Below are 57,671 nucleotides of genomic sequence, written 5' to 3' on the forward strand. Positions count from 1 at the left end.
AAGGTCCGGACACTGTCCGGCAGGGGCGTCAGCAATTCCACCTCGGGAGCCTTACCCCCAAAATATCCAAAGAGAATGCGGTTGCTGGCTGCAAAGGAGGGCCGGGCAGCCTCGTAAGCCGGGATTTCCCGGAACATCCGCAACAAGTAAGTGGTATCGCTGGGAACCATTACCGTATCGGCGACAAATCCGATCTGGTCTGCCCTGGGGTTAAAAATATTGTTTCGCGCTTCGTCTTTGATGGCGATCAGGCGATAGGCCCCCGCTTTGAGGTTCTTCAGTTGGAAAATTACCGCACTATCCAAGGTATTGGTCAGGTAGTAGGGCGGTTTTTTGTAGATCAGCGAATCGGAATAGGTAGAATCCAGGGCGTAGAGCATAACACTGATGAAAGATTTCGCAGAGCGCTCGTAGGCATCGGAAACAACTCCGGTAAGCTCAAGAGAATCGAGATAATCCCCGGTGGAAAACACATAAGTCAGCAAATTATAGGGATTCCCCTCATTATTGTCCACAACGCTTTGGCCAAAATTCAGGGTGTAGGTGGTTTCAGGCTTGAGGGTATCCTTTATCCGGACCTCTACATATTTGGAAGTACCTCCCAGGGGGCTGAGCTCAGGGGCATACTCCATAGGGGGTGAAATAATGAGTTGCTCGTCTGACTTTTCCAGTTTGATGTATTCATCAAAGTACAGCCGAATGCGGGAAGCATCGAAATTCGTAGTGCCCTGGTTGGGTTCGGATCGGAGTAATACCGGAGGGGTTTCATCCTTGGGGCCGCCGGTCGGGTTTCCCCTGCGCCCGCATTGGGACAGGGCAATGAGGATTACCAGGCCGAAAATCAGGGACAGTGTGCGACGAAAAATGGGTAGCATCAGGGCAAAGAAACGATATAATTCCCGAACGAAAAACTAAGGAAAAACTAAAGAACCGCGGCCATTGTAGCGATATAAATACGCGGGGGTTTCCCACTGGTTTCACTAAGGGCAAGACAACAAGCCTCCAGGGTAGCGCCGGTAGTTATGACGTCATCTACAAGCAGGACGCTTTTGTTCCCGAGCTGGTCTAAATTTTCTCCCTGAAAAGCGGCTTGGGCGTTCCTGGCCCTTAAACCCCGGTTTTCCTTGGTTTGCGAGCGCCCTGTACCCTTTCGGAGCAGGTAGTTTTCCCCCCAGTTTGCCTGGAGAATACCGGCCAGGGTCTTCCCAAAAAGAGCACATTGATTGTAGCCGCGTTTTCGTTGTTTCACCGGATGTAGCGGAACAGGGATTACCCAATCGATTTTGGGGAGTTCCGGATCCTGCACGAGGGAAGCTCCCATCCAGGTTCCCAGGAATTTTCCGATAGGCTCAATCCGCCTGTATTTAAGGGCATGGATAAGGGTTTGTGCCAGCCCTGTGCGCTCGAAATAGAGCAGGGAAACAGCTTTTTCGAACCGGCACCGGCCATAGAGTTTCCGGTCTATGTCGTTTTCTTTGCCAAAATTGTACTCGGTAAGGGGCATTTCATGTCGACAAAATGCACACAAATAGCGCTCTCCCCGATATAAATGCGCATTACATCCAAAACACCGCCGGGGGACCCAAAGGTTCACTAGATCATTTAGTATTTTTGACAATTCACGGCTCATGGAAAAGGCCCGGAAAAACCTACTTAGTCGCTATCTCGGATGAATCTTCAGGATAACAGATTTAATTTCAAAGTCCTCCTGGCTGCCCTTGTTGCGGTAATCATAGGCATTCTCATTGCCTTTTACTACAGCTATGCACAGTCCCAGACCGAGATTTCCTACCTGGAACAGGAACGCAACCTGCTCATCAAGGATATAACCTTGCTGCGTGCCGATGTAGACCGGCTTTCTGCCCTGAATGAGGTCAATGAGATCGAACTGGAGGATAGCAAATTGCGGGTAGATCAATTGATGGATTCTGTTGGCCGCCTGACATACGATATCAACCGACTGCGCGAATTTCGAACAGAACTCCGCAAATTGGAAGCACGATACGACAGTATCAAGCTCAAAAACAACTTCCTGGAATACAACAACAACCTGATTACCCAGAAATACGAAGAAACCCAGCGCATGCTGGAAGACCTTCGGGGGCAGAGCAGTTCCCTGGCTCAGGCCGAGGCTGCCTTGCGCGAGCGAAACCGGCAGCTCAATCAGGAATTACGGCGTAAAAGCTATTTGAAACTGGAAAACCCGGATGGTAGCGCATTCAGAACGCGATCGGGACGTGGTGAAGTAAGGACCAACAAGGCGTCTACTGTCGTATACCTGAGAGGATGTGCTACGGTTGTGGGCAATCCCAATGAGACCAATCAGGAAAAAGTGTTGTATCTGCAATTCCTCGGGCCCGACATGCGGGTTATTGAAGACAAGGAAAAACTCGTTTCCGTTAACGGGAATATCTACAGCAAACGGGTCGAACTCCTTTTTATGGGAGAACGCCTGGAGATTTGTGACTTCATCGAGGTACCGGAGGGATCCCTTTCCCCTGGAATTTATACCATGAACGTCTTTGAAGACGAAAAACTACTTGCCAGCCGGGAATTTGAATTGAAGTAGGCAGGTTTTACCGATTGTCCTAAATTTGCCGAATGGCAAATCAAGAAGACGTTTTCAAGAAAGTCGTATCCCACGCCAAGGAGTATGGGTACGTTGTCCAATCCAGTGAGATTTACGATGGCCTTAGCGCAGTTTATGACTACGCGCAGCAAGGGGCCGAACTCAAAAAGAATATCCGGGAATACTGGTGGAGGGCCATGGTGCAGCTCCACGAGAATATCGTGGGCATTGATGCCGCGATTTTCATGCACCCGACCACCTGGAAAGCTTCGGGACACGTCGACGCCTTCAACGATCCGCTAATTGACAACAAGGACTCCAAGAAGCGCTACCGCGCGGATGTTCTGGTAGAAGATTATGTTGCCAAGCTCGAGGCGAAGGCCGAGAAAGAGATTACCAAGGCGCGCAAGCGATTCGGAGATGATTTTGATGAGGAACAATTCGTAACCACCCACCCGCGTGTCATTAAGTACCGCGAGCAGGGCCAGGCGATATTAAAGCGTTTGGGTCAATCCCTGGAACGGGAAGATTTGGCAGATGTCAAGGCTTTGATCGAGGAGTTGGAAATTGCCTGCCCGCTTTCCGGCTCGCGAAACTGGACCGACGTCAAGCAGTTTAACCTGATGTTTGGCACCAAGCTGGGCGCCTCTGCCGATTCGGCCATGGACTTGTACCTCAGGCCAGAGACTGCCCAGGGAATCTTTGTGAATTTCCTGAATGTTCAGAAGACCGGCCGTATGAAAATCCCTTTTGGGATTGCACAGATCGGGAAGGCCTTTCGAAATGAGATCGTCGCCCGGCAGTTTATTTTCCGGATGCGGGAATTCGAGCAGATGGAAATGCAATTCTTTATCCGTCCCGGTTCGCAAAAAGAGTGGTATGAGCACTGGAAAGAAGCCCGGCTCAAATGGCACCTGTCGCTGGGGATGGGTAGTGAGAATTATCGCTTCCACGATCACGAGAAACTGGCACACTATGCCGATGCTGCCGCCGATATTGAGTTCCGCTTCCCATTTGGTTTCAAGGAACTGGAAGGAATCCATTCCCGTACAGATTTTGACCTGGCTAACCATGAAAAATACTCGGGCAAGAAATTACAATACTTTGATCCTGAGCTCAATGAGCATTACACGCCTTACGTAGTTGAGACTTCCATTGGCCTGGATCGCATGTTCCTCGCTGTATTCTCCCATTCCTTACAGGAGGAAACCCTGGAGGATGGTAGTACACGTACCGTCCTGAAACTCCCTGCCGTTCTGGCCCCGACCAAGGCAGCGGTTCTCCCGCTGATCAAGCGCGATGGCTTACCGGAGCTGGCCCACGAAATCGTGGAAGAGCTCAAGTGGGATTTCCTGGTAGACTATGACGAAAAAGACGCGGTAGGCCGCAGGTACCGGCGTCAGGATGCCGTGGGAACACCGTTGTGTATTACAGTAGATCACCAATCCCTGGAAGATAAGACCGTTACCTTGCGCCATCGCGACACCATGGAGCAGGAGCGGGTACCCATTGCTGAACTCAAGGCGCGAATAGGGGAAGTAGTAGACATGCGCCAGTGGTTGCAGAAACTCTAGAAAAAGCTGGCTCCAGCGATTATTTTAGGATTTAACCTCCGTAATCCAGGCGTAAGCTTAGGAAGTAATTCCGGGCATTTCCCGGATAGAAGTAGCGCGGTTCAGACCCGTTAAAGCTTCCCGCATTGATCAGGACGGAGCTGGCGTACCGGCGATTTCCCAAATTGTTGATCCCGAAATCTAACCGGGCACGGACTTTGGGCAGGAGATTAAAATGATGCCCGGCCTGCAGGTTAATTAGCTGGTAGGCCTCGCTGTTCAGGGTATTCGCATCCGTTAGTGGCATGGGATCCACATATTGCCAGGTGAGGGAGAGGAAGCTCCCTGCGTTGGTATCCATTCGAAAACCCCCGTAAACCCGGTTTCTGGGAACCCCGGTAAGCGGGTTCCCGGAAAAGTCATTGTCTCCATCGACAAAATCCTGAAAACGGTGGGCATTCAGGGTATAGGAAATGAAAGGGTTAATTCGCAGATTTTGACTGAGGGCCTTGCGATACTCAGCACTGACTTCCAGGCCCCGGTGGCGGGTGGAACCTGCGTTGCGACCTATAAACTGATCTTCTCCAACACGATCCGCAACCAGCAGGTCTTTGATTTCCATCCAGTACAGGGCTCCCCGGATTTGCAAGGCGCGTTGCCACAACTCCAGCTGCCCACCCAATTCGTAGTTCATGCCTTTTTCCTGACTTATTTCGGGGTTGATTACCCCATCCGGATTCAGGGATTCTTCCAGGCTGGGATTGTTGAATCCCCGACTGGCATTTGCGTAAGCAAAGGAGCCCGATCCCGGGTCATAACGAAGGGTGAACCCGGGTAGGATAATGGGGTCAAAGTCGCGTTCCCCAGACTGGTTCGTCACCCCGGTGTTGAATAAATCCTGATACTCGTATTTGGTCTTGTTCAGGGCCAGGGTAGCTGTGGCCCGCCAGGCAGTGGTAAGGGGCACTTCCAATCGTCCAAACCACTGGGCATAGGTGCGAAACTCCCGATTGCGGCTCAGGCGATCGCCTTGTAGGCTTCCTTGACCTTCGTTTTCGCGGTACAGATTTTCGAAGGTACTCCAGGCGTATTCGTCCCGATACTGTTCAACCCCCAGTTCAAAGCGCCCCGAGTTTTCCCCCGGACCAATGCGACCCCGAAACACCGAACGCAAACCATATCCGAGGGTATATTCGTCCAGTATATTGAACGGTCTGGGTTCGTAATGGTCCAGGTAACTCACAAATATACTGGTGATATTTTCCAGACTATTACCCAGGGATATTCTGTCGGAAAGCCCGGCCAGGGTATAACGGTTGGCTTCGAAGCCCCGGCTTTGGGCCCAGGTAAATGCGGCCTGGGTAGGATCTTCTTCGAAAGCCGTACGGCTGAGGGAGCTTGGGATACCCGCCCGGTAATCGATATGGTTTACTAATACCCCAAGCTGGTGTCGGCGGCCGGCCTTGTAGGAGAGGTCCAATAAGAGGCCATCCCGGTCAAAGTAATTGTTTTCGCGGTATCCGTTGGTAGTCAAGCGGTTGTATCGTAGGGTAAGCTGGAGGAGACTATCCCCATAGTGCAAACCGAGGTTATTTTTGAAGAGTCCGTAGGAGCCGGTTACCGTTCGATTCCACATTCGAAATCCTGTTGCACCCTGATCCTGGGAGCCGAGCAAGAGCGCCCCACCCAGCGCAGCGCCGTAGTTGCCAGCCTTGGGTCCCTTGATTACGCGGATGGCGCTCAGGTTTTCCAGGTCAAAGGCCTCCAGGGTAGAAGTTCCCGTTCCATTAGTCACGGGAATATCATTGTAGTACATGCGCAGCTTGTCCGTCCCAAACAGGGTACGGGCACCTATCCCGCGAATGGTAATCCGGTTGGTATTCAGCGCCCCTGAGAGAAAGTATACGCCGGGGACTATATTGATGGTGCCCGCAAAATCGGTTGGATTATTCAGCGCTATTGCCCGACTGGTCAGGACTTCAGAGGGAATATCCCCCAGGGGATTCAATTTCCGGGATTCCACTTTCAGGATAACCTCATCCAGGGCAATAATAGAATCCTGTCCCTGGATCGGGAAGGCGAGGAATAGCAACAGTAAAACAAGGGGGCAACGTTTGATCATTCCGGATGGGAAGCACTCAATGGGTTCGGGTTTGGCTTCTAAAGATACCTAAATTCGGCATCCTGTTTTTCAAAGCGGGAATTGCGCTTTACTTTTGTGATCAATTCCGAATAGAGTTATTCCAACCGCTTGAAAATTGCCTCCTATAACGTCAATGGAATCCGGGCAGCCCTGGGAAAGGGTTTCCTGAATTGGTTGCAGCAAGCTGACCCGGATGTAATCTGCCTTCAGGAGATAAAAGCAATGAAGGAACAGCTCGAACTGGAAGTGTTCGAAAAGGCGGGTTATCCCTACCATTATTGGTTCTCCGCAGAAAAGAAAGGCTATAGCGGGGTGGCCATTTTATCCAAAAAACGCCCGGACCACGTGGAATACGGAACCGGGATCGATTATATGGATCGGGAGGGCCGCAATTTACGGGCGGATTTCAACGGCCTTTCGGTGATGAGCCTGTACCTGCCGTCGGGCACTAATATTGCCCGGCTGGAGCACAAACTACAGTATATGGCCGACTTCCAGCAATACATAGACCGATTGCGGGAGGAAAAACCCAATCTCGTTATCCTGGGGGATTATAATATTTGCCACCAGGCTATCGACATCCATGATCCGGTTCGCAATAAGAATGTTTCCGGGTTTTTGCCGGTAGAGCGGGAATGGATCGGTAACTTTATAGCCAGCGGGTTTATCGACAGCTTTCGCTATTTCAATACTGCACCGCACCACTATACCTGGTGGAGTTACCGGGCGAACTCCCGGGCAAAAAATAAGGGCTGGCGGCTGGATTATGCCATGGTTAGCGAGGCCCTTGAACAGCAATTAAAGCGGTCCGTGATCCTGCCGCAGGCGGTTCATAGCGATCACTGCCCGATACTTGTTGAACTGGAAAAATAAAATTTGAGCGGGGAAACCCTTACGTAAATACGATAGATACCATGGAATACACCAAGCTTCCACATACAGATATTGAAGTCAGCAAAATTTGCCTGGGAACCATGACCTGGGGAAGGCAGAATACCGAGTCCGAGGCCCATGAGCAAATGGATTATGCCCTGGACCACGGAGTGAACTTTTTTGATACGGCGGAACTCTATCCTATCCCCCCGCACCCGGATTATCCCTTCCTTACTGAAAAGTATATCGGAAATTGGTTTGCGAAAACAGGCAATCGCGACAAAGTCGTCCTCGCCACAAAAATTGCCGGGAAGGCGCCATTTACCAAACATATCCGCACTACCGGATTCAGTCCGGAATCTATTCGTGAGGCGCTGGATGCCAGTCTGGAACGGCTGCAAACGGACTATGTGGATTTGTATCAATTGCACTGGCCCGAACGCAACACCAATTATTTCGGGCAGCGCGGTTATACGCACAGTTCTTCGGATCACTGGAAAGACAATATCCATCAGGTACTGGAAACCCTGGCCGCTCTGGTAGCCGAAGGGAAGATCCGTCAGGTAGGGCTTTCCAATGAAACCCCCTGGGGCACCATGCGCTTTCTGGAAGAAGCCAAGGTCCATCAGAACCTGCCCCGGATGATTACCATACAGAATCCCTACAGTTTATTGAATCGATTATTCGAAGTGGGCTTATCGGAAATTTCCATGAGATCCGGTATCGGACTGCTGGCCTACTCCCCACTTGGATTTGGGGTCCTTAGCGGGAAGTACCTCAATGATAGTGCGGCAGAGAATGCCCGATTGAAGTTATTCCCCAATTATTCACGCTATAGCGGGGACACTGCGGTAGAAGCTACCCGGGCTTACCAGGAGATCGCGACACGGCATGGCCTGAGTCTGACACAGATGGCCCTGGCTTTTGTAACCGGCAGGCCATTTATGACCAGTAACATTATCGGGGCTACCACCATGGAACAACTTCGGGAAAATATCGGGAGTAGTGCTGTGCATCTCAACCATGAGATACTGGAGGAAATCGAAGCCGTTCACAGTCAGATTCCGAATCCGGCGCCATAACTTTAAGGCAGGCTATTCTTGGGATTTATCCGAATAGTGCCCGGACCAGTTCTTCTACCTTGGAGACTTTGCGCACTTCAATTTTTTGCGGGGTTTTCGGCAAGGAGGCTTTTGCACTCACAAAGATGGTTTTGAACCCCAAACGCGAGGCTTCTCCTATGCGCTGTTCAATGCGGGGGACCGGACGAATTTCCCCGGCCAATCCCACTTCCGCGGCAAAGCAATAGCCGCCTTCCAGGGCAATGTCTGCATTACTGGAAAGTATGGCTGCCAGTACCGCCAGGTCTATCGCCGGATCGTCGACCTGTATGCCCCCGGTTACATTCAGGAAAACATCTTTTGCAGCCAGTTTAAACCCGGCCCGCTTTTCCAGCACCGCCAGGAGCATATTCAGACGACGGGCTGGAAATCCCGTAGCCGAACGCTGCGGCGTTCCGTAAACAGCCGAACTAACCAATGCCTGGATCTCGATCAGCAGGGGGCGCATACCTTCCAGGGTAGCGGCAACCGCCGTTCCACTTAGCCTTTCGTTCTGGTTGGAAATGAGAATTTCCGAAGGATTGGCAACCTGCCTCAAGCCACTGCCTTTCATCTCATAGATTCCCAGTTCTGCTGTGGAACCAAAGCGGTTTTTCAGCGCGCGAAGGATGCGAAAGAGGTAGTTGCGATCCCCTTCGAACTGCAATACGGTATCGACCATGTGCTCCAGGATCTTGGGCCCGGCGATATTCCCGTCCTTGGTAATGTGTCCGATGAGGATTACCGGGATCTGGGATTGTTTGGCAAAGGAAATCAGTTCTGCGGTGCATTCCCGGATTTGCGAAATACTTCCGGCTCCGGCCTCCAGGTAGTCGCTGTGCAGGGTCTGTATGGAATCCACCACCACCAGTTCAGGCCCCAGGGATTCGATCTCAGAAAATATGCGTGCGGTATTTGTCTCGGTGAGGATAAAGCAGTTTTCGCTCAGGTTACCCAGGCGTTCGGCCCGCATGGCAATTTGTCGTTGGCTTTCCTCCCCGGATACATATAGGACGCGCAAGGGAAGTTGCAGCGCGGTTTGGAGCATTAGTGTACTCTTGCCTATTCCCGGTTCTCCGCCAATTAACGTAAGCGATCCGGGAACCAGGCCGCCTCCCAGAACGCGATCCAGTTCGGCGTCCCCGGTAGGAATCCGCATTTCTTTGCCCGCTCCGATTTCGGTAACGGCTCGCGGCTTATTGCTTGTGATGGGTTTGTTTTCGCTCTGCCAGGATTTGGCCGGCTTACGCTCCAGGACTTCCTCCACAATAGTGTTCCATTCCTTACAAGACGAACACTGCCCTACCCATTTGGCGTATTGGGTACCGCAATTCTGACAAAAAAATGCTGTTTTGGTCTTAGCCATTCGCGAAATTTCACAATGGCTAAAGATAGGTTAAAACCCGAAATCGGCCTTCAGTGCATCCATTTTATCGAGGGCCATTTCTTTGGTCAGGAAATCGATTTCATCCATACCAAAAGCCTTCTCAAAGGTCTTCAAAGCTTTCTTGGGTTCTCCGATAATTTCGTAGTACTCTCCTTCGAAGTAGAAACCAAGCATGGTGTCCGGGTAGGATGCTTTGCACAGGTCGGAAAGCGGCTTCAGGGATTCCCAATCTTCCTTTTTCCGGATAGCGGCGTAGGTGGCGACGATATCGTTCAGCGCAACCTCCTTTTCGAATCCAAATAGCTCCCGAATGGTAGTGTATTTGTTTTCCAGGTAATCGTAGACCGGACCTTCAGTGGTCAACAACTCCTCCCGGTATTCCTTAGGACTAATGGGCTTAAACACTTCAAAAGTCCGTCCCCAGGCCTTGCCAATCCCGAAAGTAGCCACCGAAACCTCATCGGCTTCCTCGTACTTGTCGTAGTAATAGGTAAGGCTTTCTTTATCGAGTTGCTGCAACCTTTTGTTGAGTTCGGCTATCCGGGCATTATCCCCGGAGGACTGTCCCTCGACAATCAGGTGGTAGAATATTTTCTGGTTTAAATCGCTCAGGCGATTCGGGATACGGCTTTCCATTTCCGGAGCCAGTAAGGGGGAAATGCTGATAAAGGCATCGAACAGGGACTTATCCTTAAACAGGTAGAAGTTCCCAAAATTTGCCGTGATGTCGTACCCCACAATCATTTTGAAAGGGGCAGCATTATAGGCACTGTGCAAATAGGGGAGGATTTCCATCCCCAGAAATTCATAGAAATTCTTTCCGCGATCGGTAGGTAAGCCGGAGACCTCATCAAATCCGCAATCCAACCAGCGCAGGTCGGCCTCATTCTGGTCGATACCTACAATAATGGTTTCCGGCATCCCCTGAAATTCGCTGTAATAGCGCGAGGTGGCCACAACCTGATCAAAAAGGCGTTCGGCATCGAGGACGATAACCAGCGGATAGGCTTTCTCCGGGGTATAATCTTCGGGAATATAGTAGGAAACATCCCGACGTTCCTGGAGTTTAAAGGATTCAAATATTTCCCGTTTTACCTGGGCGGATACGGGAACTAAGACGAACAGCAACAAGGCTGTAGCAAGAAAACGGTTCATATGCCGGCGTTTAGAAGGGCTATGAATCAGCCCTGTTCCATAACGGCAGCAGGAGGAAAGATATTGCACCAAAAACAAAGACCATCAGGGTCTGGGTAATCCACATAATCCAGCCAAAAGCTTCCCCGGAATTGGAGCTGATCCCAAAGAGCATCAGGGCCTGGGCCACGGCAATCGGATACAGCCCGAGCCCCCCGGGGGTGGCGGTCATGGCAAAAGCCCCGGCGACAAAGGCCACCAGCAATTCCCCAAAACTCAACGAGAGGGTTTCGGCAACGGTGTATTTAATGACCCAAAACATGGCGATATAGGCACCCCATATCAGCAAGGTATGGGCGAGGAAAGCCCATCGCTGGCGAATTTTAAAGATGGAGGTAATCCCCTCGAGAAGCCCGCGAATAAAGTCCCGAAGTTTCAGGGCAAGGGGTGATGATGACCTTCTCAGGAAGGCCCGTAGCAGGAACAGCCCCAGAATTCCTCCTACCAGCAACCCAATGCTAATGCCCAGGCCCAGGCCACTTTCGGACAGGTACCCCAGGATAATATCCGTCTGGGATATCAAGGCAACTAAAATGACCAGGAAAAGCATGATCAGGTCTACCACCCGCTCGGTTACGATGGTGCCAAATCCTTTTTGAAACGGGACACCCTCATACGTGGCCAGGGCGGTAGCCCTTAAAAACTCACCGGATCTCGGAATTCCAAGATTGGCCAGGTAGGCCATCAATATGATCAGGATATTGTTCCGGAGCTTGGGTTTGTAACCCATGGGTTCCAGGAGGTAGTTCCAGCGGATCGCCCGACTGACATGGCTGAATATCCCGATAAGCAGGGAGATAATCAACCAGAAAGGATTCGCCTGCCGGATATATTTCAGGATAATCCTTCGGTCTTCCTCCGAGGTCATATTGTAGGAATAGCCAATAAGGAAGAGACCCAACGCCAGGGGCAGGATAATTTTGAGCGCTTTTTTCAGGCGGGCATCCAAAATTATTTCAGCAGGTTGGTGGCTTCGTCCGGGAAGACCAGAGCGGGGTTAAAGTTCCGCGCTTCTTCTATAGGCATGTGAGCATAGGTAATCAGGATAAGAATATCCCCCACAGCTACCTTCCGGGCTGCGGCACCATTAAGGGTTAGTTCCCCGCTTCCCCGGGGTCCGGGGATTGCGTAAGTTTCCAGGCGTTCGCCATTATTGTTGTTCACAATCTGGACTTTTTCACCCTGGATAATATTTGCGGCGTCCATAAGATCTTCATCGATCGTAATCGATCCGATATAATTCAGGTCTGCGCCAGTAACGCGCACGCGGTGAATCTTGGACTTGACAACTTCAATTTGCATGGGGCAAAGATACGTAAGTTAATTAAGGGGCATATTGTCTATCAACCGGATACCTCCCAGAAAAGCGGCGATAAAAATGCGGTATTTCGCTGCGTCATCGCCCGATTTGATCGGCATCAGTGTTGCGGCATCTGCGATCTCGACATACTCTAATTTAAAGTCGGGGTGCTTCGCAAATTGCCCTCGGATATTTTCCGCAATGTCTATTGCATTTTTCATGCCAAATTGGGATTTGGCTTCTATGAGGCATTTGTAGATAAAGTTTGCCTCTTTTCGCAGCCTTTTTGTCAGGCGTTGGTTGCGTGAACTCATGGCCAGGCCGTCTTCCTCCCGCACAATAGGGCAGGGCACGATCTCTACGGGAATGTTCCGATTGCTGACCAGCTGCCGGATAATCTGTAACTGCTGGTAATCCTTTTCCCCGAAATAGGCCCGATCCGGTCCTACAGTGAGTAATAAGCGGCTAACAATGGTTGCCACCCCTTCAAAATGTCCATCCCGATAAGCACCTTCCATTACCTTGTCCAGACCCTCAAAATCCCAGGGTTCCGAAACGATAGCTTCGGTGTACATCTCAGAAACTTCAGGGGCAAAGACTACGATCTTCGGAGAGCGCTCCCGAAGTAATTCCAAATCCCTCTCAAGGGTTCGGGGATATTTTTCGAGGTCCTCCGGGTTATCGAATTGAGTGGGATTCACGAAGATGCTGACTACGACCAGGTCGTTGTCTTCGAGCGCTCGGGAAACCAGCTCAAGGTGTCCGCTATGGAGCGCGCCCATTGTGGGAACCAGGCCCATCGATAGCTTGTCTGCTCTGGTTTTATCACGTAAATCCCGCATTTCCCCGCGGGTTGTCAACACCTTCATATTTTGTTGAAATAGCGTGCAAACTTACTATAATTACGGCTATTCTGCATAATTTTTGTACTTTTGCAGCTACGTTTTCAGCTCCAATAAAATCAGGCCTGTATGAATGGTAAAAAGATATTGTTTGTATCTTCAGAATTAGTCCCTTACCTCCCGGAAAACGAAGTCTCCCTAATGTCCTATGAAGCACCGCGAATGGTGAACAGCAAAGGGGGTCAAATCCGGATCTTTATGCCGAGATACGGCAACATCAACGAACGCAGGCATCAGTTGCATGAAGTCATAAGATTATCTGGTATGAACCTGGTAATCAACGATATGGACATGCCTCTGATTATTAAGGTGGCCTCCATTCCCAAGGAGCGTATTCAGGTATACTTTATCGACAACGAGGAGTACTTCAAGCGGAAGGCGACGTTTACCGATGAAGAGGGGGAACTCTTCAAAGACAACGATGAGCGTGCCATTTTCTTTGCCAAGGGGGTAGTGGAAACCGTTAAGAAACTAAATTGGTCCCCGGATATCATCCACGTTCACGGTTGGATGGCTTCCCTCTTGCCAATTTATTTGCGGGAGTATTATGCCGATGAGCCTTTGTTTGCAGACAGCAAGATTGTAACCTCGATATACGGGAAAAGCTTCGAGGGAAACCTCAACCCTGAGATCAGCAATAAAATGGCTTTTGACAGCATTCCGGAAGATCGCATTGAGGCGGTTAGCCCCCCTACCTACAATAATTTGTTAAAAGTAGCCGTGGATTATTCGGACGCCGTTATATTAGCAGCCGAAGGGATTCCGGAAGACTTAAAAGACTATATCTCCAACCTCGACAAGCCGGTCTTGCCCTACGTACCTTTACAGGAATTCGAAGAGGCCTATGCCGATTTTTACAACACAGAAGTTTTAAACTGATTTTAGCATGAAGCGACTCATGTACTCCCTGATTGCGGGAGTTTTTATGCTTGCTTTAGCAGGGTCGTGCGAAGAGGACCTGTTGACCCTGGGAGATGGTGTTATTGGCGGGGAACCTTTTGGCACTGGGATGGAAGTATACGACGTCTTTGCGTACAACCGAAATATTGCCGCCTTTCCTACTAACCGCTTGCCAATATATCAATTGGGACGCCTGAACGACCCGGTTTTTGGTACTACAGAAGGAAGCATTACGGCACAACTGAACCTGCCTAGTAACGTGGGCAATCCACGTTTTGGGACAATCGCCCAGGCCGATGAAGGAACTTCAGAGGAGAATATCGAAGAAAATGAGCGAGTAACCTCAGTGGTCCTCTACATGCCTTTTTTCCTGAACAACAATTCGGATGCGGACAGTGACGGGGTAATTGATGAACTCGACGATGAGGACGATAACCCCAACAACGATACCGATGGGGACGGCCTTACCAATTTTGAAGAACGCGGAACGGGAACGGACCCCTTGAACCCCGATACCGATGGAGATGGGATCAACGACGCCGATGACGATGCTACACCATCGAACATTTTCCCGATTCGCCGTGAGGTTGACAGTATTTATGGAAACCGGGAGGCGCAGTTTAACTTGAGGGTAGAACGTTCTACATTCTTCCTGAGTGACTTTGATCCCAATACCGGCTTCCAGGAGCCCTCACCGAATTATTCGGACCTCCAGATCAGTCCCACATTTGTCAACGAAGTGCTCGCCGACACGGTCATGACCCTCTCGGAATTCGAAATTGTAACCTTGCAGGAAGACGATCCGGATACCGAAACCGATGAAAGCACCCTGGTCGAGGAGCGTCGTGCCCCGGGAATTCTGGTAAATCTCGACACCCTGTTTTTCCAACAAAACTTCATTGATTTAGAGGGATCTAACGAATTGCTCAGTAATGCCAATTTCCGTGATTTCCTGCGGGGGCTGCACATAACGCTCACGCCTGAAGCGGGGGAAGAATTGTTAGTGCTTTTGGATTTTACCCGAGCCGTAATTGAGATAAATTACGAATACGATGTTGTTGAAAATGAAGAAAATGAGGGAGATACCGTTCGCCAGAATTCCGTTGAAATGAGATTCCTCCAGGGTGGGGGGAATTCCGCTATTACCGGGAATGCGGTCAATACCCTCAACTCGGATCCCTATGCCCCGGAAATAGCCAATGCGCTGGATACCGATGAAAATGCATCCCGGATTTTCCTGAAAGGGGGTGCCGGGACCTATGCCGAAATTGATCTGTTTGATCAAATGGGCGGCGGGGATATCATCAATCAGATAAAACAGGAAGACTGGATTATCAATGCGGCATATCTCATATTTACTGTAGATCGCGATTTCATCGATGCTGCCGGGCCGCTTGATGAAGCAACCCGTTTACTCGTATATAATACAGAGACCCTGGATCCGCTTTACAACCTGTTGACCGAAGTAAATGTTGCGGCCTCTGCGTCCGGAACTTTCTTGAATTACGATGGGTTTTTGCAGGAGGAAAACGGGGTTGGCGTGCGCTATTCTGTAAATATTACGGAACACCTGAATGACATCATAATCCGGGATTCGGCCAACGTTCGCCTGGGCGTTGCCATCACCCCTGATTTGCGCCTCAATGGAACCGATGAAGTCCTTGTTCCCGACGGTGCCGGAACTGCGGAAAAACTCTTGCCCACCCATGCCGGAATTACACCGCTAGGCACTGTGCTTGTGGGAAGTAACACTGCTCCCAATGATCCCAACCGCCTGCGTTTGGAAATCCACTACACGGAAGTAGACCCCTGAAGCATACCATTTAAAGGAAATAATCGTTTTATAACCGAAAATCATTGCAAATTGGGGGGAGCGATGTACTTTCGTCCTACCCCAAAATTTTAAATTGAATTCTTATGTGCGGGATTGTTGGTTATATAGGTCATCGCGAGGCTTATCCCATTATTATTAAAGGTTTACATCGGCTGGAATACCGTGGTTACGACAGTGCAGGAATTGCACTTTACGATGGGGAGCAGATTAATCTTTCCAAAACTCCTGGAAAAGTCTCCGACCTGGAGAACCAGTCCCAGGTAGAAATATCCCGCAGCGGTACTTTGGGAATCGGACACACCCGCTGGGCTACTCACGGGGAACCCAACCAGCGCAACGCACACCCCCATTTCTCCAATTCCGGGGATTTGGTGATTATCCACAATGGGATTATCGAGAATTACGAGTCTATCAAGACAGAGCTCACCAAAAGGGGCTACAGTTTTCATTCCGACACGGATACTGAGGTTCTGGTAAACCTAATTGAGGAAGTAAAGAAAAAAGAAGGGGTTAAGCTCGGTAAAGCGGTGCAGATTGCCCTCAACCAGGTGGTTGGCGCATTCGCAATCGCAGTTTTTGACCGAAGCAAGCCCGATGAAATAGTGGTAGCCAAACTCGGAAGCCCGCTGGCGATTGGAATTGGCGAGGATGAGTTTTTTATCGCCTCGGACGCCACGCCATTTATTGAGTTTACCAACAATGCTGTTTACCTTGAAGATGGGGAAATGGCTGTGGTACGACCAGGTAAAGAAATTAAGTTGCGTAAAATCGCCGACGATGCGGTTGCCTATCCGGCAATCCAGGAACTGCAATTGAGCCTGGAAGCCATTGAGAAGGGTGGTTATGACCACTTCATGCTCAAGGAAATCTATGAGCAGCCTCACGCCATAAAGGATACCTACCGCGGGCGTCTGCGGGTAGAACAGGGTATCGTTAAGATGGCCGGGGTAGACCAAAACCTCGAGCGTTTCCTGAATGCCAATCGCATAATCATTGTAGCCTGTGGAACTTCCTGGCATGCCGGGTTAGTTGCAGAATATATTTTTGAGGATCTGGCGCGAATCCCCGTAGAGGTGGAATACGCTTCCGAATTCCGCTACCGCAACCCGGTAATCACCGATAAGGATGTTGTGATCGCTATTTCCCAGTCTGGTGAAACAGCGGATACGCTAGCGGCCATTAAACTGGCCAAAGAAAAAGGCGCGTTCGTCTTTGGAATCTGCAACGTAGTAGGTTCTTCAATCGCACGGGAAACCCATGCCGGAGCCTATACGCACGCCGGTCCTGAAATCGGGGTGGCTTCTACCAAAGCTTTTACGACTCAAATAACCTTATTGACCCTGTTGGCCTTAAAGCTGGCCCGGGAATCCGGAACACTCAGCAAAACCAAATTCCATGAAATCCTTACCGAAATGGAGGGAATCCCGGCCAAAGTAGAACGGGTATTGGAATCCAATCCACTTATCGAGATCATCGCCGATGTGTACAAGGATGCTGAAAACTGCCTTTACCTCGGACGGGGATACAATTTCCCGGTTGCGCTGGAAGGAGCGCTTAAGCTGAAGGAGATTAGTTACATCCACGCAGAGGGATATCCTGCTGCTGAGATGAAGCACGGACCGATTGCCCTGATCGACGAGCAGATGCCGGTAATCGTAATTGCCACTAAAAAAGGACATTACGAGAAGGTAGTCAGCAATATTCAGGAAATCAAATCCCGTAAAGGAAAGATTATCGCCGTGGTTACCGAAGGAGATAGTCAGGTTCGGGATCTCGCCGATCACGTAGTCGAAGTACCGGAAAGCTCTGAAGCCCTTTCTCCACTACTCACTACCATACCACTTCAATTACTGTCCTACCATATTGCGGTCATGCGCGGTTGTAACGTAGATCAGCCCCGTAATCTGGCCAAGTCTGTTACGGTAGAATAGGCCCCGGACACCCGGAAATAGGTACGATTCGCAAAATTCGCCTCGATATTTTGCGATCTCTTTATTATGCACGCATAATTTTGCGAAATTATGATTACCGCTATCATAATTTTGGTATCTTGCCTGTGTAACCAAGTAACTGAAACGAAACTAATGAGAACTCTACTACTCCTCTCCCTGCTGTTCTGCGGTTTGGGAGGCTATGCGCAGACCGTAACAACCGGTACGGTAACGGATGAAAACGGAGAGCCCGTCCCCGGGGCAAACATTGTAATTGTTGGGACAACCGAGGGGACAACGGCCGATTTTGATGGAAACTTCAGCCTGACTACAGACCGGACTCCTCCCTTTACCTTACAGATTACCAGTATAGGATTTTCTTCCTCCCAGGTAGAAGTTACCGCGAATAACCAGCAGTTAAGTATTATCCTAAGTGAAGCCCAAACTTTCCTGGATGAAGTGGTAATCTCGGCTTCCCGAACTCCGGAACGGATCTTTGAATCCCCGGTATCGGTGGAGCGATTTGGGTTACAGCAAATAGCCAGCACCTCAGCCCCATCCTTTTACGATGGACTGCAAAACCTCAAGGGAGTAGATATCATCAGTAACAGTTTAACCTTCCAATCGGTAAACACCCGTGGATTTGCCTCTTTCGCCAATACGCGTTTTATGCAGTTAGTCGATGGGATGGACAACACCGCCCCGGGTCTGAACTTTGTCCTGGGTAACCTGGTGGGGATGTCCGAGTTGGAAGTACAAAGTGTGGAGATCCTGCCGGGAGCTTCCTCAGCGCTATATGGTGCGGGTGCTTTCAACGGAATTCTATTTATGAACAGTAAAAGCCCGTTCGACTTCCAGGGGATCAGCGCTTATTTTAAAACAGGATTTACCGCTCAGGATGCTGCGGGGAACAATCAATATTATGATGTTGGGATCCGTGCTGCCCATGCCTTCAGCGATAAACTGGCGGTTAAGGCAAATTTCTCTTTCCTGCAGGGGGAAGACTGGCATGCCAACAACTTTGTAGACCTCGCCAATCCAGGTGCCGACCGAAGCAACCCGGCTTATGATGGGTTGAATATTTACGGAGATGAGGTAAGTACTTTACTGAATTTCGATGCCCTCGCGGGCTTGCCTTCCGGAACTATCGGCTCAGCCACGGTTAGTCGGACAGGTTATGCTGAAAGCGAGTTGATGAACTATGGCGCTCAAAGTGTAAAAACGGATTTCTCCGTTTTCTACCGACCTTTCGCTGACGACTTCGAGATCATTTACAATGGCCGTATTGGTCGTGGAAATACCATTTACCAGGGTGCAAACCGCTACGCAATTCGCGACTTTATCCTGCAACAACACCGTCTGGAGATTAGAAACAAAAACTTCTTTATCCGGGGGTATATCACCTCTGAAAATGCCGGTAATTCTTATGATACTCGATTTGCGGCAATCAACGTTAACCGACGCTGGAAAGACGATACCCAGTGGTTCACCGATTACGCCCAAACCTACATTGGAGCGCGTCTTGGAGTAGGAACAGGGGTACAATTAGATGATGCAACCGCTCACGCCGCGGCCCGTCAGGCTGCCGATACAGGAAGGTTGATCCCGGGAACACGGGAATTCGATAATGCCCTTGCAGCCGTAACTTCAGACGGGGATCTGACCACCGGAGCTAAGTTTATCGACAACACCAAGTTCCGTCACGTAAACGCAAACTACAACCTCAGCCATGTTACCGGTGAGTTTGCAGATATTCAGATCGGAGGTTCTTTCAGAGAATACGAATTGAACTCAAGCGGTACCATCTTTACAGATATTGACGGCCCGATTACGTACAATGAGTATGGGGCTTATATTCAGCTGCAACGTAAGTTTCTGGACGATCGCCTGAAGTTTACCGGATCTGTACGTTACGATAAGAACGAGTTTTTCGATGGATTCCTTTCTCCTCGAGCTTCCCTCTTAGCCACACTGGGACCAGAACGCAACCACAACCTGCGTGTTTCCGTACAGCAAGGATTCCGGAATCCAACCACCCAGGACTTGTTTATCGGTCTGAACGCCGGGCGCGCCATTCTGGTAGGATCTGCACCGGATAACCTGGATCGGGATATTCGCCAATTCGACATTAGTGCCCAGGGGCAAGCCCTGACAGGAACAGACCGCGCAACCATTGTGGGAAGAGCTGCCTATGAGAATGCATTCTCTGCAGCATCTGTACAGGCGGGAAATCCACAAGCGGTAGAAACGGATTTGGTACAGCCCGAGGAAATCACCGCATATGAAGCGGGATACCGGGCGCAGATTGGCAAACTGGCCATCGATATCAGCGGATACTATAACCGCTACCAGAATTTCATCGCCAATACTTTTGTTTTGGTTCCTCTTTATGGAAACGTAGGAGACCCGGGAGCGTCTATCGGGGATGCTAACGGACCAGATCAGCTGGCTCTTGCTGCATTGCAGAATCAGGATTTGGAAACCTATCAAACGTATACCAACTCCCCAGCAGATGTAGAATCATGGGGGGTAGTAGCCGGAGTAGACATGAAAGTCTTGGGAGGCTTCGACCTGGGTGTAAACTATTCCTATATCGAGCAGGAATTCGACCAGGCAGCCAACCCGGATTTCCGCACTCAGTTCAACATGCCAAACCACAAGGTTAAAGCTTCCTTTGGACATCGCGAGCTCTTCAAGAACTTTGGCTTCCAGGTTAATTATCGCTGGAGCGATACGTACCTGTGGCAAAACACCTTTGCCGATGGTATTATCGATGCCTACAGCGTTCTGGACGCACAGGTTAGTTACCGGGTTCCTCAATGGCGCGATTCCGTATTTAAGCTCGGAGGCTCTAACATACTTGGAGATGAGTATTTCTCGGCTTTCGGTACGGGAGCGGTTGGTTCTATCTTTTACATAAGCTGGACCGTAAACCCTTAAGAATATCAGGATCAGTTCTAAGATCCTTAGCAACTTTTTTACAATTGAAAAGCGCTGGCCAGCCAGCGCTTTTTTTATTGCCGAAAAAGGGTTCAAATGGATTCATTTTCTGAATAGAATAGCCTATCTTTGCACCCGAAAAAACAGAGCCTTTTAACTATTTAGCTCAATAAATTCATCGCAATGGCTAAGCTTACAGGAAGCGTTTCCCAAATTATCGGCCCGGTTATCGACGTGGAATTTCCCGCAGGATCGGAGCTCCCAAGAATTTATGATTCCCTTGAGATTGCAAGGGAAGACGGATCAACCCTGGTATTGGAAGTACAATCCCATATTGGAGAGAACTCTGTTCGATCCATCTCCATGGACTCTACAGACGGCCTTGGTCGTGGTGTAGAAGTAGTAGCTACCGGATCTGCAATCCAGATGCCTGTAGGTGATGCCGTATACGGACGCCTGTTTAACGTAATCGGAGATGCCATTGACGGACTGGGGAATTTACCCAAGAGCGGAAAAGATGGGTTGCCGATTCACCGTGAAGCTCCAAAATTCGAAGACCTTTCTACTTCTACTGAGGTCCTCTTTACCGGTATCAAGGTTATCGACCTGATTGAGCCTTACGCCAAGGGAGGAAAAATTGGACTCTTCGGGGGTGCAGGTGTTGGGAAAACTGTACTGATCCAGGAGTTGATTAACAACATTGCAAAAGGACACGGAGGTCTTTCCGTATTTGCAGGAGTTGGAGAGCGTACGCGGGAAGGAAACGACCTGCTTCGTGAGATGCTGGAATCCGGCATTATCAAGTACGGTGACGATTTCCTCCACTCTATGGAAGAAGGAGGATGGGATTTGAGCAAGGTAGACAAGAAGGCGATGAAGGAATCGAAAGCTACCTTCGTTTTCGGACAGATGAATGAGCCTCCCGGAGCACGTGCCCGGGTAGCCCTTTCCGGACTGACTATTGCCGAGTATTTCCGCGATGGAGCTGGAGAAGGTCAGGGTAAAGACGTACTCTTCTTCGTAGACAACATCTTCCGTTTTACTCAGGCCGGTTCTGAGGTATCCGCCCTTCTGGGACGTATGCCATCGGCTGTGGGATATCAGCCTACGCTGGCTACCGAGATGGGGGCCATGCAGGAGCGTATTACGTCTACCAAGCGCGGATCGATTACTTCTGTACAGGCCGTTTACGTACCTGCGGATGACTTGACTGACCCGGCGCCTGCAACGACTTTCGCCCACCTCGATGCCACAACCGTATTGTCCCGTAAGATTGCGGAGCTGGGGATTTACCCCGCTGTGGATCCCCTGGATTCCACCTCCCGTATCCTTACAGAGGACATCCTTGGGAAAGAGCACTACGATTGTGCGCAACGCGTAAAAGAGCTGCTGCAACGCTATAAAGAGCTTCAGGACATTATTGCCATCCTGGGGATGGAAGAATTATCTGAAGACGATAAGTTGGCAGTAGGCCGGGCGCGTCGTGTTCAGCGTTTCCTTTCTCAGCCTTTCCACGTGGCCGAGCAGTTTACCGGGATCCCTGGAGTATTTGTAGATATCAAGGATACGATCAAAGGCTTCAACATGATCATGAACGGTGAGTTGGATCACCTGCCGGAATCTGCCTTTAACCTGAAAGGTACGATTGAGGAGGCTATCGAAGCCGGAGAGAAAATGTTGGCCGAAGCGTAATCGCTTAAAATTTAAAAGATGTACCTAGAAATTGTTTCACCAGAAGCCACCCTTTTTGCGGGGGAAGTAAGTTCGGTAACTGTCCCGGGTATTAACGGAGAGTTCCAGATGCTGGAAGACCACGCCCCCATTGTTTCGCTCTTGCAGGCAGGGGAGGTCCGGATGGCAGGCAATGCTCCTATCCATGAGGATTTTGCTGACCGTTTCACCCAGGGGGCTAATGGGAAAACCATTCTGGAGATCAAAAGTGGAACCGTAGAATTGAAGAACAATAAGGTTATTGTCCTCGCCGATTAGGTAAAGCTTAAGATCCTATACGATACAGAAAAACCCCTGGGCTTCCAGGGGTTTTTTATTTGGTGGCTGCCTGGAGCATGATCACGTGCCAAAGCGTACTGCCTTCCTGGTGTTGGGTAAGCTCAGTGAAACCAACAGCAAAGTGGGCCCCCAGGGATCTGGGATTGTCTGCGGCTACTTCCGTGATCAGCGGCAAAGGGCTGCACGCGGAACTCAGCGCACGGTATAATTTGCGAAAATGGCCTTGATTTCGGAATTCTCTGGCAATACAGACCTGACCCATGACGCGATAGTCAGTTTCCGGTTCCAGGTGGGATTCGATACTGCCGAACATGGGTGCCAGGTCCGGGACCGCCTCTTGAATTTCAGGATGCAGGCAAAGTGCATAACCCTGAACTTGTTTTCCATCCCAGGCAATGAACTGAGGGGCCATTACCTGCATTCTTTTTAATAATTCAAGGGAGTGTTGCAGGGTTACAAATCCTTCCCGAGCCACGGTATCCGGATCCAGAACGGAGCGCAGATTCCTGGCTTGCAAGTCCAGAATCTGACATAACTCCTCATTGGTTTTGGCCGGGCGATAGATCATGAGAGATAAAATTAGCTAAATCAGGCCGATGCCCTACATTTGCTTTATGGCCGGATTCCCCGAAAAATTACGCGCAAAGCTCAGCCAGCGGCAGCAGGACGACATGCTCCGTGAATTGCAGCCCGATTCCCGGGGGATCGATTTTTCCTCCAATGATTATCTGGGTTTTGCCCTGGATTTTCCAGAGTCGCCGCATAACATCCCCGGGGACAGCAACAATGCGCGCATTACCCGAGGCAGTACTTCCTCCCGACTGATCCGCGGAAATCATGGGGAATACCCCAGAACTGAAGCTGCAATAGCCTCCTTTCACAATGCGGATGCAGCCCTGGTTTTCAATTCAGGGTATTCCGCGAATCTGGGTTTGTTGGCAAGCGTTCCCCAACGAACGGATTTTATTTTATACGACGCACAAATCCATGCCAGCCTTAGGGATGGGATTCGTCTCAGCCCTGCTAAAAGTTACAGTTTCCGGCACAATGATCCGGAACACCTCAAAGAGCGCTACAAACAACTGTTTCCAGAGGGTAGACCACCAGAGTCAGAAGTCTACCTCATAACGGAATCCCTATTTTCCATGTCCGGAACGGTGCCCGACCTGGGGCGTTTCTTCAATTTTTGCCAGGAGGAAGACTGTAGGCTCATCCTGGACGAAGCGCATGCCATAGGGGTCTTAGGTCCACAGGGGAAGGGGTTGGCGGCAGCTATGGAGCGGGAGGAAGCTTGCTTTGCCCGCGTGGTTACTTTTGGGAAGGCCCTGGGCAGTCACGGGGCGGCTATTCTCGGAAGCGAGTCCTTAAGGCAGTATCTGATAAATTTTTGTCGTCCTTTAATTTATACCACCGCACTTCCCCCAGCATCGCTGATTGCCATTAGGGAAGCATATGAGCTTTTAGCTTCGGACACTGGTCAGGAGCGGGTCCGGCAGTTGCGAACGGCAATCGATCGCTTCCACCATGAGGCCGGAGCCCTGGGATTACAGGATCAATTCGGTGGCGGCCAGGGAGCAGTCTTTAATTTTCGGGTGGGAGGGAATACCCCAACCAAAGCACTATCGAAGCAATTGGCAGCCGCCGGTTACGACGTTCGACCCATACTTTCACCTACCGTTCCCGAAGGCGAAGAATGCCTGAGGTTTTGTGTCCATAGTTTTAATTCCCCTGAGGAAATCCAAGGGGTTTTAACTACCTTGTATTCACTATCCGATACGTATGTCAGGAATTAAAGCGCATGAAATTATTGCCGTCTTCGATTGGGTCACGGATGCCGAGTTGCTCAAACTTAAATTGGAATCTGAAGGAATCCCGGTAATCCTCAAAGACGCCAATATCCTGCAGGCCGAACCGTATATCGCTACGGCTACGGGAGGAGTTAAAGTAACCGTACCCGAAGTCTATGCCCAAAAGGCCAGGGAGATTTACGAAACGGTTCGGGCCTACGCTACCGATAACAACGGCAAGCCCATTGTGTGCCCCAATTGCGGGGAAGCCAAAAGCGAGCGATACCACAACAAGGACCACTGGGGCTATCGCCTCTTTCCCTTTCTGGAACCCGCTAAATACAAATGCCTCAGTTGTGGCATAATAACCCGACCCGGGAAATGAGTCATATTTTTGTTACCGGAATTTCTACGGAGGTCGGGAAGACCGTTGCCTCTGCTGTGCTGACCGAGGCCCTGGAAGCCGATTACTGGAAGCCGGTCCAGGCAGGAGACCTTGACGATTCCGACAGCCACAAAATTCGTCGTTACCTCTCCAACCAAAAAAGTACCATCCATCCGAATGCCTATGCCCTGAACCATCCGATGAGTCCGCACGCTGCGGCTGCACTGGATCAGGTAAGCATTGCGATGTCCAAAATAACCCGGCCCGAAACGTCCAACCACCTGGTTATCGAAGGAGCCGGGGGTTTATTGGTCCCCTTGAATGAATCCGACACCATAGCCGACCTCATTGATCCCGACGACAAGGTACTCGTAGTCTCCAGGCACTACCTGGGGAGTATCAATCACAGCTTGCTCACCCTGGAATTTTTGCTTAGTGGAGGGTGGGAGCCAGCGGTTTTATTTGTGGGGGAGCCGCATCCGAGCACCGAATCCATAATCCTCTCCAGGACAGGGGTGCGTATGCTTGGACGCTTACCGCTTTTGGAAGCGGTGAACGCAGCAAGTATTCGTATGTTGGCGAATCAACTCCGCCCAGAACTGTTACATTGGGTGGAAAGCTAGGCAGCGGGATCCAATTTCGCCATTTTATTTGGTACGTTCCCAGATCGCAGCCTGGTCTACCGTATCCCGCAAGCGATAGTACTGCTCAAAGATCCGATCCATATAGGCATTTTCGGATTCCCGGTCCCGATCAAAAGCTTTCCGGCCTTTCCGGGTAATGACCAGGGGTGGCTGGATCGTTTCCATCAGATACTTCAACTCCTGTTCTGAAGTGCTTCTTTCAGGATTGTAATAGGGAAACATTTCATCCTTGCAGAGGTTACTGGGATGGGTAGCGGTTTTGACCGGGGGACGCTCATCCAGGACCCAATACCCGATGTGGTATCGGAGGAACAGGATCTTTTCACTCTCCAAACCTTCGGCCTGGATGTATGCCGGGACTGTAAACCCCTCCCCATTGAAATAGGTGCCTTTTTCCTGTTTGTTTTTGATGATGTTGGCGTACTCCAAATAACTTTCCACAGGAATCAGCGCTATAAGCAGGACCAGGGCCCACCGGTAATTTCGGATTCCGTCGTTGAATTTGCGTCCCGGGAAGGCAGCCAGCAATATCAGCAAAGCGGGGTAGAGCTGGATGAGGTAGTGGGTATTGGCACGACCACTTTGAATAAAAGACCAAAGTACGCCGACAACGGTCAACAGGAATAGGGCCGTCGGGGTATGGCCAAACCGAATTCGGGTCGACTTCAAGCCCCAGAGTAAGAGCGCCATTACCGCCAGGGTAAGCCCCCATACGCCCAGGGGGGAGGAAGCCGATCCCTCGGTATATGCCAAGGGAGCCTGAATCACCGAATCCCACCACAATTGGGTTTTTCCGGCCTGCCAGTAGGGGAACAGGGTCATTGCAATCACCAAAATACCGGGGATTCCCGCGGTGAGTAGATGCCCTATGGCACGGGAAATGGTATACCCCCTGAATTGCTGAATGGCCCACCATCCTCCGGCCAGCAGCAGCGGCAGGGCGGCATTTATTTTGATCATCAGGGCGATTCCAAAGAGTATCCCGGCCAGCAGCCTCCCCAGGGTATTCTCCTGGGTTATCAGGAACCATAATCCACCCATATATGCGGCCATGAGTAAATGTTCCGACATAACCCCCTGTATGCTTCCGAATAAACTAAAGAGCATTACACAGCCCATTCCCGCCGTAAAGCCCCAGCCCCGGTTGGTTTCCCTGCGGGTCAGGTCGTAAGTAAACCAGGCGGTTACGGCTACCACCAGGGTGCCCGCCAGGCGAATGGCGATAAAACTCTTCCCAAACAGGTAAATGATACCTGCAAAGAAAAGGAAGGTCAATGGGGGCTTCACATCCCAGAGTTCTGTATACGGGAGGAAGCCATCTACCCAGGCTTGCCCGACGAGGATGAAAGTGCTTTCATCCCGGTCTACGTAATCCCGGAAAAAGAAAGGAAATCGAATCAGGAAGGCGGCCAGGAACAAGAGGGGGAATACCCAACGCCGATTCGGGACTAATTTCAGGTCGCGGTTCATGTTCTTTACCCAGGGATTTATAATCTTTGCAAGATATGAAATCGAATTCCGCCGACCTTTCAGAAACTGCCCGAAATCTGCTTGGGCGCGATCAGGCTGCAGTCTGGCATCCGCTCACCCAACACGGGAGTTCCCCAAAATTATTGGGGATCTCCAGGGCGCAGGGCATACATCTTTACGATACCCGGGGCAATAATTATATCGACGCGATATCCTCCTGGTATACCTGTGTATACGGGCATTGCCATCCGGATATAACGGCAGCCGTTAGCCGGCAAATGCAACACCTGGATCAGGTGGTTTTCGCAGGGCTCACCCATGAACCTGCTGTGGCGCTTTCGGAAAAATTGCTGGAGGTCCTGCCGGAGAATCAGGCGCGGATCTTCTATTCGGATAATGGTTCCACCGCGGCAGAAGTAGGTATCAAAATGGCCCTGCAATTCCACTTTAACCAGGGACAGAAGCGTTCGGTGCTTCTCGCCTTCGAGGAAGGATTCCACGGAGATACTTTCGGGGCTATGTCCGTGTCAGGGCTCGAAGTATACAACGGGCCCTTTAGTGATTTCAATCTGGAGGTCCGGCGTATTCCGGTTCCCTCAGATGAGCATCCCGAGGAAGCCCTCCGAATTATTGCCGAATTGGGGAATCAGGGCATCCTGGCCGGATTTATCTACGAACCCCTGGTACAGGGGGCTGCTGCCATGAAAATGCATAGCGCCCGGGGACTGGAGAAAATATTAAATGCAGTTAAGGCGGCTGGCGGACTGTTGATTGCAGATGAAATCATGACGGGATTCGGGAAAACCGAAACGTGTTTTGCCAGTGAGCAGTTGCAGACGAAACCAGACATTATCTGCCTCTCCAAGGCACTGACGGCCGGATTGCTGCCTATGGGCGCCACAAGCTGTAGTCAGGAGGTTTTTGATGCGTTTTACAGCGAAGAAATTGCCAAGGGTTTCTTCCACGGTCACACCTATACTGCGAATCCGCTGAGCTGTACCGCAGCTCTCGCTGCACTGCGGCTGTATGAAACACCCGAAATCCAGGAGGGGCGCCAACGCATCCAAGAGGCTCATGCCCACTTCGGGCAGCATATCGCCGGGCACAAGGCAGTTCGAGGGACGCGTCACCGGGGTGTGATCTTTGCCCTTGACCTCGAAGTTGCGACCCAGCGATATGGAAGCCTTCGGGACCAGCTTTATCAATACTACCTGGATGCGGGGATATATCTGAGGCCCCTGGGGAATACGATCTACTTCCTTCCCCCTTATATTACCCCGGATACCGCCCTGGAGAAACTCTATTCAACAACCGAAAAACTGCTGGATTCCCTTTAGGATGCTTCCTGGGATTTTTCGTATTTACCCCAGGGTTTCAAAGCCTTGCGGTGTGCTTTGCGAATCTTCCAAAGGTCTATCCAGAGTCTAAAGAAGTAGCTCAATTTAACCCGGGAATCTCCCTGGTCTACCCATCGCTTTACCGGAACCTCTTCCATAATGGCCAGCGCTTTTTGTGGGCCGAAGTGGCTCATGATCCGGCTAAAGAGTTCCACGTCGAACAACCAGCGGGAGCGAAATTCTGCTTCGAAGAGCACAGGGGTCAGGGATGCTTTGAAAAGTTTGCAGCCGCATTGGGTGTCGTAAACATTTAACCGCAGGCTGTTTGAGATGGCGGTAGCGATAATTCGGCCAATTAAAAAACGGCTGAATTTGCGCTCCACATGGGCACCTACCCGTAAGATCCTCGAGGCAAAAACAAAGGATTTCTTGTCCATAAATTCCAGGAGCGAGGCACATTCTTCCAGGGAGGTCGCCAGGTCGGCATCCAGGTAGGCCAGATGTTCAGCAAGCCCTTCCTTATGGCAATACCGTATGCCTTTTCGGACCGACCCCGCCTTGCCCAAATTCCGGGGATTGACCAGGAAATGTACTTGCTGGGGAAGCTCGGCTTGCAGGGCTTCAAAATGTTGCCGGGTATTGTCGGTGGAAGCGTCATCGACCAGGCAGAGTGCGATATCCGGGCTCTGCCTTAGGAAATTTCGAAAATCTTCAATTGGAAAACGTTCGAATTCGTTGTAGCAGGGAACTACGATTGCGAGTGCGTTGGTCAGCCCCGTACTGGTCTTTGTCATTGTGCCGGTGGTCGGTTGTTCAGTGGGGGGAATCCCCGTGCAAATAAAGGTACAAATTTGCATAGCTTTGCCCCATGAACAACCCCGGAAATACGTTTTCCATCCGCGCCCTGAAAACTATAAGCGCCCTAGGAACCAGCCAGGAGGCGGAAGCCGCTTACCGAGAAGGTAATTCAGGACTGGGTCTCAGGCAGTTTGGGGAAGATTCCCGCTGGGCAGGGAGCTTACCAGAGGCCCTGAGCAAGGAGATCGAACTACAGGTAGGCGCTGGGTATCCCCGTCTGGACCCTACCGTCCATTACGCCATTTTCTGCGCCAGACAAGCGATGAAGGAAGCCGGATGGACAGCTACTGACCGGCTTGGGATCAATATTGGTTCGTCCAGGGGAGCTACGGCACTTTGGGAGAAGTATCACCAGCAACAACTCGGGGCCGGACGGGTGGCAACCCAGGCATCCCCTTCCACAACGCTTGGCAATATCGCTTCCTGGGTTGCCCATGACCTGGGTTCCCAGGGCCCGGCTATCTCGCATTCGATAACCTGTTCTTCGGCCTTGCACGCGATTATCAATGGTTGTGCCTGGTTACAGGCGGGCTTTGCAGATCAATTTCTGGCCGGGGGGAGTGAGGCGCCGCTGACCCCTTTTACCGTTTCGCAGATGGAAGCCCTTAAAATTTACAGCAGGATGCCAGGGCCCTACCCATGCCGTTCCTTTGACCAAAATAAAACGGCCAATACCATGGTCCTTGGTGAAGGCGCGGGAATGGTCTGTCTCGAAGCCGGTAAACATCCGGAGGCCAGTGCATGGATTACGGGAATTGGCTATGCTACCGAACCCCTCAGTCATGGAGCATCACTCTCTGCCGAAGCGCAGTGCCTTCAAAAGGCGATGCAAATGGCCCTCGGGAGTACCCCTGCAGCCTCAGTTGAGGCTGTAGTCGTACACGCTCCGGGTACGCTGAAGGGGGATTCGGCGGAACTCAGGGCACTGGAAAAAGTTTTCCCGGCAGGAATGCCCGAAATCTTTACGAATAAATGGCAGCTCGGACATACCCTTGGTGCTTCCGGAATGCTCAATCTCGAATTAGCCATGCTGCTCCTCGAGGGCAAACCGGTACAACATCCGGGATATCTAAAGCCCTCAGAAGCACCCAAACAAAAATTCAAGAAAGTAGTAATCAATGCTGTAGGTTTCGGAGGTAATGCCGCAAGCCTGCTCCTCGAAGGCCACGCTTGAGGCTTGTTTTGCCGGGTCAAGGCGAAAAACCTATTTTTGATATAGATTCAACCCATATGTCTGAAATCCGAAATAACTGGAGCCGGGAGGAAATCCTGGATATTTATCAGCAGCCCCTTATGGAATTACTCTATCGGGCTGCCTCTATTCACCGGGAATACCACGATCCAAATACGGTTCAGGTTTCCACCCTCTTATCGATCAAAACCGGAGGCTGTCCGGAAGATTGCGGGTATTGTCCGCAGGCGGCCCGCTACCACACGGATATTGAAGGAAACGACCTGATGTCTGTTTCCCAGGTTAAAGCTCAGGCGCTGCGCGCCAGGGAAGCCGGGAGTTCCCGGGTTTGCATGGGAGCGGCCTGGCGTAATGTCAAGGATGGTCCGGAGTTCGATCAGGTCCTGGAAATGGTGCGGACCATCAACAAACTGGATATGGAAGTGTGCTGCACCCTGGGCATGATCACCGAAAACCAGGCCAAGCGCCTGGCCGAGGCTGGATTATACGCCTATAACCACAATCTGGACACTTCGGAGGATTACTATAAAGATGTTATTTCCACCCGCGCCTTTGAAGATCGCCTGGAAACCATCGACAATGTTCGTAAGACCAATGTGACCGTCTGTAGCGGGGGGATCATAGGAATGGGAGAAAGTCTGGAGGATCGGGCCGGGATGCTGGTTGCATTAAGTACGCTGAGCCCCCAACCGGAATCCGTGCCGATTAACGCGTTGGTGGCGGTTCCAGGAACCCCGATGGAGGAAATGGAACCCGTTTCCATTTGGTCCATGGTGCGCATGGTGGCTACCACAAGGATAGTAATGCCCCAAACCCAGGTTCGCCTGTCTGCAGGGCGCACGCAAATGAGCAGGGAAGGCCAGGCACTTTGTTTCTTTGCCGGCGCAAATTCAATTTTTGCTGGCGATAAATTGTTGACCACGCCAAATCCCGACGTAAACGAAGACATGGAAATGTTCCGGGAATTAGGACTAAACCCCCAGGCCCCTTTCCTGAAAAAAGAACAGCCAAAGACTGTAGAGGCCAGTGAATCCGAGCTGCAACCCCTTGGGGAAAAGCCGCGTTGGACGCGCCCTGGCCATACCATCCCACGCAATGAAGCGGCCCGTAACTGAGGGCAGGAAGTAGCGATTTAAAGGAGTTCTCGTGTATTTGGAGGAAGTCCCCAGAGTTACCCGTATTGATAAGGCAACTTTTCTAGAAGAGTATTTTCGCCGGCAGCGCCCTGTGGTTATCGAAAAGGCCATTGAGGATTGGCCGGCCTATACCCGCTGGAATCTGGACTATATTAAGGCGGTTGCCGGGGATAAAGAAGTCCCCCTCTACGACGACCGGCCGGTAGACCACCGAGATGGTTTCAACGAACCACACGCGAAGATGCGTATGGCCGAATACATTGACCTGCTCAAAAAGGAGCCCACACGCTACCGCATTTTTCTTTGGAACATCCTCAAGGAGGTCCCTCAACTGCAGGAAGACTTTGAATATCCCGACTTTGGGTTGCGGCTAATGAAGAGCCTGCCCATGCTTTTTTTCGGGGGAAGGGATTCGTATACCTTCATGCATTACGATATTGACCTGGCGAATATATTCCACTTCCATTTTGAGGGGGAAAAGCAATGCATCCTATTTTCTCAGGAGGAAAACCGCTTCCTGTATAAAGTGCCACACTCGCTGATCACCCATGAATCCATAGATTTCAGCGCACCGGATTTTGAGAAATGGCCAGCCTTGCGTAATGTCCGCGGATACAAGACCTCCTTAAAACACGGGGAGGTGCTTTACATGCCCGAAGGTTACTGGCATTATATGCGTTACATAAGCCCGGGATTTTCGATGAGCCTGCGGGCCATGGCCCGGAATCCGAGACGCCTGAGCAAGGCCCTGTACAATATTTTTATAATGCGCCATTACGACAACCTTATGCGCAGGATACGCGGACAACGCTGGATTGACTGGAAGAACGAGCAGGCGGTTACCCGGACCCATAAAAGGTTGGATTCGGAACGCTAAGAGGAATTCCGGGAATTTTCAGCAGGACTACACTCCTTTTTCAAGGGTTTTAAGAAGCCCGAAGACCAATTCGCTTTCCCATCCCCGGTACAGCAGGTAATTGACGAATTTTTGTTTGCGTTTCAAGGGAGACTCCCCTTGGAGGGACTCCCAGCGTTTCTTTCCAAGCGATTCGAGCTTTGCCCGATAGTCCTCCTCGGGAATTTCACGTTCCAGGGTCTTTTCGATGAGCCGGGCTTCGACCTTGCGGAATTTCAGTTCCCTTCTGAGCCGGTCCCGGCCCCACCCTTTTTGGTTGAATTTCCCCCGGATAAAACTGCTGGTAAATCTTCCTTCATTGAGGAAGTCATGGGTAATGAGGTGCACCAGGATCTCGTCTACAGCCTGGGGGATCATGCGCATCTCCCGCAGCTTTTCTTTTACTTCCCGATGGCTTCGCTCTTGATAAGCACAGTACCGCTCCATACGACGGGTAGCTTCCTCCAGGGTATATCCCTTACGGCCAAAACTATTCATAGGACCGATTCGCTGCTACGGGGTAAAGGAGATGTCAAGAACGGCCCCGTCACTTACGACCTGCAACCCTCCTGAGGCATTTTTGGCCAGGGTGCCGGAACGCACCTCAATCTGCTCCTCCGTAAGGTTCTCCGGCAAGGGGAATACCAAGGTCCAATCACTTGAGGCCTGTTCGGCCCGGAAGGTCATCAGGCCCTCTGCATTCTTGCTATAGGTAAGATCTACGCTGTTCTCCCCAACCAGTACATTATTCAAGGCAGCCTCCGGCCAGGCTTCAGGCATTTGCGGTTGGAGGACAATGCGCTTTTCGCTGACCATGGGTCGAACTCCAAAAAATTGCTCTACAATCGGGACGCCGAAACTGAAGATATTCCAGGCTTGTGCCATCATCCCGTAATCGGGGGATACTTCATACATACTTCCCGGCAGGGCGTAACTAAAACTTCTGGTCATACGTTTGAGGTAATCCAGGGCCTGGTCCGGATTCCCATAGTTGTTCTCCGCTACGGTCTGAACTCCGGTGGGAAGGGTCATTACGGCTCCGGTATACGAAAATACCTTGCTGCCCTGAAAGGAACCTTCATCGGCCCCAGCCGTTTCGTCCCGATCGATACCCGTCACAAACATGCCAAAGGGATTGGTGTATTGACGGGCGGTTTCCAGGGCTACCTTTGCCTTTTCAGGGTCGGCGATTCCCACTTCCATAGGGGTATTAACCACCCAGTTGTGGTGGAGTACAAACGGGCGAAGCCCGCTTCCCGGATTCCGGCGAATCGCCTGCCGGGTCGCTTCCAGTTCTGCGATCGCCCAGGGCTTATTCAGCGTGTCGGCGCGTACAATGGCATCGTCTATCAGATGTAAGGCCTGCTGGTCTGTACCCATAAAATCTGCATAACTACCAAAGCGGGCCGACCAGAATTCGTCGTTTATTTTTTCGGCGAGACTTGTGGCACGGCTGGCATAATCAGCAGCTTTTTGGTCCTGCCCCAGGGCCGCAGCAATTTTGGAAGCATCGCTGAAAGCAGCTTGGGTATACGCGGCAACATCAATCATCTCGCTGTCTAACCCATGGATTTCCATCATTCCAAATCCATCTGGGAAACCATTGTTGTTTCCGTCGTTGGCGTCCATAAGCCAATCCATGCCTTTTTCAATGGTCGGAAAATACTTTTCGAGGAAGGCCTTGTCTCCATTCCAACGATAGATATTCCAGATCAGGGAAGCGAATTGCGGCGTTTCGTTGATATTCCCCGGATTGAAGACCTTGCCATTAGTCGACATTTCGTGGATTATTTTCCCGTTACCGTTCACCGCCATAGACACACTATCCAGGAGTTTAATGGTGCTGTGCACGATATCGCGCTGTCCCACGGCCATGTAACCGCGAAGGGCGTATTCGCTATCTACCCCAAACCACCAGGGATAATCCGGGATGCCCGCAGTAATTCCCCGGCCGATCCCGGGAACTTCCTGGATCATCCAATCCGAATTGTACTTGAGCCATTCAAAGGTTTGCTGCAGTTCTGCATCGGGGATACGCAGTTCGGATTGGGCCGCGAGTTGGGCATACCGGTCACGTTTTGCGATCATGAGTTCGCTGCCCTGGGAAAGTAATTGCTCATAGGTATCACGCGCGGCAGCTTCCGACTCAAAAGAGCCGGCAATAGCAAACCGTATCCGACCTATTCCGCCTACAGGCAATTCCAAAGACTGCGAGATACTACCCCCAACCCCCATGCCGGCATAAGGGCTTTCCTGTTCTTCGTGGGAACTGATCTGTTGATCACTTCCAAAGAGGGTGTACCAGGGATTTTGTGCGTCTTTTGCAACCCATGCCCCTGTAGCGCTATCGAAGCTGATTTCATCCTGACTGTCTATCATGCCGGTTTCTTCGCCCAGCCAGGTAGGCCTGAGATCGGTATACCCGGTAAAGTCTACAGTTAGGGACTGGGGTGCGCCCGAGGTATTTTCTATAACCAGTTCCACCAGTATGCCTTCTACGGCATCCGGGACAAACTGCCAGCGAGAGACCGCGAAATCGGGGTTATCATTCAAAAAGATGTGTTGGTTGGCCATTGGATAATTCACGAAGCTATCCGCACGGTCCAGGGAAATACGATTGCCGTTGTGATTCAGGACCAGGTCAAAGCCATCGAGGAGTTTAATGGGGTGGTCCCAGACCCCGCCCATTTCGCCTTTGATATGCCAGCCCAATTCCGGGAAAGTTCCGTTCTGGTGGCCCACCATATACACGCGGTCTCCCGGGGTTAAATAGGGACTGTCCAGATATTCGGTATTACCGACGATCGAAGGGCTGTTGCCTAAAATGGCTTCGAAGCTTTCCTGGTCTGAGGCTGTTGGCGGTTCACTGCAGGCCATAAAAAGGGTGGCGAAGCCCAGCAGTAAGGGATTGAAATGTCGTTGCATAACCGGTACTTAGAGCATTAAAAATAGGGAATTCACTCGCATAGGGGCAAAAAAAAACAGCCGCTGATTCCAGCGGCTGTTTTTTATTCCAGTTCGTTGCCTTTTTTATCCGTGAAGCGATACTCCAGGTAGGTGTAGGCATCCCGGGGTTGGATCTTGATCCATTTCTTATGTTCGAGATACCATTTCTGCCTGATAGAAGGAAAGCCCTTGGTGATATAAGCCGCAATAAAGGGGTGGGCGTTGAGGACAACTTGTTTGTCCTTGCCGGCACCTTTGAGTATGCGTTCCAAAGCATCGCCGATTTTTTCAATCAGTACGATTGGCGCTTCTACTTCCTGTCCGTTTCCGCTGGGGTCAACTTCAGTAGTTTTGATGTTGACTTCAGGGCGTACCCGTTGTCGGGTAATCTGAACTAAACCAAATTTACTCGGAGGAAGGATTTTGTGTTTCGCCCGGTCATCGGCCATTTCATCACGCAGATGCTTATGCAATTTTCTGCGGTGTTCCGGCCGGACCATATCGATAAAGTCCACTACGATTATCCCTCCCATGTCCCGGAGTCTCAATTGCCGCGCAATTTCGGTTGCGGCAAGTAAGTTTACTTCCAGGGCGGTGTCTTCCTGATTATTGGCCCGGGTGGAACGGTTTCCACTATTCACGTCAATGACGTGCAGGGCTTCGGTGTGCTCAATGACCAGGTAGGCGCCTTTACTCATGGAGGCTGTACGGCCAAATGAAGTCTTTATTTGTCGTTCGATACCGAATTTTTCGAAGATCGGTACGGAAGAATTATAGTGTTTGACAATAGACTCCTTGTCCGGGGCTATTTCATGAACATAATCGGATAATTGGTTGTAAAGCGTTTCGTCATCCACGTGGATTCCAGTAAAGGAATCGTTGAAAACATCCCTTAATATGGAGGAAGCCCGATTGAGCTCCACCAATACCTTAGAAGGGGTTGGTGCTTTGTACAATTTCTTGCACATGGATATCCATTTGGCAACCAGATTCTGAAGATCTTTGTCGAGCTCTGCTACTTTTTTGCCTTCGGCCACGGTTCGGATGATCACCCCAAATCCTTTGGGTTTGATACTCGTTACCAGACGTTTTAGCCGGTCTTTTTCTTCTTTGCTTTCAATCTTTTGAGAGACTGAAACCCGGTCCGAAAACGGGACCATGACCAAATAGCGGCCGGCAATGGAAAGTTCTGAGCTGATTCTCGGACCCTTGGTCGAGATGGGTTCTTTTACGATCTGGACGAGCAGGGCCTGGTTGGCCTTGACCACATCCTTGATACTGCCGTGTTTATCGATATCCTTTTCAAACGGGAAGTTCGTAAGGGTATAATCACGCAGTCGTCCCGAGCGGACGCGCTTGATGAAGTTCAGCATGCTCTTGAGTTGCGGCCCGAGGTCGTGGTAATGCAGGAACGCATCTTTTTCGTAACCAACGTCCACAAAGGCGGCGTTCAAGCCAGTAACCGGCTTGCGGATCTTCGCGATCATGACATCGCCCACATTAAAATTGTGGTCGTTTTCATCCTTGTGCAGCTCAATGAGTTTTCCATCCTTTAATAAGGCAAAATCGACAGAGTCAGAACCAGATCTTACAATTAATTCTCTATTCACCTGATTTGAATTTGCTCCATTTGCCCGGCGGTTGAATGTTCCGGGAAATGAATGGATTAAACAATGATAGATACAGGTTGTAAGTAATACCTGCAGGCATGCAGGTTCTTGGTTAAACCCGTCGAAATCCTAGGAGGATTTCTATGTCAAAGAACGATTGTAAACTAAAAAAGTAGTCGCAAAACTACTTTTTCTTGTGTCGGTTTGCTCTCCTGCGCTTCTTGCGCTTGTGGGTAGCTACCTTATGTCTTTTACGTTTCTTACCACTCGGCATAGCTTCGTTTTAATAGTGTTTATTTAACCTGCACGTTGCTCTTAACGCCTTCAACGAAGACTTTAGCCGGTTTAAATGCAGGGATATTGTGAGCTGGGATTTTGATGGTAGTGTTCTTAGAGATGTTCCTTCCGGTTTTCTCGGCACGCGTCTTTATAATAAAGCTTCCAAATCCTCTCAGGTAGACATTGTCACCATTTTCCAGAGATGCTTTAACCTCTTCCATGAAGCTTTCCACCGTCGCTTGGACATCTCCTTTTTCCATTCCCAGTTTCTCTGAGATTTTAGATACTAGATCCGCTTTCGTCATTTTATAATATTGTTATCTGTAGGTTTCAGGGTTGCAAATATATAAATATTATTCAATTCTCTAGCCCGGGAATTTAAATTTAAGTCCTTAAAAACCTTAGTTTTGCAGCCCTGAGACAGGACTATGGAATTTTCAGACCACCTGCTTAATTGGTACGCTAAAAATAAGCGGGAATTACCCTGGAGAAGTTCCCGTGATCCCTATCGCATCTGGCTGTCCGAAATTATCCTGCAGCAGACCCGGGTAGCCCAGGGCCTTCCTTACTACGAGCGCTTTGTAAATGCCTTCCCCACCGTACATGATTTGGCGTCCGCGTCTGAGGCCGAAGTGCTGAAGCTATGGCAGGGTCTGGGATACTACTCCAGGGCCCGGAATCTGCTGGCCACTGCCCGCGAGGTTTCCCGGGAACGCGGGGGAAAATTTCCGGGCACTTATAACGATTTGCTGGAATTGAAGGGGGTGGGTCCCTATACCGCCGCCGCCATTGCTTCCATATGTTTCCAGGAAGCCGTGCCGGTTGTAGATGGAAATGTTTTCAGGGTTTTAAGCCGATATTTTGGTGAGGTTACGCCCATAGATACCTCAACGGGTCAGCGGAAGTTTCGGGAATTGGCTCGGGAGGTGATGGCACCGGATGCTATCCGGGATTACAATCAGGCGATTATGGAATTCGGGGCTATGCAATGTACCCCGCGCAATCCGGATTGCGATTCTTGCCCCCTGGCCGATAGCTGTGTTGCCCGGGGTACCCAGCGCGTCGACTCCCTTCCGGTTAAAGCTGGTAAAACTGCAGTACGCAAGCGAAACTTTCATTACCTGGTGCCTGTGGATAAGGCAGGAAATACCTGGATGGAACTGAGAACAACTTCCGGTATCTGGCAGGGACTCTATCAATTTCCCTTATTGGAATCGCCACCAGGATCGGTAACCCGTGGGGAGGAACCCACACAAAAATCCTTGTTGGCTGCCCTTTCTACCGCTCTGGGAGAAAAGGACTTAATGGTAGATCGTCTCGTGCAGTTCAACCAGACCCCCAAGGTTCACAAATTGTCGCATCAGCATTTACACACCACTTTCTGGATCATATATCTCGACCACTTGCCAGCGGGCCGTATTCCACTTGCTAAAATGGAAGAAAAACCAGTGCCCGTTTTAATCGCAAAATTCATCGAAGCATTCAAAAATTCGTACTTTTGATTTAATTCTGAAGTTATGAGTGGAACCCTGAATAAAGTGATGCTAATCGGGCATCTGGGCGACGAGGTTAAAATGCATTATTTCGATGGCGGCAACTGCATTGGCAGGTTTCCAATTGCCACCAACGAAAGTTATACCAACCGGCAAACTGGTGAAAAAGTCACCAACACGGAGTGGCATAATATCGTGGTTCGCAACAAGGCCGCTGAGGTCTGTGAGAAATATTTAAAGAAGGGCGATCTCATCTATATTGAGGGACGGCTTAAGACCCGCCAGTGGCAGGGGGAAGATGGGAACACCCGATATACCACGGAGGTACATGTTACGGATTTCACCTTTTTAAGTGGCCGTAGCGACAGCAATCCTCAGGGTATGGGAGCAAGTGCCTCACAACCCACGCAATCGGCGCAAACAGCACCAACACAGGTTACCTCTGAAACGCCAGAGGAAGAGGACGATCTGCCATTCTAAATAAACTGTAATTCCGTTGGATCCGGAACCCTTACCTGCGCTTACCCTATTTCTCAGTTTCGATGTAATCGTCATCGTAAAACTGATCCTGCTCTTTGTTTTACTCGGATGCTCCGCCTTGATTTCCGGGGCAGAAGTGGCATTTTTTGGCCTGTCCCAGACCGATTTGAACCAATTTCGGGATTCGGGCAGCCCTGCCGGAAACCTGGTACAGCGCTTACTGGAGAAGCCCAGGAAATTATTGGCTACAATCCTGATCGCCAACAATGCAATCAACATTGGAATTGTGTTGCTGCTTACCGATATCGGAGAGGATTTGTTTGCCGGGGCCGACCGCGTGTATTTCGGTTTTATTTCGTTGCGATTTGTGCTGGAAATCGTTCTGGCTACCTTCCTGATCCTCCTCTTTGGCGAGATTCTGCCCAAGATCTATGCGAATCGTAACCGGGAACTTTTCTCCAAGAGAATGGCTTACATCATCCGGGCACTGGATGTTGTATTCACACCGCTTACAGCTCCCATGCGGGCAGGTACTATCCTCTTGTATCGCAGTTTGGGACCAAAAAAATCCAACCTCAGCGTAGACCATCTCAGCCAGGCGCTCGAGCTTACCTCAGAAGGGGATACCACTAAAGAGGAGCAGAAGATTCTAAAAGGGATTGTTTCTTTTGGCAATACCGATACCAAACAGGTAATGCGCCCCCGGATCGATCTGTTTGCCCTGAGTGAGGACATGAAATTCCCGGATGTCATGGCCGAGATTAAAAAGCAGGGGTATTCGCGAATCCCGGTGTTTTCTGAGAATATGGACAATGTCCTGGGGGTGCTCTACGTCAAAGATTTACTGCCCTATTTGGAGCGTAAATCCTTCAATTGGTTGAGCCTTATCCGGGAGCCTTTCTTTGTCCCGGAGAATAAGAAACTCGATGATCTGTTGTTGGAATTCCAGACCAAGAAGAATCACCTGGCCATAGTGGTCGATGAATTCGGGGGAACTTCCGGGATTGTAACCCTGGAGGATGTTATTGAAGAGATCGTCGGAGACATCTCCGACGAGTTCGACGATGAGGATCTGGTGTATTCCAAGCTGGACGAACGAAATTATGTCTTTGATGGCAAGACCAACCTCAAGGACTTTTACCGCGTGGCCCGAATCGAAGCCGAGGAGGAATTTGAAGATAACAAGGGAGAATCGGAAACCATCGCCGGGTTTGTACTGGAAATTTCCGGCTCATTTCCCAAAAGGGGGGAAATTGTGCACTTCAACGGCTATGATTTTACGGTAGAAAGCCTGGATCGCAAACGTCTGAAACAAATTAAAATCACTTTACCCGATGCGCCTAACGCACCTGCAAACCCGTAGATTACTGGCAATGCTTTTCCTGCCGATCGGGCTTGGCCTGATGGGGATCAGTTGCCGGGAGGAACCCCTGCCCAAGCCAGAAGCACAACTCCGCCTGGAATATCCGCAACGCGCCTTCCGAATGTACGCCGCCGATTGTCCGTACACGTTTGACTATAATGGCCTCGCAACTCTTCAGGAAAAAAATGGCTGTGATCTCGTTCTGGATTACCCCAATATGAAAGGTTCCATTTTCATTACCTATAAACAAGTCGAGGGGAATCTCAGGGAGTTGTTATCAGACGCCCAGAAGTTGTCCTATGAACACGTGGTAAAGGCCGAGAATATCCTGGAGCAACCCTATATTAACCCGGATAAGGGGGTTTATGGGATGTTTTATGAAGTAAGTGGAAATGCGGCTTCTCAATCCCAGTTCTACGTTACCGACAGCACCCGTCATTTTGTGACCGGGTCCCTGTACTTTTACGCCAAACCGAATTACGATTCTATTTACCCGGCGGCGATCTATTTACAGAACGACATTCGCCTGCTTATGGAATCCCTGAATTGGAAAGCCGGCTCCGATGAAAACAACTGAGATGAACTGCCCGGCGGATTACCCCAGGAAATCTTTGAAGGATTGCCTAAAACTTATAGGTCCGTACGTCAATCGAACTCCGGTTATGCACTCGAGATTAACCGACGAGCGCGCAGGGGCGGAACTCTATTTTAAGTGTGAAAACTTTCAGCGGGGGGGATCTTATAAACTAAGAGGAGCTACCCATGCCATTCTGAGGTTGCAGCAAAAAGCACCCTTGTCTGGAGTAGTAACCCATTCGTCTGGCAACTTTGCCCAGGCACTTTCCCTGGCGGCGAACGCATTGGAAATCCCAGCGCATATCGTAATGCCCCGAACGGCTCCTGAAGTAAAAAAAGCTGCTGTTCGAAGTTACGGAGGGCACATCCTGGAATGTGAGCCGGAAGTAGCGGCCCGGGAAGCAGCAGCAGATGCCATGCAGAAACGCACCGGGGGCGTATTGATTCATCCATCAGATGATCCGCAGGTTATGCTAGGCCAGGGGACGGCGGCCATGGAATTATTGGAGGAAATTCCCGACCTCGAATGCATCATTGCCCCGGTTGGTGGCGGTGGCTTATTGGGGGGCACATGCCTTGCAGCGCATCACTATGCTAAGGACTGCGAGCTATTCGGGGCAGAGCCTTTTGCTGTAGACGACGCTTACCGCTCACTGAAAAGCGGGAAAATTGAATCAAACGAAACTACCGATACCATGGCCGACGGGCTTAAAACGGTCCTGGGTAATTACACCTTCCCGGTAATCCGCAAACATGTAAAGGAAATCCTGAGGGTCGAAGAACAGGAAATTGCCGAAGCCATGAAGTGGATCTGGGAGCGCATGAAACTGGTGGTCGAACCCTCAAGCGCGGTCACCCTGGCGGCTATTTTTCGCTATCCGGAATACTTTCGGGGCAAGAAGGTCGGAATCATCATTTCAGGGGGAAATGTCGATCTGGGGAAACTGCCTTTTTAAGTTACTCCTTCCCCAATACTTCCCGCGCCTGAGCAAGGCTGGCTTCTACCTGGGAGCGCATCGCCTCTACCTTTAGTGCTTCCTCCTCAAGTATTACCTGTTTCTCTGCCGTCAAGGCCTTCCCTTTGTTGATCTCTTCGTAGTTAAAGTTATCCCCGAAACCCTTCATCCAGTCCATCATCGATTTATGGGCTGCTTGCAAATCTTCCATGGCCTTTCGATGTGGATCGCCGGCAGCGGCGGTGTCTGCAATGGGTTTTAATTCTGCAACGAGTTTCGAGATGTCTGTCATCTTGGGCATGACTTCGTCGTGCACGGCCATAACGGATTCCATGGTTACTTCTTCCGTCTGACCATTTCCGGGGGTATCTTTGCACTGCATCAAAAAGGTGGAGGTGAGTGCCAACAAGAGCAAAGATTTCCAAGGATGTGTAAAATTCATAGTAGCTACAATTGAAATACAAAAGTATGAACTTTGTCTACGCTTTGAACATGATAAAAAGGTCTTGAGCAGTTGACACCATGAGCGATACCAACCGAAGGTGGTTTTACCTGTTGATCTTATCCCTGATCTGGGGGAGTTCATATATTCTAATAAAGAAAGGACTTGTTGGATTTAGTCCGCTCCAACTCGGAAGTATAAGGATAATGCTCGCCTGCTTAATGCTGATCATTATTGGCTTACCCTCGCTCAAAACGATTTCACGCCCTTCCTGGAAATGGGTGATCCTGAGCGGTTGGGTCGGCAGCCTGATACCTATGTATCTTTTTGCCTTTGCGGAGACCGAAATCGATAGCAGCGTTGCGTCTGTATTGAATTCCCTGGTACCACTATTTACAATTTTTGTCGGATTCTTCGCTTTTGGGATTCGCTTCAGCAAAAACCAGCTTATCGGTGTACTCGTTGGCCTGGGCGGTGCTTCGCTATTGATTCTTATGGGAGCAGATGCGAATCCGGGGCAAAATTACTGGTTTGCCGGACTGGTTGTTCTGGCCACGGTTTGTTATGCGTGCAACGCCAATATAATCAAGGCTAAACTCTCAGAAGTTAGCCCCATGGGAATAGCCACCGGGAACTTTATCGCCATTGTTATCCCGGCCCTGATCATGGTATTTGTTTCAGGGGCTCTTAAGGAGGAGGTTCGAAGTAACCCGGAGTTTCTGCCCTCGCTGGGATATATTCTTTTGCTTTGTTTTTTTGGGACCTGCGTCGCAAAAGTCATGTTTAATAAGCTGGTTCATATTTCGAGTCCCGTGTTTTCCGTATCCGTGACCTATCTGATACCGATAGTAGGAATCGGCTGGGGACTTCTGGATGGCGAAACCATTAGCCTGGGGCAGGGTATGGGCGCGGGGCTCATCCTGGTGGGGGTATATCTGGTCAATCGAATTAAAAGCAAATAATATCCTCTTTCGAATCGTTTTTTGGCTGTTTTCAGTGTAACATTTTTAAGTCTTTCGGGAAAACCGTACCTTTTTAGGAAATCGAAAAATTTATGTCCCGCTTTATTTTACCGGTACGTTTTGGATTAGCAACCAGCGGAAGCCTTATTGCTTATTTTCTCATTTTATCGCTGTTCGGGTGGCATACCAATGTCTTCTTCAGCTTATTTAATGGGGTTATCACGGGCTTCGGAATCTATGAAGCTATCAAGTACCGCAAACTGGAGTTGGGCAATCGCTTCGACTACAGGGAAGGTTTCACCACCGGTCTGACCGTTGGGTTTACGGCCACGATTATTTTTACGATTTTCTTTGCTATTTACAGTACGGAGTTGTCTCCTGATTTCCTCGCTGAGCTATCTGCTGCATGGTTCGATGACTACAAGGATTTTCAGGGAATCGTTTTCTTCACAGTTGCAATAATGGGTTTTGCCACAACCTTGGTTTTAACCCTCACTTTTATGCAGCTTTTTAAGCCCTCTTACAATCTTAAAAAAAAGCCGTAAAAACGAGCTAAAGTGCTTGCCTGTTGGCAATTTAGGCGTATATTTGCACCCGCCTTTGGGAGAAAGTGCCGTTTCAGTACTACTCAATAAAGGGAAACCAAGTTAAATAATACGCTATGTACGCAATTGTAGAGATAGCAGGGCAGCAATTTAAGGTTGCGAAAGACCAAAAGGTTTTCGTTAACCGTCTGCAAGGAGACGAAGGGGCAAAGCTGAGCTTTGACAATGTACTCCTTATCGGGGACGGGAACACGACTACTGTTGGCGCCCCGGCTATAGACGGTGCGGCGGTTGAAGCAAAGATCGTCAAGCACCTGAAGGCAGACAAAGTAATTGTCTTCAAGAAAAAAAGACGCAAAGGTTACCGCGTCAAGAATGGACATCGTCAACCATTGACAGAGCTCGTTATTGAGAGTATCGTAGCCAAGGGTGCAAAGAAAGCTGCGCCTAAAGCTGCTGCTGCTCCAAAAGCTGCTGCCAATAAGCAGGAGGCTCCTAAGGCTGCCGAAAAGGCCGCTCCAAAGAAAGCCGCTAAACCTGCTGCTCCTAAAGCCGAGAAGGCTGCTCCTAAGGCAGACCTGAGCGGGAAAACCGTAGCTGAGCTTAAGGAAATGGCCAAAGCACAGGGGATTACAGGTTATTCCTCCCTGAAAAAAGCAGAATTGATTAAAGCCCTGCAGGGATAAGCAAGTAGAATTAGGGACCAGCGTCCCGATCAAAATTTTATATCATGGCACACAAAAAAGGTGTAGGTAGTTCCAAGAACGGACGGGAGTCGGAATCTAAACGACTCGGCGTTAAAATTTTCGGAGGTCAGGCAGCCCTGGCCGGGAATATCATCGTTCGGCAGCGGGGAACCCGTCACAATGCCGGAGATAATGTATACGTAGGTAAGGATCACACCCTTCACGCCAAGGTAGACGGTATCGTTCGCTTTGACAAGAAATCGGGAGGTAAGTCCTTTGTTTCTATCGAGCCCTTCGAGGCTTAAGAGCATTACCTTTTCATATTAAGCCCAATCGCGCCCTGTGCGCGATCGGGCTTTTTTTTGCCCCTAACGGATAATTCCAGTTACAACAGCAAAATCAGTGCGCATTTGTAGCTCCGAAGGTTTGTGAATGCTTCCAAACTAATCAGGAAATATTTACCTTCAGAGGAATGAATCGTAATCTTTAAACCTAGTTATTATGAAAAAATCCGTTTTGGCAGTCGTTCTGGCTGTATCCCTGATGTCCAGCAGCTGTTTGGGCTCCTTTGCCGCTTTCAACAACCTGAAGGAGTGGAACATGCAGGTCAGCGACAGCAAATTTGTGAATAACCTCGTATTCTGGGGGCTGAATATTATCCCTGTTTATGGACTGTTCTTCCTGGGAGACTCCCTAATTTTCAACGTTATCGAATTCTGGTCCGGGTCTAACCCCATTGCCATGGACGAAGGGGAAACCGAAATACAACTGGTGGAATTCGAGGGGAACACCTACGAGTTAAAGGCTACCAAAAACCGAATGGCTGTACATGTACTGGAAGGGCCAAAAGCCGGAAGCAAAATCGAAATGTTCTACCGTCCGGATGAAAAGTCCTGGAATGCGATTCGCCCTGATGGAGAGATTATTCCCCTGAGCCGAATGGAAGAGGGAATGTACATTGTTTACATGCCCAATGGGAAGGAAGTTATTATCCGGGACGACATGGAGCGTCAGGAAGGATTGGCGCTGCTACAGGAGTACAAAGACTGCTATATGATGGATGGGATGCTGGCCGAGGCCAGGTAATGGGCCAGACTTCTATTTGAATTAGTTCGCAGGCATAAAAAAACCCCCGGGTAACCTTACCCGGGGGTTTTCATTTCTATTTGTAAGCAGTGCTTAGTATCGGTAATAGTCTGGCTTGAACGGGCCTTGGGCAGCTACACCGATGTATTCGGCCTGGTCGCCCCGCAGTTCCGTAAGCTCCGCACCCAGGCGGGCCAGGTGAAGGGCGGCAACTTTTTCGTCCAGGTGTTTGGGCAGCATGTAGACCTTGTTTTCGTATTTGTCGTGATGCTTCCACAGTTCAATCTGCGCCAGGGTCTGGTTGGTAAAGCTATTACTCATCACAAAGCTCGGGTGACCGGTGGCACACCCCAGGTTTACCAGACGTCCTTCGGCTAGGACGATTATATCCTTTCCATCGACCGTGTACTTGTCTACCTGCGGCTTGATTTCGTCACGAGTGTCCCCGTAATTTCCATTGAGCCAGGCCATATCGATCTCATTATCGAAATGTCCGATATTACAGACGATAGCCTTGTCTTTCATGGCCCGGAAGTGTTCCTCCTGGATAATATCTTTATTTCCGGTTGCCGTGATAAGGATGTCCATATCGCCGACTACGGTTTCCAGCTTTTTCACCTCAAAACCGTCCATGCAGGCTTGCAGGGCACAGATCGGGTCAATTTCGGTAACGGTTACAATGGCTCCGGCACCGCGGAACGAGGCGGCAGTTCCTTTACCTACGTCTCCGTAGCCTGCAACGACCACACGCTTTCCGGCCAGCATGGTATCTGTGGCGCGGCGTACGGCATCAACGGCGCTTTCGCGACAGCCGTATTTGTTGTCGAACTTGGATTTGGTTACCGAGTCGTTGACATTGATCGCCGGCATGGGCAAGGTGCCTTTCTTCATGCGCTCATACAGGCGGTGTACCCCTGTTGTGGTTTCTTCGGACAATCCCCGGATACCTTCTACCAGTTCGGGATATTGGTCCAGGACCATATTGGTCAGGTCTCCTCCATCGTCGAGGATCATATTGAGGGGCTTGCGATCTTCCCCGAAAAACAGGGTTTGTTCAATACACCAGTCAAATTCCTCTTCATTCATCCCCTTCCAGGCATAAACGGGAATACCCGCCGCAGCAATAGCCGCTGCCGCGTGATCCTGGGTGGAAAAAATATTACAGGAGCTCCAGGTTACTTCTGCACCCAGGGCCACCAGGGTTTCGATTAACACAGCAGTCTGAATAGTCATGTGAAGGCAGCCGGCAATCCGGGCACCCTTAAGCGGCTGAGCCTCGCCGTATTCTTCGCGCAGGGCCATCAGTCCGGGCATCTCTGCTTCGGCCAGTTCAATTTCCTTACGACCCCAATCCGCCAGGCTTAGGTCTTTTACTTTGTAAGGAACGTAAGTTTCCGTCTTGGTACTCATGCAATTTTTTGGATTTATTCAGCCTTCTGAAATCCTCAGAAGCGACTGATAATTCTTATTTTAGTTTTTGCAGAAGGAAATACAGGGGAGCCTTTGGCACCGCCTTCCTCTTGCGCTTTGCAAAAATACGAAACACCGAGCATTTTTCATGCCGCTACATCAATCCATAACCCCCGCACCGCAAGTTCGGGCACATATCTGGCGCGTCACGGAGACCGAAGCCGACCTGGCCCGGGGAATTGAACTTCGATTGCCCTGTCAGGAGCGCCTCAACGGTATGAAGTCGGGTATACATCGGCGAGGATTTTTGAGCATACGCCACTTATTGGCGGTAGAGGGATATACGGATCAGGATTTATACTACGATTCGCAAGGGAAACCCCACCTGCAGGACGGTACAAATATTTCAATTACGCATTCCTTTGAATTTGCCGGAGTTATTTTTTCGGGAAAACAGGAAGTGGGGATCGACATTGAAAAGCAGCGGGATAAAATCCTCAGGATTGCCCATAAATTTACCCCCTTGAATGAGTATCGTTCTCTGGCCAATGACGAGGCGCTGATCCGGAAACTCACTATGGTCTGGACCGCCAAAGAATCTATCTATAAAGTAATGTCCCAACCGGGGCTCAGCTTTCTGGAGCATATCCGGATAGCCGATTTTTCCATGGACGATCCGCAAAGTACGGGAAAGGCTACCTTTGGAGCGAATACCAGGGGATTTACGACCCGGTTTCTGGAATTTGAAGGTTACACCTGCGGGTATGCGCTCGCGGATTAAATACAACCCATGAATATCTCCGTAGAACTCACCTACAGCCCGCTCCGGGACACTTATGAAAATGAAATCATCCGATTTATAAAAGCCTTGCGGGCTTCGGGCCTCAAGGTTCTCGAGAATCCCATGAGCACTCAGATCTATGGCCCTTATGATCGGGTAATGGATGTGCTGAACCGGGAGATGAAAGCAAGCCTGGAAGCTGTGGACCAGGGGGTCTTCTTCCTTAAAATGGTAAAGACAGACCGCAGTGACTACGAGCCACATTTTTAAGGGGGCATAGGGGAGTATTCCATGGAGTTAACCACAGTTTCCGATTTTTTCCTGGAGCCGTATCGCAATCGCGAGGTGTTCCTTATAGTCCTGGAAGCCCTCGCATTCTTTTTTGGAATCGCAAGCGTGGTATATGCCAAAAAAGAACATATCTGGGTATACCCTACGGGGCTGATCGCCACCCTGATCACCATGTACATCTTTTTCCAGGACCGTTTGCTGGGCGACATGATGCTCAACCTGTATTATTCCATAATGAGCGTTTACGGCTGGTGGAACTGGGCCCGCCGGAAAGATGGTGAAAAGGTGGTCCATATTACCCGGACAAATCTCAGGGAAAAAGGCATTGGGTTTTTGTTATTTCTCCTGACCCTGGGCGTTACTTACCTGGTTTACCGCCTGAGCGGTACGGTGCTGGAATGGACCAATTACCTCGATATATTTACTTCAGGGGTCTTTTTTACCGCTATGTGGTATATGGCCAACAAAAAACTCGAGAACTGGACTCTTTGGATCTTTGCCGATCTGATCACCGTCCCCCTTTATGCCTACAGGGGTTGGGGAATGCTTTCCCTCCAATACCTGATCTTTACCATACTGGCTATTCAAGGTTATTTGCAATGGAAAAAGTATATGGACAACGACAGGATTCCCTCTGCCGCGTAGTACTCTTTGGTCCGGAATCTACCGGAAAGACTACCCTGGCAAAGCAATTGGCTGAGCACTACTCAACCCATTGGGTGCCGGAATACGCTCGGGAATACTTACAGGAAAAGTGGGACAAAACCGGGGAAATTTGCACCCTTGAGGATTTGTTACCCATTGCAGCCGGGCAGATGGCTCTGGAGAATAAACTGGCAGCAACGGCCAACCAGGTCTTAATATGCGATACCGATTTACTGGAAACCCAGGTCTATTCTGAGATGTACTTTGACGGATATGCCGATCCGATCCTTCGCAAATATGCTCAGGAAAACCACTACGACCTCTACCTGCTCACCTACATCGATGTGCCCTGGCAACCCGACGACTTGCGCGATCGACCCGATTCCCGGGAAGAAATGTTCCGGGCTTTTGAGCACGCCTTGCAGGCTAATAATCGTAGATTTGTTACAGTAAAGGGAACGCAGGCGGAACGTTTCCGGCTAGCCGTAAGCGAAATAGACAAAATACTCAGCAAGGATATGTTCGACGCAAAGGATCTTGAATTTTTGAATGCCAGGGGGATTACTATGGATAAAATCGAGGATCAGCTCGAAACTTTCCGGCGAGGAATCCCTTTTGTTTCGCTGAGCAAGGCCGCTGTGATCGGGGATGGGATTGTAGCGCTGGATGCCGCTCAGCAGGATCGCCTTGTTACCCACTATGAAAACTCCAGCGACAGATTTGACCTTGGAAAGTTTACACCGGCTTCCGGAGCTGCCTCCAGGATGTTTAAGGCCCTGTTCGGATTCCTTTCGGACTTCGATCCCGATAAACAGGAATTATCGGACTACCTGGCAGATCCGGAGAACAAAGCCGTTGCTGATTTTTACAGTCGTCTGCGGGAATTCCCTTTTTTCCAGGCGGTTCATGAGAAGGTTCCTGGCGATCTAAAGGAAGGCGCCTATCTCCATACTTTCGTGTCAGAAATGCTGGGAGAACAGGGGCTCAATTTCGGCTTTTATCCCAAAGGCTTGCTCCCCTTTCACCAGTACGAAGGAGGAAGCGCTACACCCCTGGAAGAACATCTGAGGGAGGGAGCTATGTACGCTACCCGAGGAGGGGAGAGCGCTTTACACTTTACGATTTCCCCCCAGCATCAGGACCTGTTCGAGGAGACCTTTGCAGCAATCAGATCCCGAATGGAAGCCGAGACCGGAGTTGCTTTCCAAATGAGTCATTCCTTCCAGAAACCGGCTACCGACACCCTTGCCGTTGATCCGGATAACCAGCCATTTCGGGATGGCCAAGGGCAACTTTTGCTCAGGCCGGGCGGGCATGGCGCCCTTATCGAGAACCTGAATGAGCAGGACGCCGATGTCCTGTTTATCAAGAATATCGATAATGTGGTGCTTAAGGAGCAGCTACCTGAAATTGGAAAGTGGAAGAAAGTCCTCGGCGGGCTATTACTGGAAATCCAGGCGGAGGCCTTCCGCATGGCACGGCTCCTCGAGGGGGGAGACCCGGGCCCGGGAATACTGGAGGAAGCGGCCTCCTTTTTAGTCGAACGCCTGAATAATTCACTTCCGAACGACTTTGACAAGCTGTCCGCTGATGCCCGGCAGCAATGGATTAACAGTCGGCTCAACAGGCCTATCCGGGTTTGTGGTATGGTAAAAAACGAAGGGGAACCCGGTGGGGGTCCATTCTGGATCCACGATGAAGGTGGGGGGGAATCCCTTCAGATTGTGGAATCTGCCCAGGTCAATATGGAGGACAGGGAACAACAAAAGATTTTCGGCGAATCCACGCACTTTAACCCGGTAGACCTGGTTTGTGGCCTGCGCGATTACCGCGGGAACAAATACGACCTGATGGAGTTTGTGAACAGCAAACAGGGCTTCATAACCTCCAAGACCTACGAGGGAAGGGAATTGAAAGCTCTTGAATTACCCGGCCTTTGGAATGGGGGAATGGCCTATTGGAACACCATTTTTGTGGAAGTCCCGGTGTCTACTTTCAACCCGGTTAAAACCGTAAATGACCTGCTTAAACCCGCCCATAATAACAAGGGGGTTTAACTTTTCCAGATTTTTTTGTGACCTGATGGGAAACCTGGTGTCTTAATTACAGAAAGACACAAAAGTTCCCCAAAATGAAGTATACCCTACTTTGTGCATCGTGCTACCTCCTTGCTTGTCTGGCCATGGTATGGACAGATAGGCGGCTAAGCGCAGCGGAGACTGTTGAAATTCAGGAACTCCAGGACCCACTTCAAACGAAAAAGGATTCGGCTATACGGACACTAACCATGGTCAATCCCCAATGACTCCCAGCCTTTTTGGAAGCTAGTTCCCAAGCGCACCGGGGCGAGTACCTACCTGTCTTATTGTGGGTCCGGTGTTAGACTATTTCCATGGCTGTGGAGTTTCTTTAGCCCCGGACATTTGTCTGGGGTTTTTTTTTGGTTGTATATTTGCGCATCTCTCAAGGGGTGCTTTCCAAAATCCCGGTTCTATCCGGTAAAAGGAGGCTGAGATTATACCCGATGAACCTGGGCAGGTAATGCTGCCAAGGGATAACAGGCGCAACACGGGGCGCCATAATTCAATTTTTCACCAAAGAATAATGACCCCTTTTATTCGTAAATATTTTTACGGATGAAACGTATTTATTCGCTTACCGCATTGCTGCTTTTGGCAATGCAGCTGCCTGCCTGGGGGCAACAGACCAATTCAACCAACCGGGAATTACAAGAAGATCCTGCCGACAGCTTGCAACAGGAGATCGTTTTGGATGAGGTACTTGTGGCAGCCGTCCGGGCCGAAACAAATTCACCGGTAACCTTTAGCAACATGGAAGCCGAACGAATCCGCAAGCGCAATCTGGGCCAGGATATCCCTGTGCTTATGAATTACCTGCCATCGGTAGTGACCACCTCCGATGCCGGAGCAGGAGTGGGGTACACCGGGATACGTGTTCGGGGAAGCGATGCTACCCGGGTTAATATCACCATCAACGGGATCCCGTATAACGACGCAGAATCCCAGGGTACATTTTGGGTAAATATGCCTGATTTCGCTTCTTCGGTTCAGAATCTGCAATTGCAGCGCGGGGTAGGGACCTCCACGAACGGAGCGGGAGCTTTTGGGGCCAGTCTCAACCTGCTTACCGATGCCGTAGGGCCCGAGGCGTATGCCGAACTGGCCGCTAGCGCAGGTAGTTTCAACACCCATAAGGCTACCCTTAAGTTCAGCAGTGGCTTGCTTTCCGACCATTTTGAAATATCGGGGCGCTTGTCCAGAATCGCTTCGGAAGGGTACATTGACCGGGCTTCGTCTGACCTGGATTCCTATTTCCTGCAAGGGGCTTACCTGGACGATAACACCCTGATAAAGGCCTTGCTTTTTGGCGGCCATGAAATTACCTACCAGTCATGGTATGGGTTTGATCCGGCAATCCTGAGTGCTATCGGGGTTGATAATAACCTGGAAACCAACCGAACCTTCAACGTGGCCGGAGTGCAGTTCGACGCCGAGGGGAATTTCGAGGGCTTCTATGAGAATCAGGTAGACAATTACAAACAGGATCACTTTCAACTGCATTGGAGCGAATCCTGGTCCCCATCACTGCGAACCAATATTGCCCTGCACTACACCCGGGGGCGCGGTTTTTTTGAGGAGTATGTAGATGAGTGGTATTATACCAACGTATTTTTTGCTCCTGATGCCGGCCTGGACTTCCTAGGCCAGGATCCGGTCGATATTAACGGGGAAACCCGGACCACAACAGATTACATTCGCCGCCGCTGGCTCGACAATGATTTTTACGGTACCGTATTTTCGGCCCAATACAGGAATGCCGGGTGGCAGTTTACCCTGGGCGGTGGCTGGAATACCTATCGCGGCGATCATTTTGGCGAGGTGATCTGGGCGCGGAACGCCCCTGAGATTGACCGGGGTTTCCGCTACTATGAAGACGACTCCCAGAAAGACGATTTCAATACGTTCCTCAAGGCGGAGACCAACCTGAGCGAAAGGTTGCGATTCTTCGCAGATGTGCAGTACCGCGGGGTCCGTTATCAGGCCAATGGAAATGAAACCGGATTGGTAGACGACCGCTTTAATTTCTTTAATCCTAAAACCGGCCTGACCTATACCCTAAACGATAAACAGAACCTTTATTTTTCATACGCGGTAGCCAATCGCGAACCCAATCGCAATGATTACGAAAACGGTAATCCCCGTCCTGAGCGACTCCAGGATTTTGAGCTGGGCTGGCGTTATCTGAAAGCGGGGACTAGTTTCCAGGTAAACGGCTATTACATGCGCTATAAAGATCAGTTGGTCCTGACCGGAGAACTCAACGATGTGGGCGCTCCCATCCGGGCCAACGTAGGAGATAGTTATCGCCTGGGGATAGAATTGGATGCTTCCCTTCCCCTTGGAAATCGAATCCAATGGCAACCCAATCTGGCCCTGAGCATTAACCGTAATGTGGATTTCTTTTTCCGGAGGGATGGAGAACTGCGCAACCTCGGGAACACGGAAATAGCGTTTTCACCAGGGGTTGTTGCCGGGAGTCGCCTGGTATACAGTCCGGGTTCTGGATGGCAGATTGCTGTGCTCAATAAGTATGTGGGAGACCAGTTTATGAGCAATATTGAGGCCGAACGTTCCCGTTTGGAAGGGTACAGCCAGACCGACCTGAATTTGGTCTATACCCTACCCGCCAAAGGAGGCTGGCCGGAACTGACGTTTACAGGCCTGGTGAATAACCTGTTCGATGCGCGCTTTAGCAGCAATGGGTTTTTCTACACCTTCGATGATGATTTTTCGAACCCGGGAACAATCACCACCATTGAAGGGGTTGGGTATTATCCGCAGGCGGGAATCCATTTTCTGGCTGGCGTTACGGCGCGATTTTAAAAGTGTGGGGAGGCGTTAATTCTGGATGGTCACGATGTTACCACTGCGATTCGCGCGGTATTCCAATAAGTCATAGAGGCGCTCTTCGGTATCCGGGCGGTTTAGCATTTGTCCGGTAAACAGGCTGTATTCGTAGTCTTCGCAGGAGCAACGAGCGACTTGTCCGTCTAGCTCCAGGGTAGAACAACTGTTAGGAGCATGGTTGGGGCAGCTGGCCTCAAAAGCGCGGTAGAGTTCAAAGCCGGTATTCATGACAAAGACGCCGCGTATACCCACTGCAGCGTTGTCCAGGAACACCGGGTTCCCCTGGGTAAGCAAGGGGCTGTAAAGCGGTAAATTCAGGTTGATATCGAAACGAAATCCTATTTCCGGAAGGAAGGGATTTCGCTGTTGGGTATCCTTGGAACAGGCCAGGAATACAAGGCATGCCAGCAGGCTGTATATGGACTTTACAGGGCGCATCGTCAGTACGTTGAACTACAAAAATCCGCAAAAATTGTGTATCTTTGGCCTAAATCCTCTCACAAACTTACGCTTGGCGTAGGTTGCAGGGGATTTTGCTTTTAAATACGTCAATGTCATGAGCAAAGTATCCTATTACACGCCAGAAGGACTCAAAAAATTAAAAGACGAGCTCAATCAGCTTCGCGATGTGGAACGCCCCAAGGCGTCCCAGGCGATTGCCGAGGCACGGGATAAGGGAGATCTGTCTGAGAATGCGGAATACGACGCGGCCAAGGAAGCTCAGGGATTGCTGGAAATGAAAATTTCCAAAATGGAGGAATTAGTCGCCAATGCCCGGATCATTGATGAATCCCAACTAGACACTTCCAAGGTACTGGTACTTTCTACAGTAAAACTGGAGAACCTCAACAATAAGATGCAACTCAGCTACACCCTGGTAGCCGAAAGCGAAGCCGACCTCAAGGCGGGAAAAATATCTGTGACTTCCCCGATTGGAAAGGGATTGCTCGGGAAGCAGGTAGGGGAGATTGCTGAGATTCAGGTCCCCAACGGCACCCTAAAGCTAAAAATCCTGGATATTAGCCGGGAGTAGCGCCAGCCGGCAACAAGCCTATTTTCAGAGTAGTTAATAGCACGGACATTTGGAAATGTGAATTAGTATTTAGATATTTATCTAAATATATAATTAGTGAATGCCCTTTTCAAAGCCCTGAGCGATCCCACCCGGCGCAGTATCCTGGAGTTGCTGAAGCAGGGGCGCCTCTCGGCTGGTGATATCGCTTCACACTTCGACATTTCAAGACCGAGTATCTCCCACCACCTCGAGCTCTTATTCCAGGCGGGGTTGGTCCGGCGAAGTAAAGAGGGGCAGTATGTATACTATGAATTGAACACCAGCATCGTCGAAGATCTCTTGCACTGGGTTATCCAACTTAAAAACGAAAAGCCGTGAAACTAAAAAAAGAACTCCCGTTACTCGTATTAGTAGCAATTCCCTTTATCTATCTGGGTATAATCTGGAACCAGCTTCCGGAATCGGTCCCGATGCACTGGAATATTCAGGGCGAAATTGACCGTTACGGGCCCAAGTCCCAGGTGTGGATCCTGCCAGCGATTACCTCAGGGCTTATTTACCTGATTTTGCTGGTCGTTCCCGCTATCGATCCCAAAAAGAAAATTGCCCAGATGGGGCGGAAATACGATCAGCTCAAGTTTGCCCTGGTTGCCTCAATGAGTGCCCTGGCCTGTGTTATCATCTATATGATACAGCAAGGGGAAAGCGCAGGGACCACTCCTATTTTGGTCATCGTTGGGTTGCTCATTGCCGTACTCGGGAATTATATGAAAACCGTACAACCCAATTACTTTATCGGAATTCGTACCCCCTGGACCCTGGAACATCCTGAAGTATGGGAAAAGACGCATAAATTGGGCGGAAAACTTTGGTTTGCTGGGGGGATACTTATGATTGTACTGGCCTTTTTGACCGGGAGTCAATGGCAACTCTACCTCATCCTTGGATTACCTATTATCCTGGCCGTTATCCCATTGGTATATTCCTATCAGGAGTACCGGAGGCTTACTGCAGATAAATCATAAGCAAACCGCTTGGGAGATTTACTATATTTAGGACTCTAAACTCCCGGTATGCCAAGCATTTTCACACGAATCCTCCAGGGCGAAATACCCGATTACCGCGTTGCAGAAGATGCGGATAATTTTGCGTTTCTCGACATCAATCCCAACAGCAGGGGACATACCCTCTGCGTTCCGAAAAAGGAAGTCGACAAAATAACCGACCTGGATCCGGAGGCCTATGAAAGCCTGATGCGTTTTTCTCGTCGTGTTGCCCTTGCTGTGGATAAGGCCGTTGATTGCAAGCGTGTGGGAATGACCGTCATAGGCCTGGAAGTTCCCCATGTGCATGTGCATTTGATCCCACTGAACTCCATGGTCGATGCAACATTCGGAAAAAAGGTAAAACTGAGTCAGGAAGAGTTCCAGCAAACAGCGGCTGCTATTCGTGAAGCCTTAGCGGATTAAATTCCCCACATGCCTTCCAGATAGGTATAAACGGCTGCCCCGACCAGGGCTATTGCCAACAAGAACAGCACATAAAACAGCCAGCTGAAACGTATTCCCGATTTGCCGGGCGTTGCCATTTTTCGGTAGTAATTGACGCTATTCTCTATGTCCGGGGTCCAACTCACAGGGTAGATACGCGAACCACAGGTATTACAGTGTAATTCCTCCCGCAATTCTGCTGAGGTGCGATGGTACATCCGCGTGCGCAAATGCTTTTGCTTAAACTGCATAATGAGGTCCTGGTTATAGCACTCCGGACAATTGTTCTTTATTGGCGCTTCTTTGATCAGTTCCCAGTGTTCGGCCATAATTATTTGTGCATTTGCAAGCTTAGCTGCATTATCGTTCCTTCTTTTCCAGAAGATAAAACTTTGATCTTACCCTGGTGGTAATCCTCGACAATCCGACGCACCAAAGAAAGGCCCAGGCCCCAGCCGCGTTTCTTTGTGGTAATGCCCGGTTCAAAGATGCGATGCCATTGGTTTTTTGGCATCCCGCTCCCGGTATCGCTGACCAGGATATTCACCCAGGAATTTTCAGGGATCACCTCAATAGCGATTTCTCCTTTCCCTTTCATGGCGTCGATTCCATTGTTTACCAGGTTTTCTATGGTCCATTGGTAAAGTGAAGGATTCAACATAACAGGAACGGATGCCGCACCAGGGGTAAAACTAAAACGCACTAATTTGGAATTCCTTGCCTGCAGGTACTCATAGGCATCCCTGGTTTCTGCCACAATATCCGCCACTTCCAGTTTTGGCTTGGAACCGATTTGGGAAAACCTTTCCGTAATGGTTTGCAGGCGGATGATATCTTTTTCGATTTCATCCGTTATCTCCGGCGTCAGGGATTTCTCCTTAAGCAATTCGTTCCATCCCAGTAGCGAGGTTAGCGGCGTACCGATCTGATGTGCGGTTTCTTTGGCCATTCCTGCCCAGAGGCGGTTTTGCTCGGAGGCTTTGTTGGTCTTGAAAAAGAAAAAGATCACTGCGCCAAAAAGGAAAATGATCAACAACAGCGCTATGGGGTAGAACTTGAGTTTGTTGAGCACCTCCGAATTACCGTAATAAAGGGTGGCCAGTAATTCCTCCTGGTAGCTGATTTCAAGGGGGCTGTTCTCGGAACTGAACCTTCTTATTTTTTGTCGGATCCCCAGGGTGTCTGCAGGATCGAGATCCGGTAAGTTATGCAGCTTGTACGACCCATCGGCATCGACCAGGATCATGGGCGTGCTCGTATTATTCTGAAAAACCTTCAGGTAAATATTTCCGAGTTCCTGATCTTCCGGGGAGCTCAGCAATTCGGACTGGGCCGTAGCCCAAATCT

Annotated in this window: 56 protein-coding genes (2 of these 56 cut by a window edge); 36 read left to right on the forward strand and 20 right to left on the reverse strand. The window is 50.2% G+C overall.

What is annotated here, in order from left to right:
- Together BM318_RS06585 and BM318_RS06590 are read right to left on the reverse strand one after the other, a co-directional pair.
- Positions 1–875: the 5' portion of an Ig-like domain-containing domain gene (locus tag BM318_RS06585; protein ID WP_092981652.1), read on the reverse strand. It extends 784 nt beyond the left edge of the window; 875 of the gene's 1,659 nt are visible here — the first part of the coding sequence; it begins with the start codon at positions 873–875; its stop codon lies beyond the left edge, outside the window.
- A 47-nt stretch (positions 876–922) separates the two neighbouring features.
- A complete protein-coding gene (locus BM318_RS06590) occupies positions 923–1,504 on the reverse strand; it encodes a ComF family protein (protein ID WP_092981653.1) in 582 nt (193 codons plus the stop codon).
- Positions 1,505–1,669: 165 nt separating this feature from the next.
- Between BM318_RS06590 and BM318_RS06595 the strand changes: the two genes are divergently transcribed.
- Together BM318_RS06595 and BM318_RS06600 are read left to right on the forward strand one after the other, a co-directional pair.
- Positions 1,670–2,569 carry a hypothetical protein gene (locus BM318_RS06595; RefSeq protein WP_092981655.1) on the forward strand — a complete coding sequence of 300 codons (900 nt, stop codon included), beginning with the start codon at positions 1,670–1,672 and terminating at the stop codon, positions 2,567–2,569.
- 32 nt (positions 2,570–2,601) lie between these two features.
- Positions 2,602–4,143 carry a glycine--tRNA ligase gene (locus BM318_RS06600; protein ID WP_092981656.1) on the forward strand — a complete coding sequence of 514 codons (1,542 nt, stop codon included), beginning with the start codon at positions 2,602–2,604 and terminating at the stop codon, positions 4,141–4,143.
- A 31-nt stretch (positions 4,144–4,174) separates the two neighbouring features.
- Here BM318_RS06600 and BM318_RS06605 read toward each other — a convergent pair whose 3' ends face one another.
- Positions 4,175–6,244: a TonB-dependent receptor domain-containing protein gene (locus BM318_RS06605; RefSeq protein ID WP_092981657.1), complete on the reverse strand. Its 2,070-nt coding sequence runs from the start codon at positions 6,242–6,244 to the stop codon at positions 4,175–4,177.
- A 129-nt stretch (positions 6,245–6,373) separates the two neighbouring features.
- Here BM318_RS06605 and BM318_RS06610 point away from each other — a divergent pair, with 129 nt between their 5' ends.
- Entirely contained in the window at positions 6,374–7,138 is a 765-nt protein-coding gene (locus tag BM318_RS06610) for an exodeoxyribonuclease III (protein WP_092981659.1), read from the forward strand.
- A gap of 41 nt (positions 7,139–7,179) precedes the next feature.
- Positions 7,180–8,220, forward strand: coding sequence for an NADP(H)-dependent aldo-keto reductase (locus BM318_RS06615; RefSeq protein ID WP_092981660.1), 1,041 nt, complete (start codon positions 7,180–7,182; stop codon positions 8,218–8,220).
- A gap of 25 nt (positions 8,221–8,245) precedes the next feature.
- On the opposite strand, the gene radA is transcribed toward BM318_RS06615, so the two are convergent.
- From radA to panC, 5 genes are read right to left on the reverse strand one after another with little or no spacing between them, the layout of a single operon-like run.
- Positions 8,246–9,604: a DNA repair protein RadA gene (gene radA / locus BM318_RS06620; protein WP_092981661.1), complete on the reverse strand. Its 1,359-nt coding sequence runs from the start codon at positions 9,602–9,604 to the stop codon at positions 8,246–8,248.
- Positions 9,605–9,634: 30 nt separating this feature from the next.
- Complete coding sequence (locus BM318_RS06625; protein ID WP_092981663.1) at positions 9,635–10,780, reverse strand: alpha/beta hydrolase; 1,146 nt, start codon at positions 10,778–10,780, stop codon at positions 9,635–9,637.
- 19 nt (positions 10,781–10,799) lie between these two features.
- Positions 10,800–11,768 carry a lysylphosphatidylglycerol synthase transmembrane domain-containing protein gene (locus BM318_RS06630; RefSeq protein ID WP_092981665.1) on the reverse strand — a complete coding sequence of 323 codons (969 nt, stop codon included), beginning with the start codon at positions 11,766–11,768 and terminating at the stop codon, positions 10,800–10,802.
- Between the two features lie 2 nt (positions 11,769–11,770).
- The gene (panD, locus tag BM318_RS06635) at positions 11,771–12,121 is read right to left on the reverse strand and encodes an aspartate 1-decarboxylase (RefSeq protein ID WP_092981667.1); all 351 of its coding nucleotides are present in this window, start codon (positions 12,119–12,121) and stop codon (positions 11,771–11,773) included.
- Positions 12,122–12,139: 18 nt separating this feature from the next.
- Positions 12,140–12,988 carry a pantoate--beta-alanine ligase gene (gene panC, locus BM318_RS06640; protein WP_092981669.1) on the reverse strand — a complete coding sequence of 283 codons (849 nt, stop codon included), beginning with the start codon at positions 12,986–12,988 and terminating at the stop codon, positions 12,140–12,142.
- Between the two features lie 102 nt (positions 12,989–13,090).
- Here panC and BM318_RS06645 point away from each other — a divergent pair, with 102 nt between their 5' ends.
- The 6 genes from BM318_RS06645 to BM318_RS06670 all read left to right on the forward strand — a co-directional run bounded on the left by BM318_RS06645 (position 13,091) and on the right by BM318_RS06670 (position 22,615).
- Positions 13,091–13,900 carry a glycogen/starch synthase gene (locus tag BM318_RS06645; protein ID WP_092981671.1) on the forward strand — a complete coding sequence of 270 codons (810 nt, stop codon included), beginning with the start codon at positions 13,091–13,093 and terminating at the stop codon, positions 13,898–13,900.
- A 7-nt stretch (positions 13,901–13,907) separates the two neighbouring features.
- Positions 13,908–15,734 carry a DUF4270 domain-containing protein gene (locus BM318_RS06650; protein ID WP_092981672.1) on the forward strand — a complete coding sequence of 609 codons (1,827 nt, stop codon included), beginning with the start codon at positions 13,908–13,910 and terminating at the stop codon, positions 15,732–15,734.
- Positions 15,735–15,838: 104 nt separating this feature from the next.
- On the forward strand, positions 15,839–17,686 hold the full coding sequence (gene glmS / locus BM318_RS06655) for a glutamine--fructose-6-phosphate transaminase (isomerizing) (RefSeq protein WP_092981674.1): 1,848 nt from the start codon (positions 15,839–15,841) through the stop codon (positions 17,684–17,686).
- Between the two features lie 153 nt (positions 17,687–17,839).
- Positions 17,840–20,626, forward strand: a complete 2,787-nt coding sequence (locus BM318_RS06660) for a TonB-dependent receptor (RefSeq protein WP_092982106.1) — start codon at positions 17,840–17,842, stop codon at positions 20,624–20,626.
- 183 nt (positions 20,627–20,809) lie between these two features.
- Entirely contained in the window at positions 20,810–22,318 is a 1,509-nt protein-coding gene (gene atpD / locus BM318_RS06665) for a F0F1 ATP synthase subunit beta (protein ID WP_092981676.1), read from the forward strand.
- Positions 22,319–22,336: 18 nt separating this feature from the next.
- Positions 22,337–22,615 carry a F0F1 ATP synthase subunit delta/epsilon gene (locus BM318_RS06670; protein WP_092981678.1) on the forward strand — a complete coding sequence of 93 codons (279 nt, stop codon included), beginning with the start codon at positions 22,337–22,339 and terminating at the stop codon, positions 22,613–22,615.
- Positions 22,616–22,670: 55 nt separating this feature from the next.
- On the opposite strand, the gene BM318_RS06675 is transcribed toward BM318_RS06670, so the two are convergent.
- Positions 22,671–23,204 carry a GNAT family N-acetyltransferase gene (locus tag BM318_RS06675; protein WP_092981680.1) on the reverse strand — a complete coding sequence of 178 codons (534 nt, stop codon included), beginning with the start codon at positions 23,202–23,204 and terminating at the stop codon, positions 22,671–22,673.
- Positions 23,205–23,232: 28 nt separating this feature from the next.
- Here BM318_RS06675 and BM318_RS06680 point away from each other — a divergent pair, with 28 nt between their 5' ends.
- From BM318_RS06680 to bioD, 3 genes are read left to right on the forward strand one after another with little or no spacing between them, the layout of a single operon-like run.
- Positions 23,233–24,429 carry an aminotransferase class I/II-fold pyridoxal phosphate-dependent enzyme gene (locus tag BM318_RS06680; protein WP_092981681.1) on the forward strand — a complete coding sequence of 399 codons (1,197 nt, stop codon included), beginning with the start codon at positions 23,233–23,235 and terminating at the stop codon, positions 24,427–24,429.
- Entirely contained in the window at positions 24,416–24,808 is a 393-nt protein-coding gene (locus BM318_RS06685; protein WP_092981683.1) for a putative signal transducing protein, read from the forward strand. The genes BM318_RS06680 and BM318_RS06685 overlap by 14 nt, the downstream gene beginning before the upstream one ends.
- Positions 24,805–25,431 carry a dethiobiotin synthase gene (gene bioD, locus BM318_RS06690; protein ID WP_092981685.1) on the forward strand — a complete coding sequence of 209 codons (627 nt, stop codon included), beginning with the start codon at positions 24,805–24,807 and terminating at the stop codon, positions 25,429–25,431. The genes BM318_RS06685 and bioD overlap by 4 nt, the downstream gene beginning before the upstream one ends.
- Before the next feature lie 24 nt (positions 25,432–25,455).
- Here the strand turns inward: bioD and BM318_RS06695 are convergent, their stop codons facing one another.
- The gene (locus BM318_RS06695; RefSeq protein ID WP_092981687.1) at positions 25,456–26,922 is read right to left on the reverse strand and encodes an ArnT family glycosyltransferase; all 1,467 of its coding nucleotides are present in this window, start codon (positions 26,920–26,922) and stop codon (positions 25,456–25,458) included.
- Positions 26,923–26,957: 35 nt separating this feature from the next.
- Here BM318_RS06695 and bioA point away from each other — a divergent pair, with 35 nt between their 5' ends.
- Positions 26,958–28,259, forward strand: a complete 1,302-nt coding sequence (gene bioA / locus BM318_RS06700; RefSeq protein ID WP_092981689.1) for an adenosylmethionine--8-amino-7-oxononanoate transaminase — start codon at positions 26,958–26,960, stop codon at positions 28,257–28,259.
- Here bioA and BM318_RS06705 read toward each other — a convergent pair.
- On the reverse strand, positions 28,256–29,053 hold the full coding sequence (locus BM318_RS06705) for a glycosyltransferase (protein WP_092982107.1): 798 nt from the start codon (positions 29,051–29,053) through the stop codon (positions 28,256–28,258). The two genes, bioA and BM318_RS06705, sit on opposite strands and share 4 nt — an antisense overlap.
- A 74-nt stretch (positions 29,054–29,127) precedes the next feature.
- Here BM318_RS06705 and BM318_RS06710 point away from each other — a divergent pair, with 74 nt between their 5' ends.
- From BM318_RS06710 to BM318_RS06720, 3 genes are read left to right on the forward strand one after another with little or no spacing between them, the layout of a single operon-like run.
- The gene (locus BM318_RS06710; protein WP_092981691.1) at positions 29,128–30,291 is read left to right on the forward strand and encodes a beta-ketoacyl synthase N-terminal-like domain-containing protein; all 1,164 of its coding nucleotides are present in this window, start codon (positions 29,128–29,130) and stop codon (positions 30,289–30,291) included.
- A 56-nt stretch (positions 30,292–30,347) separates the two neighbouring features.
- Complete coding sequence (bioB, locus tag BM318_RS06715) at positions 30,348–31,424, forward strand: biotin synthase BioB (RefSeq protein WP_092981692.1); 1,077 nt, start codon at positions 30,348–30,350, stop codon at positions 31,422–31,424.
- Between the two features lie 31 nt (positions 31,425–31,455).
- Entirely contained in the window at positions 31,456–32,322 is an 867-nt protein-coding gene (locus BM318_RS06720; protein WP_092981694.1) for a cupin-like domain-containing protein, read from the forward strand.
- A gap of 27 nt (positions 32,323–32,349) precedes the next feature.
- Here BM318_RS06720 and BM318_RS06725 read toward each other — a convergent pair whose 3' ends face one another.
- The 4 genes from BM318_RS06725 to BM318_RS06740 form a co-directional block, all read right to left on the reverse strand.
- Positions 32,350–32,838, reverse strand: a complete 489-nt coding sequence (locus tag BM318_RS06725; RefSeq protein ID WP_092981695.1) for a regulatory protein RecX — start codon at positions 32,836–32,838, stop codon at positions 32,350–32,352.
- Positions 32,839–32,853: 15 nt separating this feature from the next.
- Positions 32,854–35,265 carry an alpha-L-rhamnosidase-related protein gene (locus BM318_RS06730; RefSeq protein ID WP_092981696.1) on the reverse strand — a complete coding sequence of 804 codons (2,412 nt, stop codon included), beginning with the start codon at positions 35,263–35,265 and terminating at the stop codon, positions 32,854–32,856.
- An 83-nt stretch (positions 35,266–35,348) separates the two neighbouring features.
- Positions 35,349–36,896, reverse strand: a complete 1,548-nt coding sequence (locus BM318_RS06735) for an Rne/Rng family ribonuclease (protein ID WP_092981698.1) — start codon at positions 36,894–36,896, stop codon at positions 35,349–35,351.
- Between the two features lie 293 nt (positions 36,897–37,189).
- Positions 37,190–37,480, reverse strand: a complete 291-nt coding sequence (locus BM318_RS06740) for an HU family DNA-binding protein (RefSeq protein WP_092981699.1) — start codon at positions 37,478–37,480, stop codon at positions 37,190–37,192.
- 123 nt (positions 37,481–37,603) lie between these two features.
- Between BM318_RS06740 and mutY the strand changes: the two genes are divergently transcribed.
- From mutY to BM318_RS06765, 5 genes are read left to right on the forward strand one after another with little or no spacing between them, the layout of a single operon-like run.
- Positions 37,604–38,677 carry an A/G-specific adenine glycosylase gene (gene mutY, locus BM318_RS06745; protein ID WP_092981700.1) on the forward strand — a complete coding sequence of 358 codons (1,074 nt, stop codon included), beginning with the start codon at positions 37,604–37,606 and terminating at the stop codon, positions 38,675–38,677.
- Positions 38,678–38,692: 15 nt separating this feature from the next.
- Entirely contained in the window at positions 38,693–39,148 is a 456-nt protein-coding gene (locus tag BM318_RS06750; RefSeq protein ID WP_092981701.1) for a single-stranded DNA-binding protein, read from the forward strand.
- A 16-nt stretch (positions 39,149–39,164) separates the two neighbouring features.
- Complete coding sequence (locus BM318_RS06755) at positions 39,165–40,511, forward strand: gliding motility-associated protein GldE (RefSeq protein WP_092981703.1); 1,347 nt, start codon at positions 39,165–39,167, stop codon at positions 40,509–40,511.
- 10 nt (positions 40,512–40,521) lie between these two features.
- Entirely contained in the window at positions 40,522–41,088 is a 567-nt protein-coding gene (gene gldD / locus BM318_RS06760; RefSeq protein ID WP_092982108.1) for a gliding motility lipoprotein GldD, read from the forward strand.
- A 1-nt stretch (position 41,089) separates the two neighbouring features.
- Positions 41,090–42,043: a pyridoxal-phosphate dependent enzyme gene (locus tag BM318_RS06765; RefSeq protein WP_092981704.1), complete on the forward strand. Its 954-nt coding sequence runs from the start codon at positions 41,090–41,092 to the stop codon at positions 42,041–42,043.
- Between the two features lies 1 nt (position 42,044).
- Here the strand turns inward: BM318_RS06765 and BM318_RS06770 are convergent, their stop codons facing one another.
- Positions 42,045–42,485, reverse strand: a complete 441-nt coding sequence (locus tag BM318_RS06770; protein ID WP_092981705.1) for a hypothetical protein — start codon at positions 42,483–42,485, stop codon at positions 42,045–42,047.
- A gap of 80 nt (positions 42,486–42,565) precedes the next feature.
- Between BM318_RS06770 and BM318_RS06775 the strand changes: the two genes are divergently transcribed.
- The 5 genes from BM318_RS06775 (at position 42,566) to BM318_RS06795 (ending at position 45,764) form a co-directional block, all read left to right on the forward strand.
- Positions 42,566–43,447: a DMT family transporter gene (locus tag BM318_RS06775; RefSeq protein WP_092981706.1), complete on the forward strand. Its 882-nt coding sequence runs from the start codon at positions 42,566–42,568 to the stop codon at positions 43,445–43,447.
- Positions 43,448–43,539: 92 nt separating this feature from the next.
- Entirely contained in the window at positions 43,540–43,992 is a 453-nt protein-coding gene (locus BM318_RS06780) for a DUF4199 domain-containing protein (RefSeq protein ID WP_092981708.1), read from the forward strand.
- Between the two features lie 116 nt (positions 43,993–44,108).
- Positions 44,109–44,678, forward strand: coding sequence for a 50S ribosomal protein L21 (gene rplU / locus BM318_RS06785; protein ID WP_092981709.1), 570 nt, complete (start codon positions 44,109–44,111; stop codon positions 44,676–44,678).
- Between the two features lie 44 nt (positions 44,679–44,722).
- Positions 44,723–44,983 (forward strand): 50S ribosomal protein L27, encoded by a 261-nt coding sequence (rpmA, locus tag BM318_RS06790; RefSeq protein WP_092981710.1) that lies wholly within the window; start codon positions 44,723–44,725, stop codon positions 44,981–44,983.
- A gap of 196 nt (positions 44,984–45,179) precedes the next feature.
- Complete coding sequence (locus BM318_RS06795; RefSeq protein WP_092981712.1) at positions 45,180–45,764, forward strand: DUF3332 domain-containing protein; 585 nt, start codon at positions 45,180–45,182, stop codon at positions 45,762–45,764.
- A gap of 93 nt (positions 45,765–45,857) precedes the next feature.
- Here the strand turns inward: BM318_RS06795 and ahcY are convergent, their stop codons facing one another.
- Positions 45,858–47,174: an adenosylhomocysteinase gene (gene ahcY / locus BM318_RS06800; RefSeq protein ID WP_092981714.1), complete on the reverse strand. Its 1,317-nt coding sequence runs from the start codon at positions 47,172–47,174 to the stop codon at positions 45,858–45,860.
- 148 nt (positions 47,175–47,322) lie between these two features.
- Between ahcY and BM318_RS06805 the strand changes: the two genes are divergently transcribed.
- From BM318_RS06805 to BM318_RS06825, 5 genes are all read left to right on the forward strand, one after another.
- Complete coding sequence (locus BM318_RS06805) at positions 47,323–47,955, forward strand: 4'-phosphopantetheinyl transferase family protein (RefSeq protein WP_092981715.1); 633 nt, start codon at positions 47,323–47,325, stop codon at positions 47,953–47,955.
- A gap of 9 nt (positions 47,956–47,964) precedes the next feature.
- Positions 47,965–48,225, forward strand: a complete 261-nt coding sequence (locus BM318_RS06810; protein WP_092981716.1) for a thiamine-binding protein — start codon at positions 47,965–47,967, stop codon at positions 48,223–48,225.
- A gap of 21 nt (positions 48,226–48,246) precedes the next feature.
- Positions 48,247–48,891, forward strand: a complete 645-nt coding sequence (gene pnuC, locus BM318_RS06815) for a nicotinamide riboside transporter PnuC (protein ID WP_092981717.1) — start codon at positions 48,247–48,249, stop codon at positions 48,889–48,891.
- Positions 48,846–50,948: a DUF4301 family protein gene (locus BM318_RS06820; protein WP_092981719.1), complete on the forward strand. Its 2,103-nt coding sequence runs from the start codon at positions 48,846–48,848 to the stop codon at positions 50,946–50,948. Before pnuC ends, BM318_RS06820 begins: the two co-directional genes overlap by 46 nt.
- A gap of 579 nt (positions 50,949–51,527) precedes the next feature.
- On the forward strand, positions 51,528–53,795 hold the full coding sequence (locus tag BM318_RS06825; RefSeq protein ID WP_092981721.1) for a TonB-dependent receptor: 2,268 nt from the start codon (positions 51,528–51,530) through the stop codon (positions 53,793–53,795).
- A 15-nt stretch (positions 53,796–53,810) separates the two neighbouring features.
- Here the strand turns inward: BM318_RS06825 and BM318_RS06830 are convergent, their stop codons facing one another.
- On the reverse strand, positions 53,811–54,257 hold the full coding sequence (locus tag BM318_RS06830) for a Rieske (2Fe-2S) protein (protein ID WP_092981724.1): 447 nt from the start codon (positions 54,255–54,257) through the stop codon (positions 53,811–53,813).
- 118 nt (positions 54,258–54,375) lie between these two features.
- Between BM318_RS06830 and greA the strand changes: the two genes are divergently transcribed.
- The 4 genes from greA to BM318_RS06850 all read left to right on the forward strand — a co-directional run bounded on the left by greA (position 54,376) and on the right by BM318_RS06850 (position 56,303).
- Positions 54,376–54,852 (forward strand): transcription elongation factor GreA, encoded by a 477-nt coding sequence (greA, locus tag BM318_RS06835; RefSeq protein WP_092981726.1) that lies wholly within the window; start codon positions 54,376–54,378, stop codon positions 54,850–54,852.
- Between the two features lie 96 nt (positions 54,853–54,948).
- Positions 54,949–55,212: an autorepressor SdpR family transcription factor gene (locus BM318_RS06840; protein ID WP_092981728.1), complete on the forward strand. Its 264-nt coding sequence runs from the start codon at positions 54,949–54,951 to the stop codon at positions 55,210–55,212.
- The gene (locus tag BM318_RS06845; RefSeq protein WP_092981730.1) at positions 55,209–55,859 is read left to right on the forward strand and encodes an SdpI family protein; all 651 of its coding nucleotides are present in this window, start codon (positions 55,209–55,211) and stop codon (positions 55,857–55,859) included. Before BM318_RS06840 ends, BM318_RS06845 begins: the two co-directional genes overlap by 4 nt.
- Positions 55,860–55,907: 48 nt before the next feature.
- Positions 55,908–56,303 carry an HIT family protein gene (locus BM318_RS06850; RefSeq protein ID WP_092981732.1) on the forward strand — a complete coding sequence of 132 codons (396 nt, stop codon included), beginning with the start codon at positions 55,908–55,910 and terminating at the stop codon, positions 56,301–56,303.
- Here the strand turns inward: BM318_RS06850 and BM318_RS06855 are convergent.
- The gene (locus tag BM318_RS06855) at positions 56,300–56,653 is read right to left on the reverse strand and encodes a hypothetical protein (protein ID WP_092981734.1); all 354 of its coding nucleotides are present in this window, start codon (positions 56,651–56,653) and stop codon (positions 56,300–56,302) included. The genes BM318_RS06850 and BM318_RS06855 overlap by 4 nt on opposite strands.
- A 2-nt stretch (positions 56,654–56,655) precedes the next feature.
- Positions 56,656–57,671: the 3' portion of a sensor histidine kinase gene (locus BM318_RS06860; protein ID WP_092981736.1), read on the reverse strand. 133 nt of this gene lie beyond the right edge of the window; 1,016 of the gene's 1,149 nt are visible here — the last part of the coding sequence; its start codon lies beyond the right edge, outside the window; the stop codon is at positions 56,656–56,658.

The sequence above is a fragment of the Robiginitalea myxolifaciens genome, assembly GCF_900115205.1.
Lineage (GTDB): Bacteria > Bacteroidota > Bacteroidia > Flavobacteriales > Flavobacteriaceae > Robiginitalea > Robiginitalea myxolifaciens.

Bases quoted from the DNA above. Each gene is read 5' to 3' on its own strand.
- BM318_RS06705 (WP_092982107.1), bottom strand. From the start codon at position 29,053: ATGACAAAGACCAGTACGGGGCTGACCAACGCACTCGCAATCGTAGTT.
- BM318_RS06615 (WP_092981660.1), top strand. From the start codon at position 7,180: ATGGAATACACCAAGCTTCCACATACAGATATTGAAGTCAGCAAAATT.
- BM318_RS06855 (WP_092981734.1), bottom strand. From the start codon at position 56,653: ATGGCCGAACACTGGGAACTGATCAAAGAAGCGCCAATAAAGAACAAT.
- bioB (WP_092981692.1), top strand. From the start codon at position 30,348: ATGTCTGAAATCCGAAATAACTGGAGCCGGGAGGAAATCCTGGATATT.
- BM318_RS06625 (WP_092981663.1), bottom strand. From the start codon at position 10,780: ATGAACCGTTTTCTTGCTACAGCCTTGTTGCTGTTCGTCTTAGTTCCC.
- BM318_RS06750 (WP_092981701.1), top strand. From the start codon at position 38,693: ATGAGTGGAACCCTGAATAAAGTGATGCTAATCGGGCATCTGGGCGAC.
- BM318_RS06660 (WP_092982106.1), top strand. From the start codon at position 17,840: ATGAGAACTCTACTACTCCTCTCCCTGCTGTTCTGCGGTTTGGGAGGC.
- BM318_RS06605 (WP_092981657.1), bottom strand. From the start codon at position 6,244: ATGATCAAACGTTGCCCCCTTGTTTTACTGTTGCTATTCCTCGCCTTC.
- BM318_RS06685 (WP_092981683.1), top strand. From the start codon at position 24,416: ATGTCAGGAATTAAAGCGCATGAAATTATTGCCGTCTTCGATTGGGTC.
- BM318_RS06805 (WP_092981715.1), top strand. From the start codon at position 47,323: ATGCCGCTACATCAATCCATAACCCCCGCACCGCAAGTTCGGGCACAT.
- BM318_RS06765 (WP_092981704.1), top strand. From the start codon at position 41,090: ATGAACTGCCCGGCGGATTACCCCAGGAAATCTTTGAAGGATTGCCTA.
- greA (WP_092981726.1), top strand. From the start codon at position 54,376: ATGAGCAAAGTATCCTATTACACGCCAGAAGGACTCAAAAAATTAAAA.
- BM318_RS06650 (WP_092981672.1), top strand. From the start codon at position 13,908: ATGAAGCGACTCATGTACTCCCTGATTGCGGGAGTTTTTATGCTTGCT.
- BM318_RS06595 (WP_092981655.1), top strand. From the start codon at position 1,670: ATGAATCTTCAGGATAACAGATTTAATTTCAAAGTCCTCCTGGCTGCC.
- bioA (WP_092981689.1), top strand. From the start codon at position 26,958: ATGAAATCGAATTCCGCCGACCTTTCAGAAACTGCCCGAAATCTGCTT.
- BM318_RS06725 (WP_092981695.1), bottom strand. From the start codon at position 32,838: ATGAATAGTTTTGGCCGTAAGGGATATACCCTGGAGGAAGCTACCCGT.
- BM318_RS06775 (WP_092981706.1), top strand. From the start codon at position 42,566: ATGAGCGATACCAACCGAAGGTGGTTTTACCTGTTGATCTTATCCCTG.
- mutY (WP_092981700.1), top strand. From the start codon at position 37,604: ATGGAATTTTCAGACCACCTGCTTAATTGGTACGCTAAAAATAAGCGG.
- BM318_RS06645 (WP_092981671.1), top strand. From the start codon at position 13,091: ATGAATGGTAAAAAGATATTGTTTGTATCTTCAGAATTAGTCCCTTAC.
- BM318_RS06670 (WP_092981678.1), top strand. From the start codon at position 22,337: ATGTACCTAGAAATTGTTTCACCAGAAGCCACCCTTTTTGCGGGGGAA.
- BM318_RS06810 (WP_092981716.1), top strand. From the start codon at position 47,965: ATGAATATCTCCGTAGAACTCACCTACAGCCCGCTCCGGGACACTTAT.
- glmS (WP_092981674.1), top strand. From the start codon at position 15,839: ATGTGCGGGATTGTTGGTTATATAGGTCATCGCGAGGCTTATCCCATT.
- rplU (WP_092981709.1), top strand. From the start codon at position 44,109: ATGTACGCAATTGTAGAGATAGCAGGGCAGCAATTTAAGGTTGCGAAA.
- BM318_RS06825 (WP_092981721.1), top strand. From the start codon at position 51,528: ATGAAACGTATTTATTCGCTTACCGCATTGCTGCTTTTGGCAATGCAG.
- radA (WP_092981661.1), bottom strand. From the start codon at position 9,604: ATGGCTAAGACCAAAACAGCATTTTTTTGTCAGAATTGCGGTACCCAA.
- BM318_RS06795 (WP_092981712.1), top strand. From the start codon at position 45,180: ATGAAAAAATCCGTTTTGGCAGTCGTTCTGGCTGTATCCCTGATGTCC.
- BM318_RS06680 (WP_092981681.1), top strand. From the start codon at position 23,233: ATGCCCTACATTTGCTTTATGGCCGGATTCCCCGAAAAATTACGCGCA.
- BM318_RS06770 (WP_092981705.1), bottom strand. From the start codon at position 42,485: ATGAATTTTACACATCCTTGGAAATCTTTGCTCTTGTTGGCACTCACC.
- BM318_RS06850 (WP_092981732.1), top strand. From the start codon at position 55,908: ATGCCAAGCATTTTCACACGAATCCTCCAGGGCGAAATACCCGATTAC.
- atpD (WP_092981676.1), top strand. From the start codon at position 20,810: ATGGCTAAGCTTACAGGAAGCGTTTCCCAAATTATCGGCCCGGTTATC.
- BM318_RS06740 (WP_092981699.1), bottom strand. From the start codon at position 37,480: ATGACGAAAGCGGATCTAGTATCTAAAATCTCAGAGAAACTGGGAATG.
- panD (WP_092981667.1), bottom strand. From the start codon at position 12,121: ATGCAAATTGAAGTTGTCAAGTCCAAGATTCACCGCGTGCGCGTTACT.
- BM318_RS06710 (WP_092981691.1), top strand. From the start codon at position 29,128: ATGAACAACCCCGGAAATACGTTTTCCATCCGCGCCCTGAAAACTATA.
- rpmA (WP_092981710.1), top strand. From the start codon at position 44,723: ATGGCACACAAAAAAGGTGTAGGTAGTTCCAAGAACGGACGGGAGTCG.
- BM318_RS06780 (WP_092981708.1), top strand. From the start codon at position 43,540: ATGTCCCGCTTTATTTTACCGGTACGTTTTGGATTAGCAACCAGCGGA.
- BM318_RS06730 (WP_092981696.1), bottom strand. From the start codon at position 35,265: ATGCAACGACATTTCAATCCCTTACTGCTGGGCTTCGCCACCCTTTTT.
- BM318_RS06830 (WP_092981724.1), bottom strand. From the start codon at position 54,257: ATGCGCCCTGTAAAGTCCATATACAGCCTGCTGGCATGCCTTGTATTC.
- BM318_RS06675 (WP_092981680.1), bottom strand. From the start codon at position 23,204: ATGATCTATCGCCCGGCCAAAACCAATGAGGAGTTATGTCAGATTCTG.
- panC (WP_092981669.1), bottom strand. From the start codon at position 12,988: ATGAAGGTGTTGACAACCCGCGGGGAAATGCGGGATTTACGTGATAAA.
- BM318_RS06695 (WP_092981687.1), bottom strand. From the start codon at position 26,922: ATGAACCGCGACCTGAAATTAGTCCCGAATCGGCGTTGGGTATTCCCC.
- gldD (WP_092982108.1), top strand. From the start codon at position 40,522: ATGCTTTTCCTGCCGATCGGGCTTGGCCTGATGGGGATCAGTTGCCGG.
- pnuC (WP_092981717.1), top strand. From the start codon at position 48,247: ATGGAGTTAACCACAGTTTCCGATTTTTTCCTGGAGCCGTATCGCAAT.
- ahcY (WP_092981714.1), bottom strand. From the start codon at position 47,174: ATGAGTACCAAGACGGAAACTTACGTTCCTTACAAAGTAAAAGACCTA.
- BM318_RS06820 (WP_092981719.1), top strand. From the start codon at position 48,846: ATGGAAAAAGTATATGGACAACGACAGGATTCCCTCTGCCGCGTAGTA.
- bioD (WP_092981685.1), top strand. From the start codon at position 24,805: ATGAGTCATATTTTTGTTACCGGAATTTCTACGGAGGTCGGGAAGACC.
- BM318_RS06600 (WP_092981656.1), top strand. From the start codon at position 2,602: ATGGCAAATCAAGAAGACGTTTTCAAGAAAGTCGTATCCCACGCCAAG.
- BM318_RS06590 (WP_092981653.1), bottom strand. From the start codon at position 1,504: ATGCCCCTTACCGAGTACAATTTTGGCAAAGAAAACGACATAGACCGG.